59 protein-coding genes and 1 tRNA gene (1 of these 60 running past the window's edge) are annotated in these 53,816 nt (G+C 70.1%); 38 read left to right on the top strand and 22 right to left on the bottom strand.

All coding sequences use genetic code 11. The features are described 5' to 3' along the window. The 5 genes from DEIPH_RS10025 to DEIPH_RS10005 form a co-directional block, all read left to right on the top strand. On the top strand, nt 1-19 hold the 3' portion of the coding sequence (locus DEIPH_RS10025) for an acyl-CoA carboxylase subunit beta (RefSeq protein WP_034357525.1). The gene continues 1,652 nt to the left of window position 1, outside the view; the window shows 19 of its 1,671 coding nt (coding positions 1,653-1,671); the start codon falls outside the window, past its left edge; it ends in the stop codon at nt 17-19. A gap of 78 nt (nt 20-97) precedes the next feature. Continuing rightward, on the top strand, nt 98-1,300 hold the full coding sequence (locus tag DEIPH_RS10020) for an acyl-CoA dehydrogenase family protein (RefSeq protein WP_034357523.1): 1,203 nt from the start codon (nt 98-100) through the stop codon (nt 1,298-1,300). A 494-nt stretch (nt 1,301-1,794) separates the two neighbouring features. After that, on the top strand, nt 1,795-2,361 hold the full coding sequence (hpf, locus tag DEIPH_RS10015; protein ID WP_034357521.1) for a ribosome hibernation-promoting factor, HPF/YfiA family: 567 nt from the start codon (nt 1,795-1,797) through the stop codon (nt 2,359-2,361). A gap of 190 nt (nt 2,362-2,551) precedes the next feature. Next, nucleotides 2,552-3,631 (top strand): butyrate kinase, encoded by a 1,080-nt coding sequence (locus DEIPH_RS10010; RefSeq protein WP_034357611.1) that lies wholly within the window; start codon nt 2,552-2,554, stop codon nt 3,629-3,631. A gap of 1 nt (nt 3,632) precedes the next feature. Further along, nucleotides 3,633-4,007: a hypothetical protein gene (locus DEIPH_RS10005; protein ID WP_034357519.1), complete on the top strand. Its 375-nt coding sequence runs from the start codon at nt 3,633-3,635 to the stop codon at nt 4,005-4,007. Nucleotides 4,008-4,120: 113 nt separating this feature from the next. Here the strand turns inward: DEIPH_RS10005 and DEIPH_RS10000 are convergent. Further along, nucleotides 4,121-4,197: transfer RNA gene (locus DEIPH_RS10000), tRNA-Met, on the bottom strand. A 267-nt stretch (nt 4,198-4,464) separates the two neighbouring features. On the opposite strand from DEIPH_RS10000, the gene fni reads away from it, so the two are divergent. After that, nucleotides 4,465-5,529, top strand: coding sequence for a type 2 isopentenyl-diphosphate Delta-isomerase (gene fni / locus DEIPH_RS09995; protein WP_235183216.1), 1,065 nt, complete (start codon nt 4,465-4,467; stop codon nt 5,527-5,529). Between the two features lie 185 nt (nt 5,530-5,714). Here the strand turns inward: fni and alr are convergent, their stop codons facing one another. Further along, on the bottom strand, nt 5,715-6,773 hold the full coding sequence (gene alr / locus DEIPH_RS09990; RefSeq protein WP_034357517.1) for an alanine racemase: 1,059 nt from the start codon (nt 6,771-6,773) through the stop codon (nt 5,715-5,717). 68 nt (nt 6,774-6,841) lie between these two features. Between alr and DEIPH_RS09985 the strand changes: the two genes are divergently transcribed. Both DEIPH_RS09985 and DEIPH_RS09980 read left to right on the top strand, forming a co-directional pair. Beyond that, nucleotides 6,842-8,806 (top strand): hypothetical protein, encoded by a 1,965-nt coding sequence (locus tag DEIPH_RS09985; protein ID WP_034357607.1) that lies wholly within the window; start codon nt 6,842-6,844, stop codon nt 8,804-8,806. A 76-nt stretch (nt 8,807-8,882) separates the two neighbouring features. Further along, entirely contained in the window at nt 8,883-9,332 is a 450-nt protein-coding gene (locus tag DEIPH_RS09980; RefSeq protein ID WP_034357515.1) for a hypothetical protein, read from the top strand. Nucleotides 9,333-9,349: 17 nt separating this feature from the next. Here the strand turns inward: DEIPH_RS09980 and DEIPH_RS09975 are convergent, their stop codons facing one another. The 4 genes from DEIPH_RS09975 to argJ all read right to left on the bottom strand — a co-directional run bounded on the left by DEIPH_RS09975 (nt 9,350) and on the right by argJ (nt 13,351). Then, nucleotides 9,350-10,039, bottom strand: coding sequence for an ABC transporter ATP-binding protein (locus tag DEIPH_RS09975; RefSeq protein ID WP_034357513.1), 690 nt, complete (start codon nt 10,037-10,039; stop codon nt 9,350-9,352). After that, entirely contained in the window at nt 10,039-11,199 is a 1,161-nt protein-coding gene (locus DEIPH_RS09970) for an ABC transporter permease (RefSeq protein ID WP_034357605.1), read from the bottom strand. The genes DEIPH_RS09975 and DEIPH_RS09970 overlap by 1 nt, the downstream gene beginning before the upstream one ends. A 111-nt stretch (nt 11,200-11,310) precedes the next feature. Continuing rightward, a complete protein-coding gene (locus tag DEIPH_RS09965; protein ID WP_235183215.1) occupies nt 11,311-12,096 on the bottom strand; it encodes a hypothetical protein in 786 nt (261 codons plus the stop codon). Nucleotides 12,097-12,187: 91 nt separating this feature from the next. Beyond that, the gene (gene argJ, locus DEIPH_RS09960) at nt 12,188-13,351 is read right to left on the bottom strand and encodes a bifunctional glutamate N-acetyltransferase/amino-acid acetyltransferase ArgJ (protein WP_034357511.1); all 1,164 of its coding nucleotides are present in this window, start codon (nt 13,349-13,351) and stop codon (nt 12,188-12,190) included. Between the two features lie 167 nt (nt 13,352-13,518). Between argJ and DEIPH_RS09955 the strand changes: the two genes are divergently transcribed. The 3 genes from DEIPH_RS09955 (at nt 13,519) to holA (ending at nt 15,937) form a co-directional block, all read left to right on the top strand. Next, a complete protein-coding gene (locus DEIPH_RS09955) occupies nt 13,519-14,040 on the top strand; it encodes a hypothetical protein (protein ID WP_034357509.1) in 522 nt (173 codons plus the stop codon). Nucleotides 14,041-14,204: 164 nt separating this feature from the next. Continuing rightward, nucleotides 14,205-15,044: a serine/threonine-protein kinase gene (locus DEIPH_RS09950; protein ID WP_407636508.1), complete on the top strand. Its 840-nt coding sequence runs from the start codon at nt 14,205-14,207 to the stop codon at nt 15,042-15,044. Beyond that, complete coding sequence (holA, locus tag DEIPH_RS09945) at nt 15,035-15,937, top strand: DNA polymerase III subunit delta (protein ID WP_034357507.1); 903 nt, start codon at nt 15,035-15,037, stop codon at nt 15,935-15,937. Before DEIPH_RS09950 ends, holA begins: the two co-directional genes overlap by 10 nt. Before the next feature lie 192 nt (nt 15,938-16,129). Here holA and DEIPH_RS09940 read toward each other — a convergent pair whose 3' ends face one another. Beyond that, nucleotides 16,130-16,765 (bottom strand): CBS domain-containing protein, encoded by a 636-nt coding sequence (locus DEIPH_RS09940; protein ID WP_034357506.1) that lies wholly within the window; start codon nt 16,763-16,765, stop codon nt 16,130-16,132. 177 nt (nt 16,766-16,942) lie between these two features. Here DEIPH_RS09940 and DEIPH_RS09935 point away from each other — a divergent pair, with 177 nt between their 5' ends. The 3 genes from DEIPH_RS09935 to DEIPH_RS09925 all read left to right on the top strand — a co-directional run bounded on the left by DEIPH_RS09935 (nt 16,943) and on the right by DEIPH_RS09925 (nt 18,521). Beyond that, nucleotides 16,943-17,434: an OmpH family outer membrane protein gene (locus tag DEIPH_RS09935; protein WP_034357503.1), complete on the top strand. Its 492-nt coding sequence runs from the start codon at nt 16,943-16,945 to the stop codon at nt 17,432-17,434. Between the two features lie 112 nt (nt 17,435-17,546). Then, nucleotides 17,547-18,023: an OmpH family outer membrane protein gene (locus tag DEIPH_RS09930; protein WP_034357501.1), complete on the top strand. Its 477-nt coding sequence runs from the start codon at nt 17,547-17,549 to the stop codon at nt 18,021-18,023. Nucleotides 18,024-18,086: 63 nt separating this feature from the next. After that, nucleotides 18,087-18,521: a carboxymuconolactone decarboxylase family protein gene (locus DEIPH_RS09925; RefSeq protein ID WP_034357500.1), complete on the top strand. Its 435-nt coding sequence runs from the start codon at nt 18,087-18,089 to the stop codon at nt 18,519-18,521. A gap of 19 nt (nt 18,522-18,540) precedes the next feature. Here DEIPH_RS09925 and DEIPH_RS09920 read toward each other — a convergent pair whose 3' ends face one another. Then, a complete protein-coding gene (locus tag DEIPH_RS09920; RefSeq protein ID WP_034357498.1) occupies nt 18,541-19,230 on the bottom strand; it encodes a hypothetical protein in 690 nt (229 codons plus the stop codon). Between the two features lie 232 nt (nt 19,231-19,462). On the opposite strand from DEIPH_RS09920, the gene DEIPH_RS09915 reads away from it, so the two are divergent. Both DEIPH_RS09915 and DEIPH_RS09910 read left to right on the top strand, forming a co-directional pair. Further along, nucleotides 19,463-20,224, top strand: coding sequence for an electron transfer flavoprotein subunit beta/FixA family protein (locus tag DEIPH_RS09915; RefSeq protein ID WP_034357496.1), 762 nt, complete (start codon nt 19,463-19,465; stop codon nt 20,222-20,224). Then, on the top strand, nt 20,221-21,177 hold the full coding sequence (locus DEIPH_RS09910) for an electron transfer flavoprotein subunit alpha/FixB family protein (RefSeq protein WP_034357494.1): 957 nt from the start codon (nt 20,221-20,223) through the stop codon (nt 21,175-21,177). Before DEIPH_RS09915 ends, DEIPH_RS09910 begins: the two co-directional genes overlap by 4 nt. Before the next feature lie 140 nt (nt 21,178-21,317). On the opposite strand, the gene DEIPH_RS20975 is transcribed toward DEIPH_RS09910, so the two are convergent. Beyond that, complete coding sequence (locus DEIPH_RS20975) at nt 21,318-21,677, bottom strand: IS1 family transposase (RefSeq protein WP_034357491.1); 360 nt, start codon at nt 21,675-21,677, stop codon at nt 21,318-21,320. Nucleotides 21,678-21,730: 53 nt separating this feature from the next. Next, on the bottom strand, nt 21,731-22,039 hold the full coding sequence (locus DEIPH_RS19815) for an IS1/IS1595 family N-terminal zinc-binding domain-containing protein (RefSeq protein WP_152544885.1): 309 nt from the start codon (nt 22,037-22,039) through the stop codon (nt 21,731-21,733). A gap of 121 nt (nt 22,040-22,160) precedes the next feature. On the opposite strand from DEIPH_RS19815, the gene DEIPH_RS09900 reads away from it, so the two are divergent. Next, the gene (locus tag DEIPH_RS09900; protein ID WP_034357489.1) at nt 22,161-22,814 is read left to right on the top strand and encodes a phospholipase A2; all 654 of its coding nucleotides are present in this window, start codon (nt 22,161-22,163) and stop codon (nt 22,812-22,814) included. Between the two features lie 193 nt (nt 22,815-23,007). On the opposite strand, the gene DEIPH_RS09895 is transcribed toward DEIPH_RS09900, so the two are convergent. Continuing rightward, complete coding sequence (locus DEIPH_RS09895; RefSeq protein ID WP_051517291.1) at nt 23,008-23,757, bottom strand: YkgJ family cysteine cluster protein; 750 nt, start codon at nt 23,755-23,757, stop codon at nt 23,008-23,010. A 34-nt stretch (nt 23,758-23,791) separates the two neighbouring features. Between DEIPH_RS09895 and DEIPH_RS09890 the strand changes: the two genes are divergently transcribed. Continuing rightward, nucleotides 23,792-24,817 (top strand): HD-GYP domain-containing protein, encoded by a 1,026-nt coding sequence (locus DEIPH_RS09890; RefSeq protein WP_034357485.1) that lies wholly within the window; start codon nt 23,792-23,794, stop codon nt 24,815-24,817. Nucleotides 24,818-24,981: 164 nt separating this feature from the next. Beyond that, nucleotides 24,982-25,734: a phosphotransferase gene (locus DEIPH_RS09885; protein ID WP_152544892.1), complete on the top strand. Its 753-nt coding sequence runs from the start codon at nt 24,982-24,984 to the stop codon at nt 25,732-25,734. 82 nt (nt 25,735-25,816) lie between these two features. Here DEIPH_RS09885 and DEIPH_RS19810 read toward each other — a convergent pair whose 3' ends face one another. Beyond that, nucleotides 25,817-26,386 (bottom strand): hypothetical protein, encoded by a 570-nt coding sequence (locus DEIPH_RS19810; RefSeq protein ID WP_152544884.1) that lies wholly within the window; start codon nt 26,384-26,386, stop codon nt 25,817-25,819. On the opposite strand from DEIPH_RS19810, the gene upp reads away from it, so the two are divergent. From upp to DEIPH_RS09865, 4 genes are all read left to right on the top strand, one after another. Then, entirely contained in the window at nt 26,370-26,993 is a 624-nt protein-coding gene (upp, locus tag DEIPH_RS09880) for a uracil phosphoribosyltransferase (RefSeq protein ID WP_034357482.1), read from the top strand. The two genes, DEIPH_RS19810 and upp, sit on opposite strands and share 17 nt — an antisense overlap. An 86-nt stretch (nt 26,994-27,079) precedes the next feature. Further along, nucleotides 27,080-28,225, top strand: coding sequence for an MraY family glycosyltransferase (locus tag DEIPH_RS09875; RefSeq protein WP_034357480.1), 1,146 nt, complete (start codon nt 27,080-27,082; stop codon nt 28,223-28,225). 105 nt (nt 28,226-28,330) lie between these two features. Continuing rightward, on the top strand, nt 28,331-29,539 hold the full coding sequence (wecB, locus tag DEIPH_RS09870; RefSeq protein WP_051517290.1) for a non-hydrolyzing UDP-N-acetylglucosamine 2-epimerase: 1,209 nt from the start codon (nt 28,331-28,333) through the stop codon (nt 29,537-29,539). Between the two features lie 91 nt (nt 29,540-29,630). After that, nucleotides 29,631-30,512, top strand: a complete 882-nt coding sequence (locus DEIPH_RS09865) for a diacylglycerol/lipid kinase family protein (RefSeq protein WP_051517296.1) — start codon at nt 29,631-29,633, stop codon at nt 30,510-30,512. Between the two features lie 88 nt (nt 30,513-30,600). Here DEIPH_RS09865 and DEIPH_RS09860 read toward each other — a convergent pair whose 3' ends face one another. Further along, nucleotides 30,601-31,311, bottom strand: a complete 711-nt coding sequence (locus DEIPH_RS09860) for a tetratricopeptide repeat protein (protein ID WP_034357478.1) — start codon at nt 31,309-31,311, stop codon at nt 30,601-30,603. Nucleotides 31,312-31,479: 168 nt separating this feature from the next. Here DEIPH_RS09860 and DEIPH_RS09855 point away from each other — a divergent pair, with 168 nt between their 5' ends. The 7 genes from DEIPH_RS09855 (at nt 31,480) to DEIPH_RS09825 (ending at nt 37,653) form a co-directional block, all read left to right on the top strand. Beyond that, nucleotides 31,480-34,353, top strand: a complete 2,874-nt coding sequence (locus tag DEIPH_RS09855; protein ID WP_034357475.1) for a hypothetical protein — start codon at nt 31,480-31,482, stop codon at nt 34,351-34,353. A 124-nt stretch (nt 34,354-34,477) separates the two neighbouring features. Beyond that, nucleotides 34,478-35,449 carry a protein-methionine-sulfoxide reductase catalytic subunit MsrP gene (gene msrP / locus DEIPH_RS09850; RefSeq protein WP_235183219.1) on the top strand — a complete coding sequence of 324 codons (972 nt, stop codon included), beginning with the start codon at nt 34,478-34,480 and terminating at the stop codon, nt 35,447-35,449. 51 nt (nt 35,450-35,500) lie between these two features. Continuing rightward, on the top strand, nt 35,501-36,181 hold the full coding sequence (locus tag DEIPH_RS09845; RefSeq protein ID WP_081790865.1) for a protein-methionine-sulfoxide reductase heme-binding subunit MsrQ: 681 nt from the start codon (nt 35,501-35,503) through the stop codon (nt 36,179-36,181). An 89-nt stretch (nt 36,182-36,270) separates the two neighbouring features. Further along, nucleotides 36,271-36,633: a DUF3208 domain-containing protein gene (locus tag DEIPH_RS09840; RefSeq protein WP_034357472.1), complete on the top strand. Its 363-nt coding sequence runs from the start codon at nt 36,271-36,273 to the stop codon at nt 36,631-36,633. Beyond that, complete coding sequence (locus DEIPH_RS09835) at nt 36,630-36,845, top strand: hypothetical protein (protein WP_034357471.1); 216 nt, start codon at nt 36,630-36,632, stop codon at nt 36,843-36,845. Before DEIPH_RS09840 ends, DEIPH_RS09835 begins: the two co-directional genes overlap by 4 nt. Continuing rightward, nucleotides 36,842-37,414, top strand: a complete 573-nt coding sequence (locus tag DEIPH_RS09830; RefSeq protein WP_034357469.1) for a type 1 glutamine amidotransferase family protein — start codon at nt 36,842-36,844, stop codon at nt 37,412-37,414. Before DEIPH_RS09835 ends, DEIPH_RS09830 begins: the two co-directional genes overlap by 4 nt. A gap of 50 nt (nt 37,415-37,464) precedes the next feature. Then, nucleotides 37,465-37,653, top strand: a complete 189-nt coding sequence (locus DEIPH_RS09825; protein WP_235183213.1) for a hypothetical protein — start codon at nt 37,465-37,467, stop codon at nt 37,651-37,653. A gap of 65 nt (nt 37,654-37,718) precedes the next feature. Here the strand turns inward: DEIPH_RS09825 and DEIPH_RS09820 are convergent, their stop codons facing one another. From DEIPH_RS09820 to gyrA, 4 genes are all read right to left on the bottom strand, one after another. After that, nucleotides 37,719-38,753, bottom strand: a complete 1,035-nt coding sequence (locus DEIPH_RS09820; RefSeq protein ID WP_034357467.1) for an NAD(P)/FAD-dependent oxidoreductase — start codon at nt 38,751-38,753, stop codon at nt 37,719-37,721. 79 nt (nt 38,754-38,832) lie between these two features. Next, on the bottom strand, nt 38,833-40,233 hold the full coding sequence (locus tag DEIPH_RS09815; protein WP_034357465.1) for an FAD-dependent oxidoreductase: 1,401 nt from the start codon (nt 40,231-40,233) through the stop codon (nt 38,833-38,835). Between the two features lie 138 nt (nt 40,234-40,371). After that, nucleotides 40,372-40,992 carry a helix-turn-helix domain-containing protein gene (locus DEIPH_RS09810; RefSeq protein ID WP_034357463.1) on the bottom strand — a complete coding sequence of 207 codons (621 nt, stop codon included), beginning with the start codon at nt 40,990-40,992 and terminating at the stop codon, nt 40,372-40,374. A 335-nt stretch (nt 40,993-41,327) separates the two neighbouring features. Next, the gene (gene gyrA, locus DEIPH_RS09805) at nt 41,328-43,757 is read right to left on the bottom strand and encodes a DNA gyrase subunit A (RefSeq protein WP_034357461.1); all 2,430 of its coding nucleotides are present in this window, start codon (nt 43,755-43,757) and stop codon (nt 41,328-41,330) included. Nucleotides 43,758-43,991: 234 nt separating this feature from the next. Between gyrA and DEIPH_RS09800 the strand changes: the two genes are divergently transcribed. From DEIPH_RS09800 to DEIPH_RS09785, 4 genes are all read left to right on the top strand, one after another. Continuing rightward, complete coding sequence (locus DEIPH_RS09800) at nt 43,992-44,690, top strand: tyrosine-protein phosphatase (RefSeq protein ID WP_034357459.1); 699 nt, start codon at nt 43,992-43,994, stop codon at nt 44,688-44,690. 71 nt (nt 44,691-44,761) lie between these two features. After that, the gene (locus DEIPH_RS09795) at nt 44,762-45,112 is read left to right on the top strand and encodes a roadblock/LC7 domain-containing protein (protein WP_034357455.1); all 351 of its coding nucleotides are present in this window, start codon (nt 44,762-44,764) and stop codon (nt 45,110-45,112) included. Continuing rightward, a complete protein-coding gene (locus DEIPH_RS09790) occupies nt 45,109-45,456 on the top strand; it encodes a roadblock/LC7 domain-containing protein (protein ID WP_034357453.1) in 348 nt (115 codons plus the stop codon). The genes DEIPH_RS09795 and DEIPH_RS09790 overlap by 4 nt, the downstream gene beginning before the upstream one ends. Continuing rightward, on the top strand, nt 45,453-45,752 hold the full coding sequence (locus DEIPH_RS09785) for a roadblock/LC7 domain-containing protein (RefSeq protein WP_034357451.1): 300 nt from the start codon (nt 45,453-45,455) through the stop codon (nt 45,750-45,752). The genes DEIPH_RS09790 and DEIPH_RS09785 overlap by 4 nt, the downstream gene beginning before the upstream one ends. 54 nt (nt 45,753-45,806) lie before the next feature. Here DEIPH_RS09785 and DEIPH_RS09780 read toward each other — a convergent pair whose 3' ends face one another. Together DEIPH_RS09780 and DEIPH_RS09775 are read right to left on the bottom strand one after the other, a co-directional pair. Then, nucleotides 45,807-46,640, bottom strand: a complete 834-nt coding sequence (locus DEIPH_RS09780; protein WP_034357449.1) for a PIG-L deacetylase family protein — start codon at nt 46,638-46,640, stop codon at nt 45,807-45,809. Between the two features lie 255 nt (nt 46,641-46,895). Next, entirely contained in the window at nt 46,896-47,129 is a 234-nt protein-coding gene (locus DEIPH_RS09775; protein WP_034357593.1) for a hypothetical protein, read from the bottom strand. Nucleotides 47,130-47,169: 40 nt separating this feature from the next. On the opposite strand from DEIPH_RS09775, the gene gluQRS reads away from it, so the two are divergent. From gluQRS to trpA, 3 genes are read left to right on the top strand one after another with little or no spacing between them, the layout of a single operon-like run. Continuing rightward, nucleotides 47,170-48,117 (top strand): tRNA glutamyl-Q(34) synthetase GluQRS, encoded by a 948-nt coding sequence (gluQRS, locus tag DEIPH_RS09770; protein ID WP_034357447.1) that lies wholly within the window; start codon nt 47,170-47,172, stop codon nt 48,115-48,117. Nucleotides 48,118-48,174: 57 nt separating this feature from the next. Beyond that, a complete protein-coding gene (gene trpB / locus DEIPH_RS09765) occupies nt 48,175-49,434 on the top strand; it encodes a tryptophan synthase subunit beta (protein ID WP_034357444.1) in 1,260 nt (419 codons plus the stop codon). Further along, the gene (gene trpA, locus DEIPH_RS09760; protein WP_034357442.1) at nt 49,431-50,234 is read left to right on the top strand and encodes a tryptophan synthase subunit alpha; all 804 of its coding nucleotides are present in this window, start codon (nt 49,431-49,433) and stop codon (nt 50,232-50,234) included. The genes trpB and trpA overlap by 4 nt, the downstream gene beginning before the upstream one ends. Before the next feature lie 92 nt (nt 50,235-50,326). Here the strand turns inward: trpA and DEIPH_RS09755 are convergent, their stop codons facing one another. Then, nucleotides 50,327-50,857: a ferritin-like domain-containing protein gene (locus DEIPH_RS09755; protein ID WP_081790864.1), complete on the bottom strand. Its 531-nt coding sequence runs from the start codon at nt 50,855-50,857 to the stop codon at nt 50,327-50,329. A gap of 123 nt (nt 50,858-50,980) precedes the next feature. Beyond that, the gene (locus DEIPH_RS09750) at nt 50,981-52,354 is read right to left on the bottom strand and encodes a sugar efflux transporter (RefSeq protein WP_081790863.1); all 1,374 of its coding nucleotides are present in this window, start codon (nt 52,352-52,354) and stop codon (nt 50,981-50,983) included. A gap of 118 nt (nt 52,355-52,472) precedes the next feature. Here DEIPH_RS09750 and DEIPH_RS09745 point away from each other — a divergent pair, with 118 nt between their 5' ends. Beyond that, the gene (locus DEIPH_RS09745; RefSeq protein WP_034357441.1) at nt 52,473-53,339 is read left to right on the top strand and encodes an MBL fold metallo-hydrolase; all 867 of its coding nucleotides are present in this window, start codon (nt 52,473-52,475) and stop codon (nt 53,337-53,339) included. 63 nt (nt 53,340-53,402) lie between these two features. Here DEIPH_RS09745 and DEIPH_RS20185 read toward each other — a convergent pair. After that, the coding region (locus DEIPH_RS20185) for a hypothetical protein (RefSeq protein ID WP_034357439.1) at nt 53,403-53,816 on the bottom strand (414 nt) is incomplete at its 5' end.

Raw genomic sequence — 53,816 nt, 5'->3', positions numbered from 1 at the left:
GGGTGTGTTTCAGGTGTAGCGGCCAGCTTCCTGCCGCCACGCGCCCGCCGAGTCCCGTTTTTCCCCTCACCCCTGATCCCTTGCCGGAGGTAACACCATGACCAGCACCCTCGACATCCCCGTCAGCCCCAACGTCCAACCCATGAACGACGACCAGCGCACCATCGTCAGCGCCCTGAAGAGCTTCCTGAAAAACCGGGTCGAGCCGGGAGCCGCCGAGCGCGACCAGACGGGCGAGTTCCCCTTCGATATCGTGAAGGAACTGGGCGACATGGGCATCATGGGCGCGCAGACGCCCGAGGAATACGGCGGTGCGGGCCTGGATACCGCGACCTTCGCCATGATCATCGAGGAGATCGCGGCGGTGGACGGCTCGCTGTGTCTGACCGTCGCCAGCCACAACTCGCTGTGCCAGGGCCACATCCTGATCGGCGGGACCGAAGAGCAGAAGCGCAAGTTCCTGCCGGACCTCGCCGCTGCCCGCAAGCTGGGAGCCTGGGGCCTGACCGAACCCGGCAGCGGCAGCGACAGCGGCGGGATGCAGTCGCGCGCCGCCGAGCAGCCCGACGGCAGCTGGCTTCTGAACGGCTCCAAGAACTTCATCACGCAGGGCAGCGTGGGCGGCACGTACGTGGTGCTTGCCCGCACGGACGCAGCCCGCCCCGGCAAGGGCAAGAACGACGGCATCAGCGCCTTTGTCTTCAACCGCGACGAGGTGCAGGGCTTTTCCATCGGGCGCAAGGAGGACAAGCTGGGGTTGCGCAGCAGCGACACCGCGCAGCTGATCTTCGAGGATATTCGCCTGCCCGCAGACGCCCTGCTGGGCGAGCGCGGCAACGCCTTCAAGGACGTGATGAGGGTGCTGGACGGTGGCCGCGTCGGCATCGGCGCGATGGGCCTGGGCCTGGGCCGCGCCGCCTTCGAGTACGCCGCGAAGTACACGCTGGAGCGTCAGCAGTTCGGCAAGCCCATCGCTCTGAATCAGGACATCGCCTTCCGCCTCGCGGACATGGATACCCGGCTGGAAGCCGCCCGCCTCCTGATCCGCAAGGCCGCCGACCTCAAGGACGCCGGGCAGAACTTCACGGTGGCCGTCGCCCGCGCCAAGCTGTTCGCGACCACGGTCGGCGTCGAGGCCTGCGACGAGGCCATTCAGATGCTGGGCGGGTACGGCTACATCAAGGAATACCCGGTCGAACGCTACTGGCGCGACAACCGCCTCACCCGCATCGGTGAGGGCACCGACGAGGTGCAGCGTCTGGTCATCAGCCGCGACGTGCTGAAGCGCTTCGCGGACTGACCGCCGGGCAGGGGAGGGGCCGCCGAGCCGGACATGGTGGCCCCCGCAAGACGGCAGAGACGTTCCGGGAAAGTGCTGGACAGCCCACCTGCCGCCGAGATGAAGCCACCGTAACCTTTGGTGCATCTGCCCCGGTCCCTCCCCGCTACACTGGGGTCATGAAGGGCCTGCGCGAGTTTATTGACTGGCTGCGGGAGGCGCTGAAGGGTGCGCCCGAGCGGCAGCCGGTCCCCATTCCTGTCCGCGTGCGCGACCGGCGCTGATCGGGTCCACCCCTCCGTTTTTTCCGTCCAGCCTGACCGGCTGGGCGTTTTTCCTGTGGGGTCTGGGCTGGCGGCGGGGGGCTGGCACTGGGGGACCGGCCCAACTTCTCCACCATACCCCGCCCCATGAGTGTCTGCTGTGGTGCATTCGCCTGACTTTTACCTGACGGCCACCCTAGATTGGACTCCCGGGGCCATCAACCCCCGGGAGAAACGGAAAGAGGTGAAGCCGTGCATATCTACAAGCTGTCAGGCCGGAACGTGGACGTCACCGATGCGATGCGCGATTACGTGGAGGAAAAGCTCACGCGCCTGGACCGCTTCAGCGACCAGATTACCGATGCGCGCGTGACGCTGACGGTCCGCGACGTGCGGGACTCGGGGCGGCGCAACCGCGTCGAGGTCCAGCTGAATGTGCCCAACGGCATCATCCGCGCCGAGGAACACCACGCCGACATGTACGCCGCGATCGACCGCGCCTCGGACGTGCTGGAGCGCCAGTTGCGGAAGTTCAAGACCCGTTACCTGAAGCACCGCCAGGAGGCCGCGCCGCAACCCGAGCCGGGGCTGGCCGAGGCCGAAGTCAATGCGGGCCTGGACGACGACGTGACCGAGTTCCGCCCCGAGATCGTCCGGACCAAGCGCTTTGACCTGCGCCCCATGAGTGCCGAGGACGCCGTCGCGCAGATGGAGGCGCTGGGGCACGACTTCTACGTGTTCAAGAACATGGACACGGACGGCTGCGGCGTGGTGTACCGCCGCCGCGACGGACATTACGGGCTGATCGAACCGAGCTGAGCCGAACCTGGGGCAGTCGGAGACGAGGGGCGGGCGAAGCGAGGATCAGAAACTACGCGGTTGCCAGGGCCGGGAGCAGGCCGGGCCAGGGGGCGAGGAGCAAAGACACTCGCCCCCTGGCCACGTCTCCCTCACTTTTTTCTCATCGCCGGGACGCTTGCCCCCGCGCATCTGCTACGCTGGGGTGTTCATGATCGCGCATGTGGTCAATCCCGGTTCCAGCAGCGTGAAACTCGCCTGCGCCAGCATCCAGCCCAGCGAGAACGCGGCCTTGCCCGGTCAGTTGCGCGTGACCCTGACGCGGGCCGAGGTGCCGCTGCCCGGTCCGCCGGGCGAGCAGGACCTCGCGGCCCTGACGCGTGCTGTGCTGGACACCACCGCCGACTGGCCCTTTCCCGACGCGCTGGTGGCCCGGGGGGGCTGGCTGGGCCAGGTGGCGGCGGGCACCTACCGGGTCACGCCCGAGCTGGCCCGGTACGCCACGCAGGAGGGCCGTGACGGGCTGGGCGGCGCGCTGGCCCTGAGCGTCGCGGAGGCGCGGGGCGTGCCTGCCTTCGTGGTCGACCCGCAGAGTGTGAATGAACTGCTGCCCGAGGCGCGCGAGACGGGTGTGGGGGGCGTGACGCGCCAGGCCCGCTTTCACGCGCTGAATGCGCGGGTCGTCGCCCGGCGCGCCGCGCACGAGGTGGGCAAGAGATTGCAGGATGCCCGGGTGGTCGTCGCGCATCTGGGGGCGACCACCAGCGTCACGGCCTTTGACGGGGGCCGCGCGGTCGACACCACCGGCACGGCTCCCGACGGCGGCCCGATGGGGGCCTTGCAGAGCGGCCCGCTGCCGGCCACAGCGCTGCTCCACCTGGCCGCCGGGCGGGCCGGTCCCGACGTGCTGCGGCAGCTGGCGAGCGAGAGCGGCTTTCTGGCCCTGACCGGGAGCGCGAACCTGAAGGACCTTGAGGCGCGGGAAGGCACCGACCCCACCGTGCAGGCCGCGATCTCCGCCTTTGTGCATCAGGCGTGCAAGGCCATCGGGGAGCAGTGCGGGGCGCTGCCGGGGCGTCCCGACGCGCTGGCCATCACCGGGGGTACGGCCCGCTGGGACGCCCTGGTCGACCGCATCGAGCGGCGTCTGGGCTGGATCGCCCCGGTCATCATCGTGCCCGGGGAACTGGAACTCGAAGCCCTGGCCGAGGGGGCAGGCCGGGTGCTGCTGGGCCTGGAACAGCCCCGCGACTGGGCCTTGCCCCCCGTGCCCACCGCCGGAACCCCCTGACGTGGCCCGCCGACGCCTGCCCCGCAGCGCCCCCGAACCCATCCGCGCGACCAGCATGTGGCGCGTGGATCAGGTGTTTCTTGCCCGCCGGGGCCAGCGCATCGAGGTCACCTGCTCGCTGGTGAACGACCGGGGTGGGCTGCGGAATCTGGGCATCGTGGCCCCCACCGAGGACCCCCGCGAGGCCCTGCGCCACGCCGCCCGGTATATCGCCGGGAAAGGCAACGTGAGCAGCGCGCGCCAGGCCCGCGTCCGCTGGACCCGCGAGCAGACCACCACCCTGCAAGACGAGCTGATCCGCGCCCATGACCTGGAAGACGACTTTCAGGACGCCTTCGAGGACACCTTGCAGGAAGTCCGCGACCGGATGCGCTGACGGGCCAGGCGCCGGACCGGGGAGGCCGGCCTGGGCAGAGAAGCCGGTGCGGCAGCTGCGCCAAAGAAGCAGACGGGCCAAAGAAAAAGCCCCACCTTACGGTGGGGTTCACTTGGTTGCAGGGACAGGATTTGAACCTGCGACCTCCGGGTTATGAGCCCGACGAGCTACCAGACTGCTCTACCCTGCGTCAACTCTGTGCGCTTCCGAACTCGGTTCTTCCGGCGCTCAGGAATAGTACCGCGGGTTCAAAAATCTGTCAACTCCCGGCAGAGGTGGCGGGGCGTCTGGCGGGCGCTAGAGCATTTGTCCGAATTACACCGTTGGAGGGAAAGCGCCTCCAACGGTTCCATTCTCTGCTTCGCAGCTTTGCAAGTCCCAAACGCTCTCCCTATTGCACTCGCTCCGCTCGGTCAAAAAGAAGGTCTCTTTTTGACAAAGGCTCTAGGCTGTGGGTGTGACCGATTCAGGGCCGTTTCCGGCTGACCTCGCGTTGCCGGGGCTTCAGGCGCGCAAGCTCCGGCATCTTGAGGCGTGCCTGCGCCCGGAGAGCCAGTACGCGGGCGTGACCACCGGGCTGGAGCGGGTGCCCTGGCCTTACCGGGCACTGCCGGACCTCGATCTGGACGCGGTGGACCTCTCAGCCTCGTTCCTGGGGCGGAGGCTGGCGGCCCCCGTGCTGATCGGCGCGATGACCGGCGGGGCCGAGCGTGCAGCCGTCATCAACCGCCACCTTGCTGCCGCCGCGCAGCGCCTGGGCGTAGGGCTGATGCTCGGCTCGCAGCGCGTGATGCTGGAGCGGCCCCAGGCGGCGGCGAGTTTCCAGGTGCGCGACGTGGCCCCGGACGTGCTGCTGATCGGGAACCTCGGCGCGGCGCAGTTTGGGCTGGGGTACGGCGCCGCCGAGGCGCAAAGGGCCGTGCGGGAGGTCGGGGCAGACGCCCTCGCCATTCACGTCAACCCTCTTCAGGAGGCCATGCAGGTGGGGGGGGACACGCGCTGGGCAGGCTTGAGTGCGCGGCTGGCCGAGATCGTGCCCGGCCTGCCGTTCCCGGTCCTGCTCAAGGAGGTGGGGCATGGGCTGGACGCGGTCACCGTCCGGGCGGCCACGGGGGCGGGCTTCGCGGCGCTGGACGTGGCGGGCGCGGGCGGCACCAGCTGGGCGCGGGTGGAGCAGCTCGTGCGCTGCGGCGCGGTCCTGACCCCGGACCTGTGTGAGGTCGGCATCCCGACCGCGCAGGCGCTCACGGAGGCCCGTCGCGCCGCGCCCGGCCTGCCCCTGGTCGCGTCGGGTGGTATTCGCACGGGCCTGGACGCGGCCCGCGCCCTGGCCCTCGGCGCGCAGGTGGTCGCGGTGGCCCGGCCCCTCCTCGAACCCGCGCTGGAGAGTGCGGAGGCGGTGGAGGCGTGGCTGGCCCGCTTCATTCACGAATTGCGGGTGGCGCTGTTCGTCGGCGGCTTTGAAAGTGTGGAGGCCGTGCGGGGCAGGCTGGGGGATGGGTTGGATCAGGCTCCCGCATAAGCAGGGATTAGAGCACTTGTCCGAATTACGGAGTTGGAGGGAAAGCACCTCCAACTCCTCCATTCTCCCAAACGCTCTCTTTATTTCACTCGCTCCGCTTGGTCAAAAGGAGGTCTCTTTTTGACAAATGCTGTAAACCTGTTTCGTCCGGTTGGAGGTGAAGGAACAGCGGAGGCCCCTCCGTTTCAGTGTTCCGCCACCCGCTCCACCCGCGTCCCCAGCCCGGTCAGCACCTCATATTCGACGGTGCCCCCCCACTGCGCCACCTCGGTCACGGTCAGCTCGTCCCGGCCCCAGACCTCGACCCAGTCGCCCACCTGCACGTCCAGGCCCGTCACGTCCACCATGCACTGATCCATGCAGATGCGGCCCAGCACTGGGCGGCGTTCACCCCGCACCAGAACCTGCGCCTGGCCCGTCGCGCCCCTGGGGTAGCCGTCCGCGTAGCCGATGCCGACAGTGGCGACGGTCGTCTCGTGCGCGGCCCGCCACAGCCCGCCGTAACTCACGCTCTCGCCGGGGTGGACGGGATGAACGTGGGTGACGCGGGCGCGCAGGGTCATCACGGGCGTCAGCGGGGCGACCTGCCGCAGGTGCGCGGGCGCGAAGCCGTAGGCGGCCAGACCGGGCCGCGCCAGGGAGAGGCCGGGCAACGGGCCGAAGCTCAGGATGCCGCCGCCGTTCGCCGCGTGCGCGAGGACCGGAGGCAGGGCGGCCAGCACGCCCTGAAAGCGCGCGAACTGCTCGCGGGAAAAGCTCAGGTCCGGTTCGTCGGCGGTGGCAAAGTGCGTGTAGGCCCCTTCCAGCAGCCCCCGTTCGGCCAGGCGCAGGCCCACCTGTACGGCTTCTTCGGGCCGTGCCCCCAGGCGGTTCATGCCGGTGTCCACTTTCAGGTGGGCGCGGGCATAGGCGGGCAGCGCGTCCGCCTCCGCCAGTGAAGCCACGGGCAGCCGCACGCCCAGGTCCGCGAGCGGCCCGACCTCTTCCGGCGTGGGCGGCGTGAGCAGCAGCACCGGTTTCCCGAGCTTCAGCGCGGCGAGGGCCGCCGCCTCACGCGGCACGGCCACCCCGAAGCCCCACACGTCGGGGTGCTGGGCCGCCAGGCGCGCGACAGTCTCCAGATCGTGGCCGTAGGCATTCGCCTTCACGGGAAGCAGCAGCCTGGTCTGTGCCCGCCGGGCCAGGGCCGTGAGGTTGCCTCTCAGGGCGGATTCGGAGATCAGGGCCTGTGCGCGTGCCAGCATCGCCCGCATGGTAGCGGCCCGCGCCCTCCCCCCAGGGTCACTGCCCGCTATGATTCCGGGCAGTGACCATGCGACCTGCCCTGTTCCCGATGCCGCTGCCCCGACTGGCCCTTTCTCTCACCGCGCTGCTGACCCTCGGGGGGGCCTTCGGCGGTGCTGCGTCCGCGCAGACGGGCGGCCTCCTGCCGCTGGTCTCGGTGGGGGAGAAGTGGCCCCAGGCACAGGAAACCTACCTGATTCGCGTGTTGCCGCAGGACGCCGGCAAACCCCTGGGGCTGGAGGTCTACAGCCCCAACTTCAACCTGGCCGACTATGTGGACGGACGCCGGGGGGCCGGGTACTTCGGGGACGAGCTGTACAAGAAAAACGAACCGTTCGAGACCACCTTCAGCCTGAGCGGCCCCGGCGGCACGGTCGTCGAGCGGCGCTTTTCCATGAACCGCGACCACACCTGGGAGAGCCTGTTCGCCGGGGGCCTGCCCGCCGGGACGTACACCCTCAAGGTGACCAGCCGGGGCGACGGCAAGAACGCGTTCGCGTTGCGGACCGCCGCGCCCTTCACGCTGGAAACCAGCGACTTTTCCGTGAACGCTCGCGACACCGAACAGACGCCCCTGCTCGCGGCCCGGCTGGACGTGCCTGCCGGATGGGTGGGCAAGACGGTCGGCCTGCTGAACTATGACGTGGACGGCCCCCAGGAGGCCGAAACCTGGGTGGTGCAGCCCGGCGGGAAGCGGGTGAACCTCACGGTCAGCGGCAACGGCAAGGCGGTGACCGATACCTTCAGGGTCACCCCGGAGCTGGTGGGAGAGTGGCAGGTCTTTATCCGGGTGCTGCCCACCACCCGGCAGTACAGCAACGCCATCCGTTACTCCTTCCGCCTGAACGACCAGCCCGTCACGGCGCGGGTGGGCGGCTTTACCCCGCCCGAGAACCTGAAGATGAGCAACCAGTTGCTGGTGGACGTGGTGGACCCCCAGGGCCGCCCGATTCCCGGCGCGAGCTACACGCTCGTCGGGGACAGCGTGGTGCGGCCCGCCCTGCCCGCCGGCTACGTGCCGGTCAGCAGCACGATCCTCTCGGGCACCGGAAACATCGTCTCGCCCACCGAGATCCGCTACCAGCCCGGCTTCAACAAGCTGCGCTTCGTGGCGCGGCCTCCCGAGGGACAGCTCACGGTGGACGCCGTCGCCCTGTACGGTGAGCAGCGCATCCCCCTGACCGGGATTGCCTTCGAGGTGGCGGGCCGGACCCTCACCACACCCGGCACGCTGCCGCTGGCGCCCGGCGACTATCCGGTCACGCCGAGCGCCATTCCGGGCAGCACCGTCACGCCGCCCCTGCCCGGACGGGTGCCCGACGCCGGGACCGGCAAGGTCACCCTGGAATACCGGGTGCAGACCGAGATCACGCTGGTGACGGCCCCCGACATCCTCAACGCCTGCGACGTGACGCAGCTCACGGCGACCGCCCGCACCGACTTTCCGCACCGGCTGCCGGCGCGGCTGAAGCTGAACCTCCCGGCGGGCTGGACCAGCGACTACCCGCTGGAAGTTCCCGGCGAGTTCAGCGGCGGCGCGCCCCTGCGCCTGAAGGTGCCGGTCCGCGTGTGCCGCAGCGACACCGCCGAGGCGGTCCTCGACCCCCTCGACCTGCGGACCACCGGGCAGGCCCGGGTCCGGAATCCGGGGGGCGCGAACGTGACCCGCACCGTGCAGGGCGGGGCGCGCGCTTCCCTCGGCAAGAGTGTGGAACCCGCCGCGCAGGGGTACACCGTCACCCTGACCTTCACGGTGGACCGCACGCTGGAGCAGGTCCGCCTGTTCGATCCCCTGCCGACCGGCGGCAGCACGTCCGCGGTGCGCGGCCCCCTGAACGTCCAGGGTCCCAGCCTCGCCGGGGTCGATCCCCGCGCCGACGGCGACACCATCGTGCTGGCGCGCGTGATTCCCGGCACGTACACCCTCACCTACACCCTGCTGACCGACCTGCCCGCCGACCGGGTGGTGACGGCCCCTGACCTCGACTGGTGAGCATGGGGCGAGGGGAGCCAACCGCATTGTTAGAAATGCCGCCCGGCAGGGGCCGCCTTTCCGTTATGCTGGTTCCATGAGACGTGTGTGGCTTCTGCCTCTTGCCGCGGCGCTGCTGAGCGCCTGCGGTACCCTGGCCGGGCCGCCCACCCCGACCGCTGGGGACCTGCTGGCCGCGCCCACGGCCCTCCAGGTCGCGGGCCGCAGCCTGCGGGTGGAAGCGACCCCCACCCTGGACGGGGCGACCTTCAACGTTCAGGTGCGGGTGCAGGCCAGCCGCGCGTCCCCGCCGCCGCTCACCGTGACCGGCGTGTATGTCGTGACGGAAGACGGCGTCTGGAGCGCGTCCTCGACCCAGGGCGACCGTCAGCCCTGCGGCGCGGCGGTCTGTCTTCAGGGCAGTGGGCGCGGAACCTCGCGCGGGCTGCGCTCCGGCGAGGGCGTGCAGGTCGTGGTCGGCCTGAAGGACGCCCGGGGGCGGACCCTGTGGCTGCGCGATGCCCAGGCCACCATCGGGCGCGACTGAACACAAACGGGACCTCCTCAGCCGTCCGCCGTCACTTCACCGTCGCGCACCCGCAGCGTGTGGTCGGCCAGCGCCGCCACCTCGGGGTCGTGGGTAATCAGGACCACCGTGCGGCCCCCCCGCGTCAGGCCGGTCAGCAGGGCCAGCACCCGCTCGCCGGTGTGCGAGTCGAGGTTACCGGTCGGTTCGTCGGCCAGCAGCACGCGCGGGTCGTGGGCGAGCGCCCGCGCGATGGCGACCCGCTGCGCCTCCCCGCCCGACAGCTGGGACGGCAGGTGCGCGGCGCGGGCGCTGAGGCCCACCTCGGCCAGCAGCGCCCGTGCCCGCTCGCGCCGCTGCTTGCGGGGCACCCCCGCCAGCGTCAGCGGAAACTCCACGTTCTCCAGCGCCGTCAGGATCGTGACGAGGTTGTGGCTCTGGAACACGAAGCCGTAGTTCGCCAGACGGAAGTCGGCGCGGCCTGCCTCCGACAGCGCGTGCAGGTCGGTGCCGTCCACCAGCACGCGGCCCGTGGTGGGCCGGTCAAAGCCTGCCAGCAGGTTCAGCAAGGTACTTTTGCCGCTTCCCGAAGGGCCGACCACTGCCGTCAGCCCCGCCGGAAAGGTGTGGGTGAAGGGCGCGAGCGCCGTCACGGTGCCCTCGCCGCTGGGATAGATGCGCGAGAGGTTCTCGGCCCGCAGGCCCGCTGCCGCCGCCCCTTCCCGCATCAGACCCGCCCCAGCGCGTCGGTGATCTGGAGGCGGCTGGCGCTGCGGGCCGGCAGCAGCCCCGAGATCAGACCCAGCAGCAGGCTGATCCCCAGCGCCAGCAGCGTCAGCCTGGGCGTCAGGGCCGCCGCGTCGATGCCCGCCAGATTCTGCGTGTAGGCGTTCACCGCCGCGATACCCCCCAGACCCAGCACCAGCCCGCCCACGCCGCCCACCAGCGCCAGCAGCAGCGACTCGGTCAGCACCAGCGTCCGCACGAAGCTGGGCCGCGCCCCGATGGCCCGCAGGGTGGCGAACTCGCGGGTGCGCTCGAACACGCCCATCATCACGGTATTCGCCACGGCCAGCCCGCCCACGATCAGCGCGATCAGGCTGATGCCGAAGCGCACCGCGTCACTGATCCGCAGGGCGCGTTCCACGAACGACAGGAAGTCCGACTGCGTCTGCGCCTCCACGTTCAGCCGTTCGGAGATCGTCCGGGCAACGGTCCTCGCGTTGCGCGGGTCCTCCAGTTTCAGGGCCACCAGCGACACCCGGCCCTCGGCTCCCTCGGCACGCTGCAACGTGCGGATCGGCAGAAAGATGAAGCTGTCCACCAGCCCCGACTCCGGCGCGAGGACCCCCACCACCTGCACGCGGCTGCGGCGGTTGAGGTTCAGCGCCGAGCCGAGGCCCAGGTGCAGGTTCGCGGCGGCCTTGGCCCCGATGACGGCGACGCCCCGGCCCTCGTCCGCCGCCGTGAGCGCCCGGCCCGACGCCACCCGCGCCCGGGGGAAGACCGCGCCCACGCCCTGCGCCGCTGGGAGGCCGTATAGCACCGCGCTCTGCGACACATCCAGGCTGCCGCGCACCGCCATCACCACCGGCGTCACCGCCGTGAGGCCCAGTTCCGGTGCCAGCTTGCGCAGGTCCCCCACCGCCGTTTCGGGCAGGTTCGGTTGCGGGGCAAAGCCCTGCGAAAAGCCGCTCAGGCTGACCTGCACGTCCGGCCCGATGCCGCCCAGCTCGGCCGTGAACACCTTGCGGATGCCCTCGCCCAGCGACAGGAACACGACCATACTCGCCACCGCCACCGTGATGCCCAGGGCGGTCAGCAGCGTCCGCACCGGCCGCCGCGTCAGCCCTCTCCACGCCAGTCCCCACACATCCGAACCATTCACGTTGCCCACGCTACGCCCCTGCGGGCCGCCGGACGGCGCGAAAGGCTGCGGTCAGGCGGGGAGGCGGCGCGGCTCATCCTTGCCGGTCCGTCGCCCGCCGCAGGCCCACCGTCAGCACGGCGGCGGCCAGCGGCGCGAGGGACCGCGTCTGCCGGGCCAGCACCCTGCCCCCAGGGTCCCCAGCGCCAGCAGGCGGGCCAGGCGCACCCGCTCGGCGGACACCCGTGCCGGTGCGCGGTCCAGGCGGCTGTGGACCCCTTCCGGAGCCGCCAGCACCCCGGCCAGACCCAGTCCGGCCAGCGCCAGCAGGTCCGCCGGGACGCTGCGCCCCTCGCCGCGCCGGCTCCCCGGCAGCAGCGCCGCCGCGCCCGCGAGGCCTGCTGCCTGCCAGGACGCCTGCCAGCTGTCGGCCCGCTGAGCCGAGAGGGCCAGCGCCGCCCCCGGCACCAGCGCCGCGACCCGTGCCCCCGCCCACGCCGAGAGGGCCGCCTGCCCGGCCAGCGCTGCCACGTCGAGGGCGCTGGGCGGCTTTCCGACGGTCGCCGCCAGCGTTCGCAACCCGCTCAGCACGCCGAGGCCCGCCGGCAGGTCCGGGCTGCCCCCCAGCAGCGCGGTCAGGGCCGCCAGCGGAAGCGCCGCGTTCGCCGTGTCCGGGTGGTCCGGGTCGAGTTCCCGCGCGGTGGACCAGCCGAGAAAGCCCGCCGCGCCCACACCCAGCGCCGCGCCCCAGGCCCGCCCCGAGAGCCGCGCCGCCAGCACACTGGCCACCGCCCCCACCACCACGAAGCGGTTCGAGGGCACACAGAAGTCCAGCGGGCGGGCCAGCGCCGAGTTTGCCAGGTCCTCCGCCAGCGGCGAGGAGGAAGTCGGCGGGGAGGCAGAGGCGGCAGGCAGCATGTCTGTCACCGTACCCCCGCCTCTCCCTGGCTGCCACCTGGTAGCGGCAGATTCAGGAAACGCTCAAGGCCACCGGGCAGCACCGTCCGGCTCAGGTCGTGTAGTCCGCGTTGATGCTCACGTACTCGGCGCTCAGGTCGCAGCCCCAGGCCTCGCCTTGCGCGTCGCCCACCCCCAGGCCCACCTCGAAGACGACTTCCGGCGCGTTCATGCGGGCACTGACCTGCGCGGCGTCGTAGGGGAGCGGCTTGCCGGCAAAGACGGGCGTGCCCTGCACGCGGACCGTCATCCGCTCGGTGTCGAGCGCCGCGCCGCTGCGTCCGGCGGCCATAATCACGCGGCCCCAGTTGGGGTCGTTGCCATGCACGGCGCTCTTGAGCAGCGGCGAGACGCAGCAGGTGCGGGCGGCGGCCAGTGCCTCGGCCTCGGTGCGGGCACCCGAGACGCGCACGGTCAGCAGCTTGGTCGCGCCCTCGCCGTCAGCGGCGATCTGCCGCGCCAGGTCACGCATCACGCCCTCCAGCGCGGTCAGGAACTCGTCGAGGTCCACCTCGCCCGCCTGCCCGTTCGCCAGGACCAGCGCCATATCGTTGGTGCTGGTGTCGCCGTCCACCGTCACCGCATTGAAGGTGCGGTTCACGATGGCCGGGAAGGCCGCCCGCAGTGCCTGCTGGTCCACCCGCGCGTCGCTGAAGGCAAAGGCGAACATGGTCGCCATGTCGGGGTGGATCATGCCGCTGCCCTTGGCCGTTCCCACGATGCGCGCCCCGCCGCTGAGGGTCGCCTGGGCCGTCTTGGGCCGGGTGTCGGTCGTCATGATGGCCGCCGCGAAGGGGGCCGCTTCCCCGCCCAGCTCGTCCGGCAGGTGTTCCACGCCGCTCAGCACCCGGTCCATCGGCAGCAGGTGCCCGATGATGCCGGTGCTGGCCGTCAGGACCGCTTCTGCCCCCACGTTCAGCACGCTGCCCAGCGCGTCCGCGATGTCGGCGTTGTCGCGCGCCCCCTGCGACCCGGTGGCCGCGTTCGCGTTCCCGGCGTTCACGACCAGCGCCCGCACCGGCCCGCCCTGGCCGTACACCTCGCGGTTGCGGGTCACGCAGGCCGCCGCCGCACTGCTGCGCGTGCCCGCGAAGGCCCACGCGCACTCTGCGTCACTCACCACGCAGCTCAGATCCGTTCTGCCACTCGGCTTGATGCCTGCCGCCAGCGCCGCCGCCCGAAAGCCCAGGGGAAAGGTCAGACCCGTCTCGCTCATGCGGGCATGGTAGCGGGCGCGGGGGCGCGGGGAGCTTCGTCGTCTCGACCTCGCGGCGACCGTGGCCCCCGTTTCCCCCGTCAACCTGATGGACGATTGACGGGAAGCGCACATTCCTCACGTGGACTTCATGGGCGGGACGGGGGTGGGCGGGTAGGGTGAGAGCAATGAAGAATGCGCTGCTCATCCTGACGGCGGCGGCCGTGCTGTCCGGCGCGGCCCTGGCCACGCCCGTCAAGCTTCCGACGATTCCCGTCATTCTCGAACCCAATGCCCGGCTCCTGACCCTGAACGACGCGGGCATCAACAAGGCTTTCCCCTCGGCGGCGGGCCGCCCCGACGCCGTGTTTCTGACCGAGGACCGCAAGGTCAGCGTGGCTTTCGAGTGGCGCGAGAGCAAACTGACGCCCGGCCAGGTGCCGGATCTGGTCACCCAGTTTCCCGCCGTGATCCGTGCTCAGGTGCCCAACGTGAAGACGCTGAAGGCCGGCGTCGTGGAGATCGGTGACACGCCCTGGGCACAGTTCGTGTTCACCACGCCGGGCCAGGGCGACGATCTGCGCCGCGAACTGCTGATGACCAGCGCCCAGGGCCGCATCCTGGTGGTCACCATCGTCGGGAACGTGAAGGACTACAGCCGCAACGAGGCGGTGCTCCGCAACCTCACCAGCAGCGTCCGCGTGAATTGAGCCGTTGCCGCGCCGGGCCGACCCGCCTCTGCCTCTCCACGAGCGGTGGTCTGGAGAGAAGCAGAGCAGTATGCCCGTTGATCTGGCCCGGGACTCATGCCCCGGGGGCCGCAGCGCCCGTGTGCCCGGCCCTGTGACGAGTCTGTGGGGGCCACATGCGTACAATAGACCGCGTGCAAAAACCAGCTGACCCGCATCTGACGGACGCCTGGGGGCTTGAGCGTTCGCGGGTGCTGGCGGTACGGGGCGGCATTCAGAGCGAGGTCGGGGAGTGGGGCGGGGACACCGTGTTCGTCAAGACCCTGCTGACCGACGAGCCGGAAGCGGCCCTGCGTTTTGACCACGAAGGCCAGATCGCGGCCCAGCTGGACCACCCGCTGATCGTGCCGCTGATTGCCTGCGGGCCGAACCGGCTGATTTTTCCGTTTGTGGCCGGCCCCACGCTGCGTGACCGGGTGGAAGGCGGCCCGCTGTCGCCCGCCGAGGCGCTGAGTGTCACCTGGGGCGTCCTGAACGCCTTGGCCCACCTGCATGACCGCGGCATCACCCATCACGACCTGAAGCCGGAAAACGTGCTGCTGGCGGGCGGCCAGGTCTGCGGCGAGCGCGTGCGGCTGATCGACTTCGGCATGAGCCACTCGCGGACTCTGCCCCATGACATTCACAGCGGCACGCGCATGGGCACCCCGCACTTCATGGCCCCCGAGCAGTTCCGGGGGGTGCGGGGCGATCCCCGCAGCGACCTGTACTCGGTCGGCGTGCTGCTGTTCGACTGCCTGGCCGGGCACCCTCCCCACGAGGACGCGCTGGGCTGGCTGGTGGGGCTGTCCCAGGACCGCGCGCCGTTGCCCGGTCCCCCCGAACTGCATCCCCTCCTGCACGCCGCCCTCAGCCGGGACCCGCAGGACCGCCCCCAGACCGCCGTGCAGATGCAGACCCTCCTGCGGGACGCGGCCCACTCGCTCGGCCTGGACCTGCCAGACCTGGGGAATCCGTGCCCCTGATCGCTTTCAGCGGCAACCGCTTTCTGGCCGAGGAGGCGCTGCGGGACACCCTCGCCGCGCGGGGACTGAGCGTGCGCGACCTGCCCCGGCTGGCGGGCGAGGAGGTCACCGCCGGGAACGTGGGGCCGCTGCTGGCCCCCAGCCTGTTCGGGGACGGCGGACTGGTTGTGGACCTCGCGGGTGTGAAGCCCGACAAGGCCCTGCTGGAGCTGCTCGCCTCCGCCCCCGTCACGGTCGCCGTGCTGGACGAGACGGCCCCCGCCACGCGCGTCAAGCTGTACGAGGCGCGGGGCGAGCATCACCCCTCGCCTGCCCCGCAGAAGACGGGCGACGTGGCCGGGTGGGTCGCGCAGCGCGCCAGGAAAACCGGCCTGAAGCTCGACCGCGACGCCGCGCTCTATCTCGCGGAGGTGTTCGGCCCCGACCTGACCGGCATCGCGGGGGAACTGAACAAGCTCGCCCTTCTCGATCCGCCCCTGACTGCCGAGCGGGTGCGGCAGGTGGTGGGCCGCGAGCCGCCCGGCGACTCCTTCGCCATGCTGGGCGCGGCCACCACCGGGCGGCCCGGCGAGGCCGTCACGCAGCTGCGCCGCCTGCTCGCCAGCGGCGAGGACCCCTTCAAGCTGATGGGCGCGGTGGTGTGGCAGTACAGCCTGGTTGCGCGCTGCGTCGCGCTCACGCAGGAAGAAGGCCGCGTGACCGAGCAGGTCGCCGCGCAGCGCCTCGGCGTGAAGCCCTATCCCGCCAAGAAGGCGCTGGAGGTGGCCCGCCGGCTGAACGAGGGCAAGATTCGCGCCCACCTGGCCCGCATCCTCGATGCTGACCTCGCCATGAAACGCGGCCTCGACCCCGCCGTGACCCTGGAACGCCTGATCGTGCAACTCAGTGTCTGAGACGAAATGGCATTGATTCCTGGGAATCACCCGAGGGGAACGAGGGGCAAAACGTACGGGATGACGGCGATGGAAGAACATCTGGTGATGTTCTGGAATCAGAGCCATCCTGTATGACTCGGCAGCTGAACAGCGGCGGCGGAGAGGGGCCTTTCCCCCTCTTCTCCGCCGCTGCCTTTGTCTCTGGCCTGGTCAGTCCAGCACGTCGATGCCCGACGCCTGGGCGCGTGCCCGGGCTTCCCGCGCGCCCTCGCCGGTCACGCGCATCACGAAGCGGCGGCGCGGCTGCCCACCCTGGGCGTTGTGGCCGTAGGTCGCCACGCTGATGATGTTGCTGGGCTGGGCGGCGCTGGCCGCGCGCGACAGGCTGCCGGGCATGTCGGGCATGTCGAGCGTGAGGCGGGTTCCGCCCTCCTTCAGGCCCATGATGTCGATAAAGGCGCGCAGCACGTCCGTGATCGTGATGATACCGGTCATCTGCCCGGCGTCGTTCAGCACCGGCAGGCCGCCCACGCCGTGTTCCTGCATCCGCAGCGCGGCGTCTTCCATGTACTCGCTCTCGTGGGCAGTGATGACGGGCCGGGCCATCATCTCGCTGACGGTCAGCTTGCTCAGCAGGTAGTTCAGCTCCCACACGCTCAGGGTGGTGGCCTTGCTGGGCATGGCGTCCTTGAGGTCCTTGCGGGTGGTGATGCCGATCAACCGGCCCCCCTCCATGACGGGCAGGCGGCGAAACCCACGCTCCTTGAGGATCCTCAGGGCGTCCATGACGGGCGTATCGGGCGTGACGGTGATCGGGTCCTTGGTCATCCAGTCGCTGACGAGCATGGCACCCAGCTTACCCCGTCGCCGGCCCCCGTGCTTCTGTGCCGGATGCGTCCATGCCGGGGTGTCTGCCCGCCTGCGCACCGCCGGCCCACGGCCTGATCAGCGGCTGACGGCGCGTGTGAGCCGACTGTGAAAGGGTTCATTCGGCTCAGAAAAGGCCGTGCTAGCTTGGCCGCCATGAAGATGAACGCCAAGGCGCTCGCTCCCCTCGCCATCGTGGCCGCATTCGGCCTGGGGACCCTGGCACCGCATGCCCAGACCGCTCCCCAGAAGATCGGTTTCGTGGACGTGCAAAAACTCCTGTCTTCGCACCCCAACGACAAGGACATCCAGGCGATTCAGCAGAAGGCGAACACTGAACTCGCGCCCCTCGACAAGCAGATCAAGGACATCGACGCCAAGGGCGCTTCGGCCACCGCCGCCGACAAGCAGAACCGCGACGCGCTGATCAAGACCATCCAGGCCAAGGCCAAGACCTACGACGACCAGATGAAGCCCAAGGTCGCCGCCGTCGAGAAGGCCGTGGACACCGCCGTCAACAGCGTCGCCAAGGCCAACGGCTTCAGCATCGTGATGGACCGCAACGTGGCCGCCAGCAGCGGCCTGGTCATCTACGCCGACCCCAGCACCGAGCTGACCGATTCGGCCCTCAAGGCCCTCAAGCCCTGAACCCGAGTGGCCGAGCCACACGGCCCCCGCTCCGCGCGGGGGTTTTGCATGGACCGGCTGCCCCTGGACCGGCGACCCCGGCTTCCGGGACAGCCGGAAAGAGGAGACCCCGATGAGAAACGCTTTCCTGATTCTGCCGCTCGCGCTGCTGATGACCGTGCCCCACGCCCAGCAAAAGGGGAAACGGGTCGGTTTCGTGGACGTGCAGCAGGCGGTCACGGCCCTGCCCGGCAGCAGCACCTATCTGAACCTGAGCAAGAAGGTGGACGCTGACCTGAAGGCCAAACAGACCAACCTCCAGCAGCTCGCGGCCCGGGCGGCCAGCTCACGCAGCGCCGCTGACCGGCAGGCCCTCCAGAAAGCGCAGCAGAGCTTCGTGAGCGCGCAGCAGGGTTACCAGCAGCGCCTGGCGACCGAGTTCAAGCCCCTGGCCTCCCGGATCAACTCGGCGGTGGCGAGCGTCGCCAAGGCCAACGGCTACTCGGTCGTGATGGACCGCCGCGTGGCCGCGCAGTCCAACCTGGTCGTGTACGCCAACAACCAGTCCACCGATCTGACCGCCGCCGTCGTCAAGGCTCTCAAAAAGTAAGCGCCCGGCTCTCTCGGTCAGGCCCATCCTCTGTGCGGGGGTGGGCCTGCTACGCTGCCCCGCATGACGGACGGCCCCAGAGAGCAGGAAAAGTCAGGACCGCAGGCAGAAGGGCCGTCGGCCCGGCAGCAGATTTTCGGCGCGCAGGAAGAACGCATCCTGGACCGCCTCGCGGCGCTGGACCCGGACCTGATGGCGTACGTGCGGGACTTCGCCTATGACACGGTGTACGAGCGGCCCGGCCTGGACCTCAGGACCAAGGAGCTGATCGCCTCGGCCCTGCTGGTGTCGCTGGGCAGCCCGGCGGAACTCCGCACCCACCTGCGCGGCGCGCTGCGGGCCGGGGCCAGCGAGCAGGAGGTGCGCGAGGCCCTGTTGCTGTGCGTGCCGTATCTGGGGTTTCCGCGTGTGGTGGCCGCCTTCGCGCAGCTTCAGGCATTGCTGGAGGTCCGGCAGCCCCAGGAAAAGCAAGACAAGACCCCCACCCGCGAGGGGTGAGGGCCTCTGGCCTGAGCGTTCAGAAGCTGGTCTTGATGCCGATCCGGGCCTTGAAGACCGTGCCGGGGCGGACGAACTGGTTGCTCACGTCGTTGTAGCCCGCGTCGCTGCGTGTGTAGGTATCGACGTTGCCGTTGCTGCTGGTGACGTTGATCGAGGAGCCGAAGAACTGGTCGATGCCCAGGTCGCCCACCAGGCTGATGTTGCCCGCCAGGGCGTAGCTGACCATCACGCCCGCGCCGATGCCGAAGGCGCTGCTGGAATAGGTCGTACTGCCGCTGTTGCCGTAGTCGGCGGTGCTGCGGAACATGCCGTAGCGCCCGCCCGCGTACAGGGTGGTCCCCACGCCCGGCGTCACTTCGCCCAGGCTGTAGGTGCCGTCGAGGCTGACGACCGTGCGGCTGCCCGACTCGGTCGCCACGCCGTCGGCCTTGGCCTGCCCGAAGGTGTAGGTGGTGGGGAACAGCACGCCCACCGGATCGACGGGGCTGTTGTCGTTGATCGAGTCGCTGGGGCGCGTGAAGCTCACGCCCGCCTTGACACCGATGGGGCCGGCGACGTTGGGCACGTGGACGAACGCCTCACCGCTCAGACCGCCCGCGTAACCGCCGGTCAGACCGAGTTCGACGCCGTTCAGGCCGGTGCTGTAGGTTTGCGCGCCCGCGGTGGCGAGGCCGGCGCTGAGGGTCAGGGCAAGAAGCTTTTTCATATCGATTCGTAGCCTGCCTCACCAAGATGAGCGCCCGACTTCATGAGTTTCACGGGCACTTTATGAACCGGAAAGCGGGGCGTCAGGTCCGACCGCCTGGCCGGGGCCGACGCTGGCGTGAACCTGAAGCGCCTGCTAAACTTGAACCGAGTCTAATTTGTCATGCTGCGTGTTCGGGACTGCGGTATGACTGCTGCTCCGGGTGTATCTCTCACCTATCCTTGGAGGACCCATGAAGATTCTGACCCTAGTCCGTCAAGTTCCCGACGCGGAAGCCCGCGTCAAGATCAATGCCCAGAACGTGGACCTGGAGGGCGCGACCCTCGTGATCGACGGGATGGACGAGTACGGCGTCGAGGAGGCCCTGCGGCTGCGCGAGGGCGGCGCGAACGTCGAGGAGATCGTCGCCCTGGCGGTTGGCCCCAAGCGCGTCGAGGACGCCCTGCGGACCGCCCTGGCGATGGGCGTGGACCGTGCCATTCACGTCGAGACCGATCAGGCGCTCGACCCGGTGGCCCTCAGCCGCGTCGTCGCGCAGGTCGCGCAATCGGAAGGCGCGGGCCTGATTCTGGTCGGCGGGCAGGAGGCCGACTGGGACAGCCAGGCCCTCGGGGCCGCCACCGCCGAGCGCCTGGGCTGGCCGCAGCTCACCTGGACCAACGAGCTGGCGGTCGAGGGCGACACCCTGACGGGCCGTCACGACGTGGACGATGGCAACGAGAGCTTCCGTGCGCCTCTGCCCGCCGTGGTCACCACCCAGCAAGGCCTCAACGAGCCGCGTTACCCGACGCTGCCCAACATCATGAAGGCGAAGAAAAAGGAACTCCGCAAGGAAGACCTGGGCCAGTACGGCGCGCAGCCCCTCGTCCGGGTCGTGAACAGCGAGATCCAGACCCGCGCCCGCCTGAACCGGATGATCGACGGCAAGGACCCGCAGGCCGCCGCCGAACAGCTGCTCGACCTCCTGCGCAACGAAGCGAAGGTGCTCGCATGATCCTGATCGTCGCCGAACACGCGGGCGGCAAGCTCGCCAAGTCCACCCTGGAAATGGTCAGCGCCGCCAGAGAGTCTGGGCGCGAAGGCCCCGTCACGGTCCTCGTGCTGGGCCAGGGCACCGCAGACGTGGCGAACGACGCCGCGAAGTATGCCGATCAGGTGCTGGTCGCGGACCTGCCGCAGCTCGCCACCTACAACGCCGAGGTGTGGGCCGCCGCGACCGCCCAGATCGCGCAGGAAGGCGAGGCCAGCACCGTCGTCATCGGCGGGAGCCGTTCGGGCCGCGAGTACGCCCCCCGCGTGGCCGTGAAGCTGGACGCGCCCTACCTCGAAGACGTGATCCGGCTGTCTGCTAACGGAAACGCCCTTCAGGCGCAGCGTTACACCTACCTCGCCCGCGTGACCGAGACGGTGGAGGCCGAGGCCCCCGTGATCGTGGTGACGGTGAAGCCCGGCTCCTTCGCGCCCGCCGCCCCCGCTGCCGCCGCCGGCGAGCAGTACGACGTGGAACTCGACCTGCCCGCCCCCCGCGTGGAGGTGACGGGCAAGAGCGTCGAGAAGAGCAGCCGCGTGGCCCTGACCGAGGCGGACGTGATCGTGACGGGCGGGCGCGGCGTGGGCAGCCCCGAGAACTTCGCCACCTACGTCGAGGGTCTGGCCGACCGGATTGGGGCGGGCGTCGGCGCGACCCGCGCAGTCGTGGACGCGGGCTGGCGGCCCTATGCCGAGCAGGTGGGCCAGACCGGCAAGACCGTGCAGCCCAAGGCGTATGTGGCGCTGGGCGTCAGCGGGGCGGTGCAGCACCTCAGCGGCATGGGTAAGAGCAAGTACATCATCGCCATCAACAAGGACGCCGAGGCCCCGATCTTCAAGGTCGCGGACTACGGCATCGTCGGCGACGTGAACCAGATCGTGCCCGCGCTGATCGAGGCCGCCGGAAAGTCCCAGTAGCAAGGCCCCAGGCGAAAGGCCCCGGAGCAAGGTACAGCCAGCACAGTCACCGCACGCCCTTCAGGCCGCTTCCTTCCAACCGGGGGGAGCGGCTTTCCTGTTGCCCCCAGCCGGGCGATAACCCGGGCGGGTCGTGGCTTTTAGGGTAATGACAGGTTGTAGCGGTGGAGGAAGAGCCAGACGAGGGTTTCGAAGTTGACCCGACTGCGGGCGAACGACAGACTTTTGCGCACCAGATGGGCCAATCTCAGGCGGAGGGTGGCGTTGAAGCGTTCGATGTGCTGGGTTCCCCCGAGGCGGTGCAAAGCCCCGAAGACTACACTCCGGTATTCCCGCAAGCCATCGGTGTGACAGACAGCGTCAAGGTAGGGCGTGGGGAGGCTTTGCCAGAGTCCAAAGGCGCCTGGTGCGTCTCGCTGCCCGATGAAGCGCCCGACGATTCGTCGGGTGGTCCGGTCCATCGCCAACCAAATCCACAGCCGCCGGTCCTGACGACCCACGAACGTGCATCACTCATCGCACGCCAGCACCAGCGCCGCTGGTGCTGGCGTGCTCAGGCTTTTTTTGCTGGTTCGTCAGCTTGTTGGAAGCTGTGCTGGACGCTCTTCCCCAGCTTCATCAGGTGCAGCCGGAACCAGGAGCGACTCACCCCCGTGACCCGACAAATGCCTCGGTGGGAGATGCGTTCAGTCAGCAAACGGTCCACCAACGCCTCGGTTTCCGCTGAAATCCGGTGTTGTGGAGGATGGAGGGTGAACTGATGGCCGCAGACCCGGCACAGGTAACGCTGCCTCCCGGTATGGGCATGGCCATTTTTGACGGTGGAGACGCCACCGCACGCTGGGCAATCAGGACCGTTCATGCTTCATTGAACGCCCCTCATGCCTCGAAATCCACCACCACCCGGGCGATAACACTTCCCTTACACCTGCGCGGCTACACTGGGAAAACAGCCCCCATCCCTTTTTCCCTCAGGAGCGTGCATGAAAAACCTCGCTGCCCTCGCCGTCACCCTGGTCACCGCCCTCGCCGCGTGTGGAACGTCGCCCACCGCCTCTGCCCCCGGCACCCCAGGCCCCGGCAGCCTGACCGCCGACTACGTGGCCCGCCCCGAGCTTCAGGACGCGGGCAGTCAGGCGATCCTGGCGCGGTACGGCAACGACCCCGGCCTGCTCGCCGCGCTTCAGGAGGCGTATGGGGAGCGGCCCGCCGACCTGACGCGGCCCGCTGCGCCCACCATGACCGGTCTGGACCTCGCCAGCGACCGCCTCGCGTACATCAAGCGGGTGGCGTGGGGGACGGTGGAGGCTTACAACGGCGAGTACGCGAACCGGAGCGCGGTGAACGCCCGCTATCCCGGCCTGGACTGGTCCCGCGACGGTTGCAGCGCCCCCGACGGCGTGGGCCTGGGCTACCGCGAGGATTTCCGGCCCGCCTGCAACGTGCATGACTTCGGCTACCGTAACCTCAAGGTGTACCAGCGCACCGACGCGAACCGTCTGGCCACCGACGACGCCTTTTACGTGAACATGAAGGGCATCTGCGCCGCAAAAAGCTGGTACAAGGAACCGCCCTGTTACGCCGCCGCCTACGCCTATTACCAGGGCGTCCGGGTGGGCGGGAGCAGCAGCTTCTAGAGCATTTGTCAAAAAGAGACCTACTTTTTGACCGAGCGGAGCGAGTGAAAGAGGGAGAGCGTTTGGGAGAATGGAACCGTTGGAGGCGCTTTCCCTCCAACGGTGTAATTCGGACAAATGCTCTAGCCCGGTTCACCGAACGGGGCCGCTCCTTTTCCGCAGGAGCGGCCCTTGCCTGTCTCCGGGGTTCGGCTCAGCCGATTTCCAGCACCGCCGCGTGTGCCAGCCCCGCCGCCTTCGCCGCCCGCCACGCCCCCCGCGCGTCCCCACGGGCGACCTGCTCCATAAAGGCCGCGCGCCGCGCCAGCGTGGTCATCACCCAGAAGTCGCCCCAGGCTTCCAGGCCCCACTCGGCGCGCATGGCCTTGGCCGCCGCCGCCCAGACGGGTTCGGAGAGGTGTTCCAGCGGCGCGATGAAATGCAGTTCGCCGTCGGTGCCGGGGGTGCGGGCCACCTCGCGGTGGTACCCCTCGCGCTCGCGGCGGGTCATGGCTTCCCAGGCTCCGGCCTCGCAGTAGCGGGCGGGCAGGGCGCTGAAGGTGTCGCGGCAACGGGTCGGGCGCACGTCGTAGCGGGTGCAGCCGCCGCTCTCCCGGTCCAGCAGCGGGCAGAAGCCGACCTCGGTGCGGTGGCGCTCCACATACACGTTCTCGTCGGGGGCCGTGCGGGCGTTGTGCAGCACCTTGCGGGCGTGGGCCTCGACCCGCGCGGCCTCCTCGTCCGTGAGGGCCTGGGCGGTGACCAGCGCCTCGGCCAGACTCACGCGGATCGGCATGTTGCAGCAGGCGAAGCAACCCGCCCCGCAGAACACGCGCCCGCCGCGCTCCTGATACCGCGCCGTCCACGCCTGCGCCCGCCGCGTGTAGGCCGCGTACCCGCGCTGGACGGGGTCCGTCACGCGCGAGAAAGGAGAGGAGGAGGTGGGGGAGAGAAGACGCGTCACCCGTGCAGGGTAGCGCGGGTATACTGAGCGGAACGTGTTCCGACGCTCCCGTCCGCAGCCCGCGCCAGCGCCCGGGCCAGACCCCCACAAGTCCGGTGCCCTGCCGCCGGCCGAGGCTCCCGACGCGACCCGCGTCCTGGCCGATCTGCTGGCGCGTCCCAGCATGGAAGGCATGTTGGAGGGTGCCCTGGCGCACGCCGTCACGCTGCTGGGTGGGCAGGCGCAGGGGTACGCCGTGCTGCGCCGGGGCCAGGACCGGGTGGCGGCGGTCTTCGGCTATCCCAAGTCGCTGATCGGGACGGTTCTCAGTGGCCCCTGGGCCAGCATGCGCCCCCGCCTCCTGCCCGGCGGGAGCCGCGAACTGTATGAGCTGAACCCGCCGGAGGTGGGGGCGCTGCTCGATCAGGCCGGGATGCGCGACGTGCCGCTGACGCTGGTGGTGCCGCTCAGCGACCGGGGCCGCAACCTGGGGGCGCTGGTGCTGGACCGCACCTCGCCGGAGGGGGTCACGCCCACGCAGCAGGAGGCCGTCACCCGCTGGGGCACGGCCGCCGCGCCGCTGCTGGGCCTGCTCGACTCGCGCGACGACTGGCGGCAGACCGCCCGGCAGATCACCTCGGCCCTGGTCGAGGCGGTCGAGAGCCGCGAGTTCGACGCGCTGGGGCACGGGCAGGCCGTCGCGGACACGGCCATGCGGCTGGGCCGCGCGGTGGGGCTGGTCGAGCGTGAACTCGAAGAATTGTGGTACGCCGCGATGCTGCACGACATCGGCAAGCTCCACGACGAGGCCGGGCATGCCCAGGTGGGCGCGAACTTCCTGCACGGCGTGCCGCACCTCGCCCAGGCGCAAAAAGCCATCCGCCACCACCACGAGCGCTGGGACGGCCAGGGCGACCCCGACCGGCTGGTCGGTGAGGATATCCCGCTGTATGCCCGCATTCTGGCCGTCGCCAACGCCTCCGTGCGCCTGGGGGACCCGCAACGCCTGAAGGCGCAGGCGGGCCAGAGCCTCGATCCCCGGCTGGTGGGCCTGCTGGAAAAGCTCTCCCAGAGCGGCTAGGGGAGAGGCGGTGCGGGGGGCGCGGGCGGCGGGACCCTTTTTGCCCGCGTCCCGCGCCCGTCTTCCCCTGCCCTTCTCCCCGCTATGATGCGCAGGTGATTCCGGGCGGCCCGCCATCCCACCGTTTTCCCGTGCTGGAAGCCCGCTTCGGTGCCCTGACGCCGATGGATACGGGCATGCAGAGCCGGGTCTACGCCGCGCCCGGCGGCGACGTGGTCGTGAAGGTGTACCGCAACCAGCAGGGCGAACACCGCCTGGAGGCGCAGAACATGCGCCGCGCCGATCTGGGCGGCTGGGTGGTCGATACCGTCGAGGCCGACGGCGTCGAGGCGCTGGTCCTGCGCCGCTTTCCGGGGCGGCCCCTGCACGCCGCCGACATTCCCGCCGCCCTGCCCCGCCTGCGCGGGATTCTGGGGGCGCTGCACCGCGAGCGGGAAGGCTGCGTGGACCTGAAGCGGGTGCGTGAGCGCCTGAAACGCTTCCGCAGTGCGCTGGCCGCCTATCCCCTCGAAGACCTGTTTGACGCGGTGGAGGTGCCGCTGGAACGGGGCCTGCTCGACCAGCCCGCCGCGTTCTGTCACCTCGACCTGTGGCACGACAACATCCTGATCGAACCCGGCGGCGAGGTGCTGGTGATCGACTGGACCAAGGCGGGCTGGGACGACCCCCTGCGTGACATCGCCCTGCTGAAGACCGGCACGCTCGACCTGCTGGGCCTGGACGCCAGCCTGGACGCGGCCCTGACCTTCCTGCCCGACCACGCGCCCACGACCCTCACGCGGCTGCGGGCCTACCTGGCCCACACCTACCTGCACGACCTGTACTGGTTCCTGATGAACGAACCCTACGAGTTCGACCGGCAAAGGCGCCTGAAGTTGCCGCGTGCCCGGCATGTGCTGGCGCGGCTGCCGGGGTAGTGCCCTCCGTTGCAGGTATGGGCCGTAACTCAAGAAGCTGCACAGCCTCTTATTCGGTGACACCTCTCCTGAGAAGGTGGCCCTACAGTTCGGACAAATCGATACGTGACGAGCGTGACAGCTTGACCCCCGTGTGTCTCATCGCTTTCAACAAGGGCGCTATGCGTGCGTCTACATCGCCAAGTTTGAGAGGCTCGCATGGGTAGGCGACAAGTGCATACTGTTTTGGATTGTATGTTAGATGCGTCATAGCATCAAAGACATACAGCCCTTTTTCTGCCAGGATGAGGTCTTCTTCATGAGCTGTGTAACGGTGGTTTGCAAGAAGTATCTCCACATCAATACCGGAGGCGGCCCCGGTCATTATCGGAAGATCGTCCACATAAGTGTAGAGTATATCGAACTCCTCTTTGTCCACGAAAGATGTCCTGGGAATATATCCTGTGCCTCCGGTGGTGAGGATGGCAATTTCGTCATTGACATCGACCAGTAACCAGGAGATATCCAAGTACGTCAACTCTTCGTCAGTAAATCTGGACATCAGCTTCTCTCGTGTCTTCTGAGTGGCAAGAGATGGCTTGTGGGAGCAACAGCGTACCACCATCAGGACATACAGCCCGCAGTATGGTGGGGCCATGATCACCATCGTCACCCACCCCCTCGTGCAACACAAGCTCTCCCTGATGCGCGACGTCACCACGGGCGTCAAGGAGTTCCGCGAACTCGCCGCCGAGGTCTCCATGCTGCTCGCCTACGAGGCGATGCGCGACCTGGAACTCGAACCCACCCGCCTGCAAACGCCCATCCAGGAGGGCGACTTTCCGATGCTGAGCGGCAAGAAGCTGGCGCTGGTCGCCATTCTGCGCGCGGGGCTGATCATGACGGACGCCATCGTGAATCTGGTGCCCGCCGCCAAGGTGGGGCATATCGGCCTGTACCGCGACCCCGGCACGCTCCAGCCGGTCGCCTACTACAACAAGCTCCCCGCCGACATCGCCGAGCGCCGCGTGTTCCTCACCGACCCGATGCTCGCCACCGGCGGGAGCGCCAGCGCCGCCATCGCCTCCCTGAAGGCGGCGGGCGCACAGAGCATCAAGCTGATGTCCATCCTCGCCGCCCCGGAAGGTGTCGCCGTCATCGAGCGCGACCACCCCGACGTGGACATCGTGGTCGCCGCCGTCGACGAGCGCCTGAACGACCACGGCTACATCGTGCCGGGCCTGGGGGACGCGGGCGACCGCATCTACGGGACCAAGTAGCGGCGCGGGAACGGGGAGGCACCGGGGCGTCCACCTTTCGCCGGACGCCCGTTCCCCGCCTTCAGCCTTTAGACTCCGGTCAGCTTATGGAGTCCCTCAAGGCGCTGGCGGCGCAATTCGGTATCGCGGACCTGTTCGGGCGCGGTTTTCTCAGCGTGCTGCTCACGTTCCTGACGGCGTGGGTGTTTACCTGGCGGTTCATTCCACGGGTGCGGGCGTTCGCCATCAAGGTCGGGTGGGCGGACATGCCCAATGCCCGGCGGCTCAACAAGGAACCCATCGCCAACGCGGGCGGCCTGGCGATCTTCGCGGGCTTCCTGGTGAGTGTGGTGGCCGCCTGGGCGCTGCGGCCCATCGTGATCGAGCAGGTGAACATTCAAGTGCTGGCGATCTTGCTGGGCGCGTCGGTGCTGGTGCTGGTGGGGTTCATCGACGACCAGTACGAGCTGTCCCCGGCCTTCCGGCTGCTGGTGCAGGTACTCGCGGCCGTACTGCTGATCGTGAACGGGCTGAAGATCGACTTCAACGCCGTTCCCTTTCTGCCGGTGCTGCCCGCGGCTGTGAACGGTCCCCTCAGCGTCCTGCTGACGGTCGTGTGGGTGGTGGGCCTCACCAACGCCGTGAACCTGATGGACGGCGTGGACGGCGTGGTGGGTGGCGTGGGCTTCGTGGCGAGCATGGTGCTGCTGGTCACCGCTGCCCAGTTCCCCGACCGGGCGGCGGTGGTGGTGCTGCTGGCAGGACTGGCGGGGGCCGCGCTGGGCTACCTGAGGCATAACTTCAATCCCAGCCGCATCTTCATGGGGGACGCGGGGGCTTACCTGTTTGGCTACACCCTGGCCGCCGTGAGCCTGCTGGGGACCCTCAAGGTCAGTGCCGGGGCCAGCCTGCTGGTGCCCCTGCTGGTGATGGCGCTGCCCATTCTCGACACCACCCAGGTCGTGATCGGGCGGCTGGCGCGCGGCATCCGCAATCCCCTCGGGCACCCCGACAAGACCCACATCCACCACCGGGTGCTGGCCCGCACCGCCTCCGCCCGGCGCACCGCCGTGATCCTGTGGGGCGTGGCGCTGGTCTGCGGCGTGGTGGGGATGCTGGCGCAGGGCGTGCCGCTGCCCGCGATCGGGGCGACGGTGGTGGCCGTGCTGCTGTGCCTGTGGTTCGTGGCCTACCGCCGGGTGCGGGCGCTGGACCGGGAAACCCTGGCCGCCACGCCGGAACAGGGCCGCTGAACAGGGCCGCTGAGAAGGCGTGCCCTGCGCCGTGGGGAGGTGGGGCCAGGCAGGTCCGGGCCTCCCCGCTCTTCCGGGCATGGGCACTTTGATAGCGTGACCGCGATGAGCGACCCCGCCCGCCCTTCCCACCCCAAACGCATTGTTCTCGCCTTCGGCACGCGGCCCGAGGCGACCAAGATGGCCCCTGTCTACGCGGCGCTTCAGGCACAACCGGGGCTGACGCCGCTGATTCTCTCGACCGGGCAGCAGCGCCAGATGCTCGACGAGGCGCTGGCCGTCTTCGGCCTGACCCCCGACGAGGACCTGAACGTGATGACCAACCGGCAAACCCTCGCGGAGCTGACCGGGCGCATCGTGCCGCAGGCGGGCCGCAAGCTGCGCGAGATGGGGGCCGACATGGTGCTGGTCCACGGCGACACCACCACCTCGTTCTGCGTGGCCCTGAGCGCCTTTTACGAGGGCATCCCGGTGGGGCACGTCGAGGCGGGGCTGCGCAGCGGGAATATGCGGGAACCCTTCCCCGAGGAGGCCAACCGCCGCCTGACGGGCGTGCTGAGCGACCTCGACTTCGCGCCGACCCCCGGCAGCCGCGCGAACCTGCGGCGCGAGGGCAAACCCGAAGAGGGCCTCTTCGTGACCGGACAGACCGCCGTGGACGCGGTGCGCGAGGTGGCTGGACGGGTGCCGCTGCGGCCCGAGTGGCAGGCGCGGCTGGACGCCGGGCAACGCCTGGTGACGGTCACCATGCACCGCCGCGAGAACCTGCCAGGGATGGCCGAGATGGCCGAAGCCCTGGCGGACGTGGCCCGCGCCCACCCCGGTACACATTTCGTCTATCCCGTTCACCTGAACCCCGCCGTGCAGGAGGCGGTGCGCCCGGCCCTGGGGCAGCTTCCCAACTTCGAGCTGACCGAGCCGCTCGACTACGCGCAGATGGCTCCCCTGATGGCCGCCTCGGCCCTGCTCGCCACCGACTCCGGCGGCTTGCAGGAGGAAGGCGCAGCGCTGGGCGTGCCGGTGGCGGTGCTGCGCAACGTGACCGAGCGGCCCGAGGGCGTGGAGGCGGGCGTGCTGACCCTCGCCGGAAACGACCCGGCCCAGCTGCGCGCCGTCCTGGGCGGTCTGCTGAGCGACGCAGAGCCGCTCGCCCGGATGCGCGCCGCCCGCAACCCCTACGGCGACGGGCAGGCGTCCGGGCGCATCGCCCAGGCCATCGCCTGGTTCTTCGGCCTGGCGGAGAAGCCGGCGGACTGGTCCCCGGCGGACGGCGGCGCGGAGAGGGCCACGGCCCCGGCCGACACCGTATCCTGAACCCCACGTGACCGCTGCACCTTCCGCCTCGACTTCAGCCGCCCCGTCCCTTTCCGGGCCGCCCCCTTCCCCGCGACCTTACGCCGTCGTCCTGAACCCGGCGGCCGGGCGCGGGCTGGCCCGGCGCGAGTGGCCCCGGCTGGAAGCGGAACTGCGTGCCCGCCGCCTCCCCTTCGAGCTGATCAGTGAACCCGGCGGGGAGGCGGCCCTGGCCCGCGTGCAGGCGCTTCCGGCGGAGGTGGCGGTGCTGGCGGTCGGGGGAGACGGCACGGTGGGGGCGCTCCTGCCTGCCCTCGTGGGCACGGGAAGGCCGCTGGGCATCGTGCCGCTGGGAAGCGGGAACGATTTCGCGGGCATGCTGGGGCTGAAGGCCGGGGATTTTGCCTCGGCTCTGGGCCGCCTCGCCTTTGCCCCCCGGCGGGTGGACGCCCTGCGGGCCACGGTTCTGGGAGGAGACGGGGCCGGGACCTCGCACCTGCTGCTCAACGGCCTGGGCCTGGGTTTCGATGCCCAGGTGACGGCCCTGACCCTGCGTGCCCCGGCCCGGCTGTCGGGCTTCGGGCGCTACGCCTGGGCGGCCCTCGCGGCGCTGCGCGGGCTGACCCTCACGCCCGTCATGGTGGAGGTGGACGGGCAGGTCCTGTATGCCGGGCCGAGTTGCCTGACCGCCGTGATGAACGGCACACGCTACGGCGGCGGCTTTCACATCAGCCCCGCGTCCGACGTGCGCGACGGGCAGCTCAATGCCCTGGCGAGCGGCCCCGTCACCCGCGCGCAACTCCTGGCCCTGATGGGCCGCGTCCTGCCGGGCCGCCACCTCGGGCAGCCGCGCGTCTTCCACGTCGCAGGCCGGACGGCGACCGTGACCTGGGCACGCCCCACATACCTGCACCTCGACGGCGACCTCGCCGGACAGGTGACCGGGGTCCGGGTGGAGGTGCTGCCGGGGGCGGTGACGCTGCTGAACGGGTAGCGGTCGGCTTCCAGCACATCCAGCAAAAGAAGATGCCCCGGCAAAGGCTGGGGCATGTCGTTGTGCGGGGGACGGGAAGCCGGCCGCTTTACTGCAACTTGGCCAGTTGCGCCTTCGCTGCCTCCAGGTCGCGCTTTTCCCAGAAGGTGTCGGCGGGCAGGCTGACCGCCTTCTGAAGCTGGGCGGCGGCCCCGGCCTTGTTGCCCTGGAGGAGCAGGGCGTTGGCGTACTCGATGCGGTGGACGGCCACGTTCGGTTCCAGGGCGATGGCCTTCTCGAAGTTGGGGACGATCTGGGCCTTCTTCGCGCCCGTCAGGAAGGTGGCGGCCCCGCCCTTGCTCACCAGGTTGGCGTGCCACAGGCCCAGGGCGACGTAGGCCCCGGCCATGTTGGGCCGCAGACGGATGGCCTGGTCGAGATTCTTCTTCATGTCCCCGGCGAGGTTCAGGCTGTTCAGAATCCCGCTGTACTGCGCCAGGCGGCCCTGCGCGCGCGCCAGCTCGAAGTAGGCGTCGGCGTTGTTCTTGTCGAGCGCGATGGCCTGCCGGGCGTAGCCCTGCGCCTTCTCGAACAGGGGCTTTTTCTGCGCGTCGGCGCTGAGGCCCGCGCCGGCGGTGGTGGCCTCGGCGGCCAGGGCGAAGCCCGCGCTGGTGTTCAGGGCGGCGGCGGCGGTGGCGGCTTCCTGCCATTTGCCCTGGTCATACAGGGACTGGGCCGCCTGCTGGCTCTGGGCAACGGCGGTCACGGCAACGGCGAGGGCCAGGGTCACGAGAGTCGAACGAAGAGGGGCTGGGCGCATGGGTTCCTCCTGGGAAGGGCGTGGGTATGCCTGGGAATTGTCGAAAACTGGACCGAGTATACACAGGCCGGGCTGGAAAGTCTGACGGGGTCGTCAGACACGTGCTGGACCTTCCCTTGTTGCACCGGGTTCAATCTCGGGGACCGGGAGTGGTAGCCTCGGCTCACCTTGGACTGGAAAGGCATCCTGGCCGATCTGCGCGCGCACCTGCCCCCCACGCCGGAGGGCGGACGCGGCGTGCGCGGCAGCCTGCGCTGGCTGGAGGCCGAGATGCGCGCCCGGCACGCCAACCCCGCCTCGGTCCGCAACATCGTGTACCGGGACGTGGGGAGGCCCGCCGATAAGGCGGTCTTGCGCGCCATCCTCGCGGACCTCGCGCGGGAGGCGGGCCGACCTCTGGTCGCCGCCGTCACGCCGCCCCCGGCCCCCCTTCCCGACGAGCTGGAACTGCTGGGCCGCAGCAAGAAACGCGCGTACAAGCAGTTCCTGGCGGGCCTCCGGGCGGGCCGGGCGCCCCGGCTGATCGTGACGGGCCGCGCCGGAGCGGGCAAGACCGTCCTGATCGACCATCTGGAACGCGCCCTGCCGGGCCTGGGCGTGCCGGACGTCCGGCGGCTGAACCTGAGCGGTGACGCGGGCGCGGCGCTGGCGCTGGCCCCGGCGGGCCGCTCCTTCGCGGAGGGGGCGCAGGCGCAGGCGGACGCGGCCAGGCGTGCCTTTCCCGCGCCGCCCGGCGTGCTGCTCGCGCGCGTGACGGCGGACCTGAACTTCGGTGGGGAGCCGCCCCGCTGGCCGGACGGTGCGCCCGCGCCCGCCGCTGCCTGGGCCGCCGAGGCCCTGCTGCGCCGCGCCCCGCCCGGTGTGGCCGTGCTGCTGGCCCTGGAGGACACGGCGGAGGTGCCGGACGGGCTGGCTGAGGTCATCGAACTGCGGCCCCCCACCCCCGCCGAGGCCCGCGCCTACCTGATGGCCCGCCTGGGCGTGACCCGCGACCGGGCCGACGCGCTGGTGCGCGAGACGGGCCGCCACCTCGACCGCCTGACGCTGCTGGCTGGGAGCGGGCCGGACGGCGCGGCCCCGGAGCGGTTGCTGGCCGACCTGGACGTGCGGCGGCTGGCGGCAGCCCTCGCGGCCCTGCCCGCCGGGGAGGCTGGGAACGTCCCGGACGCGGCGCTGGCGGCCGCGCTCGGCACCTCTGCCCGGGCGTTGCCCCCCCATGCGCGCGCGCTGCTGCGGGAAAACGGCTCTGCCTGGACCCCTGTCCCGGCCCTGCGGGCGGCGCTGCCCCAGGTTCCGGCCCGGGAACGGGAAGCCGCGCTGCGCCGCCTGCTCTCCGCGCCGTTCGTGCCCGACCTCGCCCCGGCCCGGCTGGCGGCCCTGGCGGCCCTGCGCGAGTGGAGCGCCCTGGCCGCGCACGTCGCCGCCCAGCCCGACGACGCCCAGTTCCTTCCGCCGCTGTGGCCCCAGGTCCGGGCGGGCGCGCGGGGAGAGGTCCGCGAGGCGCTGGCCCGCGCCGTCGCCGCCCACCACGCCGGACGCGGCGAGTACGACGAACCGCGTGCCCGCGACGCCCTGTTCACGCTGCTGGAATCCCCGAATCCGGCGGCGCGGGGCTGGGCGCGGGTTAAACTCGCGGAGAGCAGCGTGGACGCCGGGAACTTCGGGGCCGCTGCCGCGCAGCTCGCCCACCCCGAACTCGCCGCCGTGCTGGCGGGTGCGCCGGACGCCTGGACGGTGGCGGCGCAGGCCGACGCGCTGCTGGTGCAGGCGGCGCTGGCCCGCTGGCGCGGCGACCTGGACGCGGCCACCCGCGCGGCCACCGACCCGCGCACGGCCCACGGCGGCCCGCGCGCGCACCTGTGGCGCGGCCTGATCGCCAAGGACGCGGGCGGCTGGCCCGAGGCGCTGCGGCACCTGCATCTGGTCCCCGCGACCAGCCCACTGCTCTCCGCCCGCGCGCTGTATCAGGAAGGAGACCTGCGCCTGCGCCTGGGGCAGCCGCAGGCCGCGCTGACGGCCCTCACGGGGGCCGCCGAACGCCTGGAAGCGGCCGGGGGCAGCGCCGAGGAACGCGCCCGCGCGCTGGCCCGCGCCGCGACCGCCCTGCGCCGCCTGGGCCGTCCGGCCGAGGGCCGCGCGTTCCTGCACCGCTCGCTCGCCCTGCTGCCGGAAGGGGAGGGAAGGGGCGGCCGCGACGACGCGGTGCTGCGTGCCCGCCTGCTCAGCGAGGGGGTGCCGATTCTGCTGGCCCTGGGGCGGCCCGACGCGGCGCTCGCGGACGCGGCCTGCGCCCTGCACCTGCTCGCCCGGCCCGGCCCCCGCCGCGCGGAGGCGGAATACCGCACGCGCCGCACACACTACCGGGTGGCGCTGGCGTACCTGACGCGCGGCCTGGGCCTGCCGTACCTCCAGCCCTTCGCGGGCGCCCGCCGCGACCACCCCGACCTCGTCCATGCGCGGGCGCTGCTGGACGCGCACCTGGCCCACCCGCCCGCCCCCAGCGACCGCGAGGAGGTCCTGGCCTTCGATCTACAGCTCAGCCGGGCGCTGGCCGACCCCGATCCGCAGGCAGCGCTGGACTACACGGCCCGCGCCCTCGCCATGACCGATCACCCCTATGCCGAGGCGCAGGCCCGCGCCCTGTCCGCCGAGGCGCGGCTGCGGGCTGGTCAGGACGGCGCGGCCCTGGCCGAGATCAACCGCGCGCACGCCCTGATCCGCCGGGTACAGGCGGGTCTGCCCGGCACTTCCGGCGCGGACCCCGGCCTGGGCGCGCAACTGCTGGCGCTGGAGGCGCGCGCCACCATCCTCGACGGCGCACACACCCTGCGTTGGCTGCGCGACGCCCTGGCCGACCCGGCCCTCGCCCCCTTCCGGTCCGGCGTCTGGCGCGAGGCGGGCCGTGCCCTGGAACAGCGGCATCCCCAGCCGGGAGCCGTCCTGCGGGCGCTGCATCCCGGCTGGGAGGCGGGAACGTTCCGGGTCCGCGACGCCCTGGGCCTGCTGGAGACGGCCGTGGAACCAGGGACCAGGCAACCGTGACCGGGCCATGAACCAAAACCCTCCGGGTGGCATATATCCAGGTGGGGAGACGAGGACCAGCGGTGCCACCCATGGCGCGCCCACCCTGTCCCCCGCTCCCCCCAAGGAGAACCCCATGACTGGAATGCCCCCCGACCTTCCCGAGAAGGCCGAAACTGACCCCCAAGCGCCGGTGCGCCCCCGCCGGGAGTTCATCAGGAATGCGGCCCTCTTTACCGGTACGGTCGCCCTGCTGGGCGGCGGCCTGGAAGCGCTGACCCGCCGCCCCGGTGCCGCTGCCGAGGCCGCGCCTGGTGAGCCGCTGGCCCAGGCCCGCCGGCCCCTCGGCCCCTACGACACCTCGGAAGCGGTGACGCCCTACGCGCAGGCCACCACCTACAATAACTTCTACGAGTTCGGCACCGGCAAGGATGATCCCGCCCGCCTCGCCGGGAGCCTCAAGCCCCGCCCCTGGACGGTCCTGATCGACGGCGAGGTGAAAAAACCCGTGCGGGTGGATATCGACACCCTCCAGTCGTGGTTCCCGCTCGAAGACCGCATCTACCGGATGCGCTGCGTGGAGGGCTGGTCGATGGTGATGCCCTGGCTGGGCTTTCCGCTGGCCGCGCTGCTGCGGCGCATCGAACCGAACAGCAAGGCGAAGTATGTGCAGTTCACCGCGCTGCACGACCCCAAGCAGTTTCCCGGCCAGCGCGGCAATGTCCTCGACTGGCCCTATGTGGAAGGGCTGCGGCTGGACGAGGCCCTGCACCCCCTCACCTTCATGGCGGTCGGCCTCCAGGGGCGCGTCCTGCCCGGCCAGAACGGCGCGCCGCTGCGGCTGGTCGTGCCCTGGAAGTACGGCTTCAAGAGCATCAAATCGGTCGTTCGCATCACGCTGACGCAGAAGCAGCCCCGGACCACCTGGGCGCTGGCGGCGCCGGACGAGTACGGCTTTTACGCCAACGTGAACCCGGCGGTGCCGCACCCCCGCTGGAGCCAGGCCACCGAGCGCCGCATCGGGGAGCTGCGCCGCCGGCCCACCCTGCCCTTCAACGGGTACGCCGAGCAGGTGGCGCACCTTTACAAGGGGATGGACCTGCGCCGCTTCTTTTGAAGGGGACGCGCCGGGCCGGAGGAGGCCGGGAAAGATGAGGGGTGGGGCAGGATGAAGGATGTTCGGAGGCTGTCCGCGCAGGGCCGGAATGGAGGGGAACTGGCCGCCCCCGCCCTTCCGCGCCGTGTGCCCCGCCGCGCCGCCCCCCCGCTGCCGTGGCTGGCCCCCGGCGTCGTGGTGGGCGGCCTGCTGCCGGCGGGCGTGCTGCTGCTCGATGCCCTGACCGGCGCGCTGGGTGCCAACCCCGTGCAGCGGGCCACGCTGCAAACCGGGCTGCTGGCGCTGACGCTGCTGATCCTCTCGCTGGCCTGCACGCCGCTGCGCCGACTGACCGGCTGGACCTGGCCCGCCCGCATCCGCAAGGCGCTGGGCCTGCTGGCCTTCGGTTACGCGGCGCTGCACTTTCTGATCTACCTGTTCGACCACGCCTTTACGCCCGGCGTGGTGCTGGAGGACGTGGTGAAGCGGCCCTTCGTGACCGTGGGCTTCGCGGCGCTGCTGCTGCTGCTGCCGCTGGCCCTGACGAGCACGCGGGACGCGGTGCGCCGCCTGGGCTTCCCGAAGTGGCAGCGCCTGCACCAGCTCGTGTATGTGGCCGCCTCTCTGGGCGTGCTGCATTACTGGTGGGGTGTGAAAAAGGACCATACGCCCCCGCTGGTGGCGGTCCTGGTCGTAGCATTCCTGTTCGCCCTGCGTCTGATCCGCAGGCGGAGGCCACGCCCCCGGCCCTGAGCTTACCCCCAGCCCGGGCCTTGAACGGTCCCTCATGCGCCTGTCCCACCTGCTGCCCCACCTGCCCGGAGCAGGTATGCTGCGGAACGATGAGTACCACTGACGACCACGGTGACGCGGGAGGCCGCGCCGCCGTGCGCCTGCTCCAGGGCTACCTGTGGCACCCCAGGGATGCCGACGTGGACCTGGAAAACTATCTGCCCCACGAACTCGACGAGGCCCACGTGCTGTGGGACGGGGTCAATCCACCCTTCGCGTTTTTCGAGAACGGCGAGCCGACCGCCGGGCAGACCTTTTACCAGTTCACGGTCCTGCGCGTGTACGACGACAAACCCGGGGGCGACGCCCTGCACGCCGATGCCGATGCCGCCAGCCAGGCCCTCAACCCCCTGCTGGACGCCACACCCCCCGGGGTCGGCTGGCAGCTCTGGGAGGACCTGCGCGAACTATGAGCGGCGCGGCGGCCACCGGGATTGCGTGGCTGGACCTGCGGGTGGCGGACGATCCCCATCCCCGCCGCTTCGACAGTGCCGGCACCCTGCGCGCCTACCTGATACGGATCGAGCGCCTGCCGGACGACGTGATCACCCGGCTGCTCGAACGCGGCGAGGTCGGCCCGCCGGACACACGCCGCGTGTACCGCGTTCAACCTCTCCGGCCATGACCGCCTCGCCCGACGTTCAGGAAGGTCCCGTCGTCGCTCTTCCCGTCTATGCGGGCGTCAGCGAACTGGAACTGGGCATTATGGTCGCCGTGTGCCGCCTGTGCGGGGGCGAGGGCGCGACCCGCACGGTAAACCGCTCGCGGGCCAGCATCGTGACCGCCGGAGGGCTGGTGAGTACCCCGCACGTGCTGTACGCGGCGCTCCCCGAACCCGCCGCGCTGCTCCTGCCGGGCGGCCCCGGTGCCCAGAAGGCTGCGCGTGATCCCCTCCTGCGGGCCTTCCTGACCCGCCACGCGGCCCTCCCCACCGGCGCGAGCGGCAGCGGCCTGCTGCTGCTGGGCGACGCGGGCACCCTCAGGGGCCGGGTGGTCGGTGGCCCCGCCGACCTCACCGACACGCTCTGGGGGTACGCCCCGGACGAGGTGCGCCCCGGCGAGGTCGCCACCGACGGTTCCCTGACCACCACGCCCGGTGGCCTGCCGGCCCTGCACGCGGCCCTGGCCGTTGCCGCGCAGGTCTGGGGGGAGGACGCGGCCCGCGAAGCCGCTCGCCGCCTGGGCCACGCCTGATGGGGGAGGAGGTCCGGGAGTACCTGACACTGGTGGGAACCCCGGACGGGGTGACCCTCGCCGCCCTGCTCGCCACGCCCGGCGGGGCGGCCCTGAGTGCCCGGAGCGGCACGGACGCGGCAGGCCACGCCCGGACCGTCCTGACGCTGGCCCACCCGGACCCGGAGGTGGTCGCCGCCACCCGCCAGCATCTCCTGCGGGCCTGCCAGGAGCGCGGCGTGCGGGCCTTCGTGGTCTGATGTGGGGCAGCTTTCGCCGTCTGGAATGAAGCGGGGCCGTCTGGGCTACAGACAGCGCATCGGTCCTACCCTTGCCCTTGCGCGTTCACCCCTGCCGCCGGATACCCGCCCCGCTCGCTGCTGTGACCGGGGCGCACCTTCAGCTCAGGGCGCACGTGGTGGGCGGCATGGTTGGCCGCCAGCGCCGCCTGTGCAAAGGCCAGCGAGAGCAGCTTGAAGTCCCCGCCCGACTGCGCGAGGTCGCCGACCACGTACACGCCGGGCAGGGGGGTTTGCCCACCGGGACCGTCCGGAACATATTCACCGTCCCAGGTCAGCGGCCAGCCCAGCAGGGGGGAGAGGTCGGGCAGGTAGCCATTCAGGACCAGCACGGTTTCGGCGGGGACGCGAACCGTCTCGCCGCCCACGGACAGTTCCGCGGCTTCCGGCGTGAGGTGCGTCAGGACAGCAGGCGCCAGCACCCGCACGCGGCCTTCCGACCGGGCCGCCTCCAGCCGGGCGAGGGTTTGCGGGTCGCCCCGGAACCCGGCCCGGCGGTGCGTGAGGGTCACGGCGGCCCCCGCGTCCGCGAGTTCCAGGGCGGCCCGCGTCGCCTGCGGCACGCTCCCCACGACCAGCACCTGTTTCCCGGCAAGCCCGGCAGGGTCGGGCAGGTCCGTTCGCACGTCGGGGTGCGTCTCTGCACCGGACACCCGCACTTCACGCGGCAGCAGCGCGCCCATCCCCGCCGCCAGGATCACCGCCCCCGCCGCGTGCCGGTGTCCCCCGGTGCCGATCACCCAGCCGCCTGCGCCGTCCGGCTCCAGCGTGCGCGCCACCTCGCCGGTCCGCACGTCCACGTCCAGCGGTTCAAGCTGGGCCGACAGGGCCTCCACCAGCTTCCCCGCCCGGACCTGCGGCACGCCCGGCGCGTCGTAGATCACCTTGTCGGGGTATAGCGCCATCAACTGCCCGCCCACCTCGCCGCGCGCCTCCAGCACCCGCACCTTCAGACCCCGCCACGCGGCGTAAAAGGCCGCGTGCAGCCCCGCCGGCCCGCCACCGATCACCAGAATGTCGGTGCGGGGGAGGGCGGGGCGTGGGGGTTGCTCGGTCGGCATGGCAGGGAGTATGCCAGAAGGCAAAGGGCAAAAAGACCGGGAAGCCCCGGCCTTTGCTTGCGGTTCCGGCCTCCGGGCTTCAGCGTTCTGCCTTCTGGCTCTCCTTGCGGTGCGTCAGCATCTCGTGCTTGTGCACGACCTTGGCGCGCGGACGGCCCTGCGTTTCGCCCTGCGCGAGTTCGTGCGCGTCGAGGCTCTGCCAGTCGGGGAAGGTGTACACGTCCACGCCCTTGCTGCTCAGGAGGGCGTCCACCGCCGCGCGGGTGGGCTGGGGTGCCGCCGGCAGTGCTCCGGCCTGGGCATCGGTCAGCAGGTGCGCCACGGTGTCCACCGCGTCCTTGCGGTTGGTGCCGATCACGCCGCTGGGGCCGCGTTTGATCCAGCCCGCCGTGTACTCGCCCGCCCGGCCCTCCACCCGGCCTTCCAGGTTGGGAATCACGCCGCGCTTCTCGTCGAACGGCACATCCGGCAGCGCCACGCCCCTGTAGCCGACCGACCGCAGCACCATCTGGACCGGTAGCGTCTCGTACTCGCCGGCCCCGACCGCGTTGCCCTGGTCGTCCAGGCGGTTGCGCTCGACCTTCAGGCCCGCCACGTTGCCCTGCCCATCGTCCAGAATCTCGACGGGGGACACCAGGAACCGCAGGTGGATGCGGCGGTCCTTGCCCTCCGGCGTGCGGCCCGCGAAGTCCCGCAGCACTTCCAGATTCTTCTTCACCACGTTGTCGGTGATCAGGGCCTCGGCGGCCTCGTCGGGCTGGACTTCCTCCGGCTTCACGACCGGATCGGCCCCGCTCAGTTCCCCGAACTCGCGCAGCTCCTTGGTCGTGAACTTGGCCTGTGCCGCGCCCCGGCGGCCCAGCACCCAAACGTCCTTCACGGGGCTGTGTTCCAGCGCGCCCAGGGCGTGCGCGGCGATGTCGCTTTCACGCAGTTCGGCTGGCGTCTTGACCAGAATGCGGCTCACGTCCAGCGCCACATTGCCCACACCGACCACCGCCACGCCGGTCGCGTTCAGCACCATCTCGCGCGCGGCGGCGTCGGGGTGGCCGTTGTACCAGGCGACGAACTCGGTGGCGCTCATGCTGCCCCGCAGGTCCTCGCCGGGGATGCCCAGGCGGCGGTCCGAGGACGCGCCCACGGTGTAGATGATGGCGTCGTAGTGGGCGCGGGCTTCCGCGTGCGTCAGGTCGGTGCCGAATTCCACGTTGCCCAGGAACCGCACGCGCGGGTCGGAGAGGGTCTTCTCGAAGCCCTTCGTGACACTCTTGATGGTGAGGTGGTCGGGGGCCACGCCGTAGCGCACCAGGCCGTAGGGGGTGGGGAGGCGGTCGAACACGTCCACCTCGGCGGGCACGGCGGTCTGTTTGAGCAGGGCCTCCGCCGCATAGACGCCGCTGGGGCCGCTGCCGATCACCGCGACCCGCAGGGGCCGCTCGGGGGAAAAGTGCTGCTGGGCCAGTGAGGAAGAGGTCGTCATCAGGGTGAGTGTAGCGGGCGGGCCTGGCCCCACTGTCCCCGGAATCTGGACGGGTCCGGCCGGGTTTCGCGGCATGGCCTCGGCCCAACGAAAAACCGCCCGGCGTGGACCGGGCAGTCTGGAACGCGGGGCGGAAGATCAGGCGGCGGCGATGTGCGCCAGGGCCTTCTCGTCCTTGAGGGTGATCTTGCCGTAGCCGGCGCTGATCACGCCCTCGCGGCTGAGTTCGCCGACCACCTTGGTGACGGTCTCGCGCACGCTGCCGACGGCGGCGGCCAGTTCGTCATGGGTGGCGTAGATCATCGTCTCGCCGCTGTCGAGCTGGGTGGCCAGGGCCGTGTCCTTCAACTCCAGCAGCTCGCCGGCGATGCGGGCGCGCAGCCGCTTGCCGACCAGGCGGTAGATGCTCTCGTAGGCGCGTTCCAGCGTCTTGACGAGGTGCGTGGTCACCACCAGGTTGTCCTCGGCGGTCATCAGGGCGGGGTTGATCACGTCCACGGTGCTGTCAGTGACGGCTTCCGCGAAGTAGGCGCGGTTCACGCCCGCCAGGGCTTCCTCGCCGAAGTACTCACCGGGCTTCACATACCGGAGGGTCAGGCCGTTGCCATCGTCGTCCATGGTGTGCACGCGCACCAGGCCGGAGGCGACGCGGTAGAGCATATCGCTCTTGCCGGGGTACAGGATCACCGCGCCGGGGCGGTAGGTGACGGTATCGACGAAGGTTCGGGTCAGGGAGGGGCTGGTATTGGTCTGCGTCATTGTGGCTCGCCTCCTGGGCGTTGGGTTCTCGGGGGCCGGGGACATCCCGGTACAGGTCACAGTGTAACCGAAGATCACTATTTTGTAAACAGTTTTGTTTCTTTAATCATCGTTTAGCTTACGAAGCTCGACAGTCCGGGGCGGGTTGAAAAGTCGCTCCATGTCAACCAAAAAGACCCGGCTCAGGCGGCCCCCTCGCTCACCTGCGGCTCATCGGGCCTGGCTTCCAGAAAGCGGGGAAGAAGTGGGGTAAAGGCCATGCGGATATGGGGCGACCCGGCCAAAAAGAAGCGCCCGACCACCTGGGCCGGGCATTCCTGAGGCCTCGGGTGGGCTTACAGCTCGTCCTCCCGCCGGATCGGGAAGGCGCTGATCACGCGGTCCTTGTCGCTGATGTTGATGACCTTCACGCCCTGCGCGTTGCGGCCCGTCACGCGGACCTCCTCGACGCGGGTGCGGATCACGGTGCCCTTCTCGGTCAGCACCATCAGTTCCTCGTCCCCGGCCACGTGGGTCAGGGTGACCAGCTTGCCGGTCTTGTCGGTCACATCCAGGGTAATCACGCCCAGGCCGCCGCGCCCCTTGCTGGGGTAGTCGCCCACCGGCGTGCGCTTGCCCAGACCACACTCGCTGACGGCCAGCAGTTCGCTGCCCTCGTCGTCGCCGGGCACCAGCGCCATGCTGACGACCTCGTCGTCCCCGCGCAGGCGGATGCCGATCACGCCCTGGGTGGCGCGGCCCGTGTCGCGCACCTCGGTGGCGGCAAAGCGCATCGCCTGGCCCTCACGGGTCGCCAACACCACGTGGTCGCCGTCGCGCTGGATGCCCACGCCGATCAGCTCGTCGCCGGGCTGGAGGTTGATCGCGATCAGCCCCGCCGAGGTGATGTTGCCGTAGTCGGTGATCAGCGTCTTTTTCACCACGCCCTTGCGGGTGGCAAACACGAAGCTCCCCGGCTCGTCGAAGCCCTTCACGCTCAGCACGCTGGCGATGTTCTCGTCCTCGCGCAGGCTGGGCAGCAGGTTGCGGATGTGCGTGCCCTTGGCGTCGCGGCCCGCTTCCGGCAGGTCGTAGATCTTCTCGTGGAAGACGCGGCCCGCGTCGGTGAAGAACAGCAGGTAGTCGTGGGTGGATCCGACGAACACGCGGGTGTTGATGTCCTCGTCGCGCAGCTTGCCGCCCGACGCCCCGCGTCCGCCCCGGCCCTGGGCGCGGTAGGCGTCCAGCTTGGTGCGCTTGAGGTATCCGGCCTTGGTCATGGTGATGACCATGTCCTCGACGGCGATCAGGTCTTCCTTGGAGATGTCGTCTTCCAGGTCGGTGATGGTGCTGCGCCGCTCGTCGCCGTAGCGGTCGCGGATGTCGCGGATTTCTTTTTTGATCTCGCGCCACAGCAGCTTCTCGTCACCCAGGATCGATCTCAGACGGGTGATGGTCTTTTGCAGCTCGTCGTACTCGCCCATCAGCTTCTCGCGCTCCAGGCCGACCAGGCGTTGCAGGCGCATGTCCAGAATCGCCTGTGCCTGAATCTCGCTGAGGCCGAAGCGGGCCATCAGCACGTCCCTGGCCTCGGCGCCCGTGTTGCTGCCGCGAATCAGCGAGATGACCTCGTCGATGTGGTCCAGCGCCTTGAGAAGCCCTTCCAGGATGTGGGCGCGTTCCTCGGCCTTGCGCAGGTCGTAGGCGGTGCGCCGGGTCACCACGTCGCGGCGGTGATCCAGGAAGGCGCGCATGGTGTCGATCAGCGGCAGCACGCGCGGCTCGCCGTTCACGATGCTGAGGTTGATCACCGTGAAGGTGCTCTGGAGCTGCGTGTACTTGTAAAGCTGGTTGAGCACCAGCGTGGGAATCGCGCCGCGCTTGAGTTCCACCACGATCCGCACGGGGTCCTTGCGGTCGGACTCGTCGCGCAGGGCGGAGATGTCGGGAATCTTCCCGGCCTTGTACATCGCGCTGATGGTCTGGATCAGGTTGGTCTTGTTCACCTGATACGGGATCTCGGAAATGATGATCTGCGTGCGCCCGTTCTTCTCGTCGATGCGGGCCTTGCCGCGCACCTTCAGGCCCGAATGCCCGGTCGCGTAGGCCTCGCGGATGCCCTGGCGGCTGATGCGCCCGCCGGTGGGAAAATCCGGCCCCAGCACATGCGTCATCATCTCGTCGAGCTGGATGTCGGGCTTGTCGATTAAAGCCAGCAGGCCGTTGCTGATTTCCGTCAGGTTGTGCGGCGGGATGTTGGTTGCCATGCCCACCGCGATGCCGGTCGCGCCGTTGATCAGCAGGTTCGGGACCGCCGACGGCAGCACGCTGGGTTCTTCGGTCGTCTCGTCGTAGTTGGGCTTGAGGTCCACCGTCTCTTTTTCGAGGTCGGCCAGCACCTCCTCGGCCACTTTGGTCATGCGGGCCTCGGTGTAGCGCATCGCGGCGGGCGGGTCGCCGTCGATGGAGCCGAAGTTGCCCTGCGGGTCGACCAGCGTGTAGCGCATGTTCCACCACTGGCCGAGGCGCACCATCGCGTCGTAGATCGACGAGTCGCCGTGCGGGTGGTACTTCTTCATCACCTCGCCGACCACCGAGGCACTCTTGGCGTGCTTGTGGTTGGCCGCGAGGCCTTCGAGCAGCATCGCGTACATGATGCGGCGCTGCACGGGTTTCATGCCGTCGCGCACGTCCGGCAGCGCGCGGTCCACGATCACGTTCATCGCGTAGTTGATGAAGTTGGTCTTGACTTCCGCAGTGATGTCAACGGGATGGATTCCAGTCATGAGGCTCCAGTCAATCCGCGTCAGACGGAGGAAAACCCGCTGACGACAAGGGGGAAAGAGGCCCGCCAGCGCCAACCGCTAGGGCGTGCCGGGGATGGAATGAGTATACCACATTATGCTAATGACGTAACGGCTCCCACTCCCTCTACTGCTGACATTCTACCGCACCGGGACGCCAAAAACAGGAAGCGGAGGGGGTGTTTCCTCCGGCCGTTCAGCGCCCAAGATGCGCGGATGCCTGATGTGCCTGACGGTGCCCTGAACGTTCGCCGCCCACTGCCCGGCCTGTGGCGCAGCGGCAACCTCAGCCGCCTGAGCGAGCGGGGGAGAGGGGAAGTCCTCGCCAGTGGAATGGCGCGCATCCTAGACCTGCGGAATCGCGCCGAACGCGCCCTGGAGCCGCCACCTTTCCTGGGGCGGGCCGAATACCTGAATCTGCCGCTGCTGCCGTACCGGAACCGCGAACTGAATACCGCCAGTGCGGGGGCGCGGAGCAACGCCGACCACTACCGCGCCCATCTTGACCACGCCGCGAACCAGATCGTCACCATCCTGGGGGCGATTCTGGACGCGCCGCCCGGCCCGGTGCTGCTGCACTGTCACGCGGGGAAGGACCGTACTGGGCTGATCGTGGCCCTGTGTCTGGAGCTGGCGGGCGTGCCACGTGAGGAGATCGCCGCTGATTACGCGGCGAGTGGGCCGGAGCTGCTGGCCTTCTACGCCGCCGCCAGAGCCAGGAAAACGCCGGAAGCCTGGGCGAAGGCCGAACCCTTCGTCGCCTCCCGCCCCGCCGACATCCTGGCGGCCCTGGCCTATCTGGACGCGGGCTGGGGCGGCGTGGGGCCGTACCTCTGCGCGTATGGCTTCAGCGGGGCGGAACAGGAGCGGCTGCGCGAGCGGCTGAAGTCTGGACCGGGAGCCGGGACAGCCTGAAGCGGCCGCCCCCGGTTCCGTCACCCCACTTGTGAGAGTTTTGCTTTATCCCGCGTCCTATCATCGCCGTGATGCTGCCTCATCTCACACAACTGGTGGCGGACGTGGACGGCGCGTGGGCCGCCGCGATCGGCGGGCTGGACGGCCTGCTGGTCGAGGGCCACACCGCCGCCGCCACGGACCTGAACCTTCTCGTCGCCGAACACGCGGGGCTGCTGCGGGCCACGAACGCCGCCTACGGCGACACGCTGGGGGGCGGCGCGGCGCGCGAACTGTACCTGCGTGGCGAGCGCCTCAGCGTGTACCTGCACCCCATCACGCCCGAATTCTTTCTGTTGCTGGCCCTGGACGCCCGCAGCAACCTGGGTCAGGCCCGGCTGTATGGCCGCGACGCCGCCCGCAAACTGGAGAGCTTCCTGTGAGAGGCAGACTTGATCCCCTGCGCGCCGTCCCGGGCGTGATCGCCAGCACCCTGGTCGGCCCGGACGGGCTGCCGGTCGAACTGATCGGTGAGGGCGGCGACGCCCTGGCCGCCGAACTCGCCTCCCTGCGCGTGGGCCTGGACCGGACGGGCCGCCGCCTGGGAGCCGGGAACGTCACCCGCATCGCCTTTACCAGCGAGCGGGTTGAGGTGGTGGCCGTGACCAGCGGGGACTTCATCCTCGGCGTGGCCCTCACGCGCGGGCACGACACGCGCGCCGCGCAGCAGCACCTGGCCCGCCTCGCGCTGGAACTCACCGACCTGCCCCGCGCGGAGCAGGCATGATACAGCAGCTTCTGGAAGTGCGCGGCGTCCGGCACGTCGCGCTGCTCGACCCGGCGGGCAGCATCGTGACCAGTGCGGGCAGCGGGGCCGACATCAGTGTGGTCCAGATCGGGCGCGCCGTGATCGGCAGTCTCCAGGCGGCGCTGGGCCAGAGCGAGTGGCAAGACCTGCTGCTGGACATGGAGGGCGGCCCGATTCTGCTCACGCCGCACGGCAATCAGGTGTTACTGACCGCCTTCGACCAGGTGGACAGCCTGGGCCGGGTGCGCTTCGCCGTGCGGCGGCTGCTGGGGTAGAGGCGCGGGTGGCGCGGCGACCGGCCTGAAGGACCGCCTCCGCGCCACCTGCCCTCAGGCGTCCAGCTCCCCGTACCCCGGCAGGCCGCCGAACAGACCACGCAATGGATACTGCTCTATGGCTGTGCGCGTGCCGCCGATGCTGAAGCTCTCGGTGCCCAGCAGCCGCGTTTCCAGCGCCGCGCGTTCCTGGGGCGTCATGCGGCCCAACAGGCTGGTTTGGCCGGTCTGGGTGCCGTGGGCGGCCAGCGCCGCCTTCTTGTTCTCCGCGTAGGCGGCGACGTTCATGCGGACGGCCACGGTGCCCTCGCTGACCCCGTACACCAGGGGGTCGAGGTCCTGGCCCATCCGCGCCAGGCCTTCTGCCGCCGCGTGCGTCAGCGCCGTGTAGTACAGCCGCTGCGGTCCGCCGCCCGGCAGGTGCCCGCTGCTGAAAAAAGCGGCGGTCGCGGCCCGGTGAATCTGGAGGTGGTCCACGTGGCCATACGCGCCGTGCGGGTCGAAGGTCACCATCACCTGCGGCTGCACGTCCGCGATCAGCGCGCGCAGCCTGACCTCCACGTCCAGCGGGTTCACGTTCATCAGTGCCAGGGGATCATCGTACCGGGTGCGCTCGTAGCGGCCCGAGTCGTGGTAGTCCAGAAAGACGGGTTCGGGAATCTCCAGGGCGCGGCAGGCGGCCCGCAATTCCTGTTCGCGCTGCTGGCCCAGGTCGTCCACGGTCATCCCCGGCACGGTGATCTTGCCCGCCTCGCCGCGCGTGGCGCACGCCAGCACCACCCGCACGCCCCGCCGGGCATAGTGGGTGAGGGTGCCGCCGACGCTGAAGGCCTCGTCGTCGGGGTGCGCGAACACGGCCAGAAGGGTCGCCTGTGGCTCTGGGGTCATGCGCGGCAGTGTACGCCGGGAACGTCCGGGAGCAGGCCGCCGTAACGGGACCATGAACGCCATGTTCCGTGCCCTCCGGACCCTGCTCACGCAACTGTTCCTCGCGCTGATCGGCCAGCCGGTGCCGGGGCAGAGCCGGGCGGAACGGAAACGAAATCTGCGGCAGACGGGGCAGGCGCAAACCGGGACGGAATCGGTGGGCGCCTTCGCCAGCCTGCGGGTGGTAGCGCGCGAGGCCCTCTACGCTCTGATTGGTCAGCCCTCGCCGGCGGCCCCTTCCCGCTCTGCGGCCTCCAGACGCAAGCCCCGCTCGTAGAACTCCCAGAGTTCGTCGGTCCAGGCGGCGTAGATGCGGCGGCGGTTGCCCAGGTCGGCGGCCTCCAGCGCCTCGCCCAGCGCCCGGTAAAAGCGGCTGCCCTGCTCCCGCAGCGCCCGCGCGGTCCAGTACGTCTCGGCATGGAGGAGGGTTTGCAGGCGGTCTGCGGTCATGGGCATATGATGCCGCGCTGGCCTGAGCTAGCCTGATTTCATGACTGCCCCTTCTGTCCCGGTGGTGGGCCGGTTCGCGCCGAGTCCGACCGGGGCGATGCATCTGGGCAATGCCCGCACGGCGCTGCTCGCCTGGCTGCACGCGCGCGCACTGGGCGGCCGGCAGCTGCTGCGTTTCGAGGACCTGGACACCGGGCGGGTCCGCCCCTGGGCCTACGACACCACCCGCCGTGACCTGGAATGGCTCGGCCTGGACTGGGATGCTGAATATCTGCAGTCGGAGCGGCTGGACGTGTATGCGGACGCGCTGGCCCGGCTGCGGGTGGCGGGCGAGACGTACCCCTGCACCTGCACCCGCCGGGAGATTCAGGCCGCGATTCAGGAAAGCGCGGGGGCACCGCACGGCCACGAACCCGTCTACCCCGGCACCTGCCGCGTTCATCCGGCAGACCTGGACCGCTCCGCCGCCCTGCGCTGGCGCGTGCCCGACGAGACGGTGTGCGTGCGGGACGTGCTGACGGGGAAGACGCTCTGCCAGAACCTCCCCGCCGAGGTGGGCGACTTCGTGTTGCGGCGAAACGATGGGGTGTACGCCTACCACCTCGCGGTGGTGGTGGACGACGCGCGGATGGGCGTGACAGACGTGGTACGCGGCGCGGACCTGTGGCCCGCCACGCCCCGGCAGGTGGCCCTGGGGCGGGCGCTGGGCTACGCGGAGCCGCGCTACCTGCATGTGCCCCTGATGACCGATTTTCGCGGCGAACGCCTCGCCAAGCGGGGAGGCGCACCCTCCGTGCAGGCCCTGCGCGAAGGAGGGGAGGACGCGGGGCGGGTGCTGTCGGCCCTGGCCCGGTCGCTGGACTGGGGTCCACTGGGCTGGGGATCACCGGGCTGGGCCTTGCCGGACGAGGTGCGGGCGGCCGACCTGCTGCCGCTGTGGCGGGCGCGGCTGACGGAAGCCGGATTCTTCACGGGGTCACAAACTTAGACCGCCTGTCTAAGTTTCCCTAACAACTGTTAGGGCGAACGTTCTACTCTGAAAAATATGGCTCTGACTCTCCCCACCTACCCGCAGCCGGACGGGCGCGGGCGGTACGGGCGCTTCGGCGGGCGCTACGTTCCCGAGACGCTCATTCCGGCGCTGGATGAACTGGAGCGGGCTTACCTGGCCGCCAAGGCTGACCCCGCCTACCTGAACGAGCTGGACCGCCTGCTGCGCGACTTCGTGGGCCGCCCCAGTGCGCTGTACCTCGCGCAGCGCCTCACCGATTATGCGGGCGGCGCGAAGATCTACCTGAAGCGCGAGGACCAGAACTACACCGGGGCGCACAAGATCAACAACTGTCTGGCCCAGGCCCTGCTCGCCAAGCGCATGGGCAAACGCCGCGTGATTGCCGAGACGGGCGCCGGGCAACACGGGGTCGCCTCGGCCACCGCCGCCGCGCTGCTGGGCCTGGACTGCATCGTCTACATGGGCGCCGAGGACATCCGCCGCCAGGCCATGAACGTCTTCCGCATGAAGCTCCTGGGCGCGGAGGTGCGCGAGGTCACGTCGGGCACCAGCACCCTCAAGGACGCCACCAACGAGGCCATCCGCGACTGGGTGACCAACGTGCGCGACACCTTCTATATCCTGGGCAGCGTGGTGGGACCGCACCCCTACCCCGCGATGGTCCGCGACTTCCAGAGCGTGATCGGTGAGGAGGTCAAGGTGCAGCTTCAGGCCCTCGAAGGCTGCGCCGCGCCCGACGCCATCGTCGCCTGCGTGGGCGGCGGCAGCAACGCCATCGGCATCTTCGCGCCCTATGCCTACCTGCCGCCCGATCAGCGGCCCCGCATGATCGGCACCGAGGCCGCCGGGGAGGGCGTGGACAGCGGCAAGCACGCGGCCAGCGTGGCGGGCGGACGGATCGGCGTGCTGCACGGCTCGCTGATGTACCTGCTGAACGACCCCGAAGGCCAGATCGTCCCCCCGCACTCCATCAGCGCGGGCCTGGATTACCCCGGCATCGGCCCCGAACACTGCCACTACGCCGAGACGGGCGTGGCCGAGTACGTGCCCGTCACCGACGCGCAGGCGCTGGAGGGGCTGCAACTCCTCACCCGTCTGGAGGGCATCATTCCCGCGCTGGAAAGCGCCCACGCCATCTATTACGCCGTGGGGCTGGCGCGCGAACTGGGGCCGGACAGGGTGATCGTGGTGAACCTGTCGGGGCGCGGCGACAAGGACGTGGCCGAGGTGATGCGGCTGCTCGAACTGGAAAGGCAGCCTGCCGCCATGACGCGCGAGGAGGTGTCCGCATGACCGCCACCACCACACGGGGCGCCGCCCGCATTCACGCGGCCTTTGCCCGCGCGCAGACAGAAGGCCGCGCCGCCTTCATGCCCTTTCTCACCGCCGGGTATCCGAGTGCCGCCGAATTTCCGGCGGTAGCCGACACGCTGCTGGCCCAGGCCGATCTGCTGGAGGTCGGCATTCCGTACTCCGACCCGCTGGGCGACGGCCCCACCATCCAGCGGGCCAGCGAACAGGCGCTGGCGGGGGGCACGAGTACGCGGCGTACCCTGCAACTGGTGGGGGACCTGCGTCAGCGCCACGACACCCCCATCGTGGTGATGACCTACGTGAACCCCATCTACGCCGTCGGGCCGCGCGAGTTCATGCGTCTGGCCCAGGCGGCGGGGGTGGACGGCCTGATTCTCCCCGACCTGCCGCCCGACCAGGACATCGAGATCGCCGATCTGGCCGCCGAACACGGTCTGGCCGTCATCTTCCTGATCGCGCCCACCAGCACGCCCGAGCGGGTGAAGCTGGTGGCCGAGGCCTGCACGGGATTTCTCTATGCCGTCAGCGTGACGGGCGTGACGGGCGCGCGCGAGGGTTCGGCGCTGGGCGAGGTTCCCGCCATGCTGGCCCTGGCGCGGCTGTACGCCCGGGTCCCCATTGCCGTCGGCTTCGGCGTGAAGGACCGGCAGACCGCCCATCAGGTCGCGCAGGTGGCCGACGGCGTGGTGGTGGGCAGCGCCTTTATCAATGCCGTGCGTGATGGCGAGGACGTGGCCGCGCTCGCCGCCGACATCAGGCAGGGGTGCTCCCGCGACTGATCGGAGGCCATCCCTGCACCGGGGCCAGCTGAAGCCCAACTGAAGAAAGTGCCCGCAGCGATGAACCTGCGGGCACCTTCTGGCGGTCAGGCTTACTGGTTCATGGCCTCCATGTTGATGCCGCGGGCCAGGCCGGTCAGTTTCTGGTCGGTGGCCTTTTCCTCGTCCTCGGTGGTGCGCAGCAGGTCCACGTCCTGCTGGCGGCCCAGGAGTTCGGCGTAGGTGCGCAGCGTGCCGTAGGCCGCGATCTCGTAGTGCTCGGCGCGCTGGGCGGCGGCGATCAGGGCGGCGTCACGCACGGCGGACGTGGCCTTTTCCTTGATGGTCTCCTGGCCCTCGGCCACGATGCCCTGCATGGCCTTGCAGGTCTTGCCGCCGGGCTGCTGCCCCAGGTCCTGAAAAATCTGCTCCAGGCGTTGCAGGTGCTGCTGACTCTGCTGCTGGTGCATCTCGAAGCCCTGCTTGAGCTGGGCGTCGCTGGCGGCCTGCGCCATCTGCCCGAGGGCCTGAATGAGCTGCTGCTCCGCCGAGTGCACGTCCTGGAGCTGCTCCACGTAGAGGTCTTGCAGGTCGGTCATCTTCATACTCATCCCGCCGCTGCTCTGTCCACCGCTTTGCGTCATGCTCAGCCTCCCTGGTTGCGACCCGCCCTGTCTGACCGGGTTGTGCTGCCAGTCTTCCTGCCGGAAGGGTTAGCGGGATGGGCAGGCTGTGAACTGGGCTTCATCGCCTGCTCGGGCCTTCCTTCACTTAGAGCATTTGTCAAAAAGAGACCTTCTTTTTGACCGAGCGGAGCGAGTGAAAGAGGGAGAGCGTTTGGGAGAATGGAACCGTTGGAGGCGCTTTCCCCAGGGCGGTGTAATTCGGACAAATGCTCTAGGGTCGGCCCCACCTTCCGCTCCGGCGGCCAGCGCCAGCGGTGTGGGCCGGGCACGCGTCACGGCCTGCATCACCAGCCACCCGGCCAGCGTCAGCAGCGCGCACAGCAGGAACACCGCCCGGTAGCCGAACAGTTGCGCGCACACGCCCGAGACGATCCCGGCGAGCATCGCGCCGATGTTGGTGGTGTTGGCAAAGAGGGTGGTCGCGGCGGCCAGGCGGCCCGGCATCAGCTCCTGAAAGTACGCCATGCCCAGCCCCGCCATCACGGCGATCACCACGGCGCGCACCCCCTGCGTCACGACCAGCAGCGGCAGTCCCTGTGCGAAGTACACCAGGGCGAAGTGCAGCACGAACAGGGCCAGCGCGTACTTTACCAGCCGCTCGGTGGCCGGGAGGCGGCGCGCGACCACGAAGGCCAGCATCACCGGAATCTCCAGCAGGGCGCACAGACCCACCAGAAAGCCCACCTGACCGTCCGTGCCGTGCAGCACCTGGGTGATCAGCAGCGGAAACATGGTCATGCCCATACTCATGCTCATGCCGTACAGGACAAAGGCCAGCGCGACCCACACCAGGGGCCGCCGGGGACCGCCGCTTCCCGCCTGGGTGCGGGGCGGCGTGGGACCGGGTTGGGTCGCTGCGGGCGGCACCCGCCACGCCAGCAGCCCGGCCAGCGCGAAACACGCCCCCGCCAGCAGAAAGAGGCCCCGGAAGTCCAGCCCCGCCAGCGCCCACGCCCCCACCCCCGGCCCGACCACCCAGGCGAGCGAGAACACCGAGCGCAGCAACGTGACCGCCCGGTCGGGAAGGGTACCCCCGGCCCCGGCGAACTGCGCCCGCGCGAACGAGAACAGTTGCGGAAAGGCCGCCGCCCCGGTGCCCAGCAGCACCGCCCCGATCACCAGCAGGGCCGGATACGCCCGCGTCACGCTCAGGAGGCTGTAGCCCAGCGCCGCCGCCCCCAGCGTGAACAGCACCAGCGGCTTGCGGTCGGTGAGATGGTCCGACCAGCGGGCCAGCCGGGTGCTGATCAGCACGCTGCTCACGGCGTTGACCGTCAGGAAGATGCCCAGTTGCAGCGGCGTCATGTGGACCCGGTTCACGCCGAACAACGCCATGAAGGGGCTGGCCAGCGAGAGGGCGAACCCCAGCAGCAGCACCGCCAGCGCCAGCCGGACCGCGTGCGGCAGCCGCCAGACCGCCGCGAGGCCGCTGGAGGAGAGGGGGGAGGCGGTCATGGGCGTTACCCTAGAGCATGCATGGCGGGTCAAGGCGGGTCAAACTGTCTGATTGTCTGACCGTCTGACGGCCCCGGCAGTTCGACCGTTCGGCCCTGAGACCATTATCCTGCCGGACATGTCCTGGACCCAGCACCTCCGCATCGGTGAAGCCGACGTGTTTTCCCTCACCGATGGGCAGTTCCGCCTCGACGGCGGCGCGATGTACGGCAGCGTTCCCAGAGTCCTGTGGGAGCGGGGCGCGCCCGCCGACGACCTCAACCGCATCCGATTGCGCATCAATCCCCTGCTGATTCGCCTGGGCGGCAAGAACGTCCTGGTCGAAACCGGCTTCTGGGATCAGGGCGGCGAGAAGTTCGAGGGGATGTACGCCCTCGACCGCGACGAGACCGTGTTCCGGGGTTTATCGGCCCTGGGCCTCGCGCCCGACGACATCGACCTCGTGGTGAATACGCACCTGCACTTCGACCACGCCGGGCGCAATGTGACGCTGACCGGCGACCCCACCTTTCCGAACGCCCGCTACGTGGTGCAAAAGCAGGAACTTCACGACGCCCAGCACACCCACGAACGCAGCCGTGCCAGCTACATTCCCGGCTACATCGACCCGATTCTGGAGGCGGGCCTCTTTGACGTGGTGGACGGCGAACACGAGTTGCTGCCCGGCCTGGGCGTGCTGCCGCTGCCCGGGCACAACCTCGGCCAGCAGGGGGTGGTGCTGCGCTCGGGCGGTCAGACGCTGGTGTACGCCGCCGACCTGCTCCCCACCCTGGCCCACGCGCCGTACCCCTACATCATGGGCTACGACCTCTACCCCGTGACCACGCTGGACATCCGCAAGACGTACTTTCCGCAGTGGTTCGAGGAGGGGGCCATCATCGCCACGCCGCACGACCCGGATACGGCCTTCGCGCGGCTGGAGGCGGGGAAGAAGGGGGGGTTCGTGCTGCGGCCCCTCGGGCAGGTGGAGCAGGCCGCCGGGTAGGACCGACCGGACAGAGCGCCCCGACGCCTCAAGGGGACCAGGGCGCTGCCTGTCGGCGGGGCTTCAGCGCAGGGTGCTGAGGTAGGACCGCGCCTCGGCGCCTGCCGTCTCCCGGGTCAGGAAGGTGAGGCCGCCCTCCGCGTTCAGGGCGCTGGCCGGTACCCAGTCGGTCAGAATCACCTGGCTGCTGGCGTCCGCCGTGTCGAAGCGGAGGATGCCCCCGCTGCCCTGCAACCACAGGAGGCCCGGTTGCTGCCGGTCCAGCCCGAGGATGCTGGAAGTGTTGCCGTTGACCGGCGCGAAGGTGGTCGAACTGCCGTCCGCGTTGACCCGCGTGATCCGCCCGTAGGTCTCGTACCACACCTGCCCGCCGTCACTGACCGCCGCGCTGTTGATGAGGCCGCCCCCGGTGACGGTTAGGGCGGGGCGCAGAAAGGTTGCCGGAGGCGTAAGGTGGGGTATGAGGCCGTACTCCCA

It is taken from the genome of Deinococcus phoenicis (assembly GCF_000599865.1).
Lineage (GTDB): Bacteria > Deinococcota > Deinococci > Deinococcales > Deinococcaceae > Deinococcus > Deinococcus phoenicis.
This window is presented reverse-complemented; position numbering and strand designations above follow the sequence as displayed.

Excerpts from the sequence above, each read along its gene's own strand:
- DEIPH_RS10020 (WP_034357523.1), top strand. The coding sequence starts at position 98 with ATGACCAGCACCCTCGACATCCCCGTCAGCCCCAACGTCCAACCCATG.
- DEIPH_RS10010 (WP_034357611.1), top strand. The coding sequence starts at position 2,552 with ATGATCGCGCATGTGGTCAATCCCGGTTCCAGCAGCGTGAAACTCGCC.
- alr (WP_034357517.1), bottom strand. The coding sequence starts at position 6,773 with ATGCTGGCACGCGCACAGGCCCTGATCTCCGAATCCGCCCTGAGAGGC.
- DEIPH_RS09985 (WP_034357607.1), top strand. The coding sequence starts at position 6,842 with ATGCGACCTGCCCTGTTCCCGATGCCGCTGCCCCGACTGGCCCTTTCT.
- DEIPH_RS09980 (WP_034357515.1), top strand. The coding sequence starts at position 8,883 with ATGAGACGTGTGTGGCTTCTGCCTCTTGCCGCGGCGCTGCTGAGCGCC.
- DEIPH_RS09975 (WP_034357513.1), bottom strand. The coding sequence starts at position 10,039 with ATGCGGGAAGGGGCGGCGGCAGCGGGCCTGCGGGCCGAGAACCTCTCG.
- DEIPH_RS09965 (WP_235183215.1), bottom strand. The coding sequence starts at position 12,096 with ATGCTGCCTGCCGCCTCTGCCTCCCCGCCGACTTCCTCCTCGCCGCTG.
- argJ (WP_034357511.1), bottom strand. The coding sequence starts at position 13,351 with ATGAGCGAGACGGGTCTGACCTTTCCCCTGGGCTTTCGGGCGGCGGCG.
- DEIPH_RS09955 (WP_034357509.1), top strand. The coding sequence starts at position 13,519 with ATGAAGAATGCGCTGCTCATCCTGACGGCGGCGGCCGTGCTGTCCGGC.
- DEIPH_RS09940 (WP_034357506.1), bottom strand. The coding sequence starts at position 16,765 with ATGCTCGTCAGCGACTGGATGACCAAGGACCCGATCACCGTCACGCCC.
- DEIPH_RS09935 (WP_034357503.1), top strand. The coding sequence starts at position 16,943 with ATGAAGATGAACGCCAAGGCGCTCGCTCCCCTCGCCATCGTGGCCGCA.
- DEIPH_RS09930 (WP_034357501.1), top strand. The coding sequence starts at position 17,547 with ATGAGAAACGCTTTCCTGATTCTGCCGCTCGCGCTGCTGATGACCGTG.
- DEIPH_RS09925 (WP_034357500.1), top strand. The coding sequence starts at position 18,087 with ATGACGGACGGCCCCAGAGAGCAGGAAAAGTCAGGACCGCAGGCAGAA.
- DEIPH_RS09920 (WP_034357498.1), bottom strand. The coding sequence starts at position 19,230 with ATGAAAAAGCTTCTTGCCCTGACCCTCAGCGCCGGCCTCGCCACCGCG.
- DEIPH_RS09915 (WP_034357496.1), top strand. The coding sequence starts at position 19,463 with ATGAAGATTCTGACCCTAGTCCGTCAAGTTCCCGACGCGGAAGCCCGC.
- DEIPH_RS09910 (WP_034357494.1), top strand. The coding sequence starts at position 20,221 with ATGATCCTGATCGTCGCCGAACACGCGGGCGGCAAGCTCGCCAAGTCC.
- DEIPH_RS19815 (WP_152544885.1), bottom strand. The coding sequence starts at position 22,039 with ATGAACGGTCCTGATTGCCCAGCGTGCGGTGGCGTCTCCACCGTCAAA.
- DEIPH_RS09900 (WP_034357489.1), top strand. The coding sequence starts at position 22,161 with ATGAAAAACCTCGCTGCCCTCGCCGTCACCCTGGTCACCGCCCTCGCC.
- DEIPH_RS09885 (WP_152544892.1), top strand. The coding sequence starts at position 24,982 with ATGGATACGGGCATGCAGAGCCGGGTCTACGCCGCGCCCGGCGGCGAC.
- upp (WP_034357482.1), top strand. The coding sequence starts at position 26,370 with ATGATCACCATCGTCACCCACCCCCTCGTGCAACACAAGCTCTCCCTG.
- DEIPH_RS09875 (WP_034357480.1), top strand. The coding sequence starts at position 27,080 with ATGGAGTCCCTCAAGGCGCTGGCGGCGCAATTCGGTATCGCGGACCTG.
- wecB (WP_051517290.1), top strand. The coding sequence starts at position 28,331 with ATGAGCGACCCCGCCCGCCCTTCCCACCCCAAACGCATTGTTCTCGCC.
- DEIPH_RS09860 (WP_034357478.1), bottom strand. The coding sequence starts at position 31,311 with ATGCGCCCAGCCCCTCTTCGTTCGACTCTCGTGACCCTGGCCCTCGCC.
- msrP (WP_235183219.1), top strand. The coding sequence starts at position 34,478 with ATGCCCCCCGACCTTCCCGAGAAGGCCGAAACTGACCCCCAAGCGCCG.
- DEIPH_RS09845 (WP_081790865.1), top strand. The coding sequence starts at position 35,501 with ATGAAGGATGTTCGGAGGCTGTCCGCGCAGGGCCGGAATGGAGGGGAA.
- DEIPH_RS09840 (WP_034357472.1), top strand. The coding sequence starts at position 36,271 with ATGAGTACCACTGACGACCACGGTGACGCGGGAGGCCGCGCCGCCGTG.
- DEIPH_RS09835 (WP_034357471.1), top strand. The coding sequence starts at position 36,630 with ATGAGCGGCGCGGCGGCCACCGGGATTGCGTGGCTGGACCTGCGGGTG.
- DEIPH_RS09830 (WP_034357469.1), top strand. The coding sequence starts at position 36,842 with ATGACCGCCTCGCCCGACGTTCAGGAAGGTCCCGTCGTCGCTCTTCCC.
- DEIPH_RS09820 (WP_034357467.1), bottom strand. The coding sequence starts at position 38,753 with ATGCCGACCGAGCAACCCCCACGCCCCGCCCTCCCCCGCACCGACATT.
- DEIPH_RS09815 (WP_034357465.1), bottom strand. The coding sequence starts at position 40,233 with ATGACGACCTCTTCCTCACTGGCCCAGCAGCACTTTTCCCCCGAGCGG.
- DEIPH_RS09810 (WP_034357463.1), bottom strand. The coding sequence starts at position 40,992 with ATGACGCAGACCAATACCAGCCCCTCCCTGACCCGAACCTTCGTCGAT.
- gyrA (WP_034357461.1), bottom strand. The coding sequence starts at position 43,757 with ATGACTGGAATCCATCCCGTTGACATCACTGCGGAAGTCAAGACCAAC.
- DEIPH_RS09800 (WP_034357459.1), top strand. The coding sequence starts at position 43,992 with ATGCCTGATGTGCCTGACGGTGCCCTGAACGTTCGCCGCCCACTGCCC.
- DEIPH_RS09795 (WP_034357455.1), top strand. The coding sequence starts at position 44,762 with ATGCTGCCTCATCTCACACAACTGGTGGCGGACGTGGACGGCGCGTGG.
- DEIPH_RS09785 (WP_034357451.1), top strand. The coding sequence starts at position 45,453 with ATGATACAGCAGCTTCTGGAAGTGCGCGGCGTCCGGCACGTCGCGCTG.
- DEIPH_RS09780 (WP_034357449.1), bottom strand. The coding sequence starts at position 46,640 with ATGACCCCAGAGCCACAGGCGACCCTTCTGGCCGTGTTCGCGCACCCC.
- DEIPH_RS09775 (WP_034357593.1), bottom strand. The coding sequence starts at position 47,129 with ATGACCGCAGACCGCCTGCAAACCCTCCTCCATGCCGAGACGTACTGG.
- gluQRS (WP_034357447.1), top strand. The coding sequence starts at position 47,170 with ATGACTGCCCCTTCTGTCCCGGTGGTGGGCCGGTTCGCGCCGAGTCCG.
- trpB (WP_034357444.1), top strand. The coding sequence starts at position 48,175 with ATGGCTCTGACTCTCCCCACCTACCCGCAGCCGGACGGGCGCGGGCGG.
- trpA (WP_034357442.1), top strand. The coding sequence starts at position 49,431 with ATGACCGCCACCACCACACGGGGCGCCGCCCGCATTCACGCGGCCTTT.
- DEIPH_RS09755 (WP_081790864.1), bottom strand. The coding sequence starts at position 50,857 with ATGACGCAAAGCGGTGGACAGAGCAGCGGCGGGATGAGTATGAAGATG.
- DEIPH_RS09750 (WP_081790863.1), bottom strand. The coding sequence starts at position 52,354 with ATGACCGCCTCCCCCCTCTCCTCCAGCGGCCTCGCGGCGGTCTGGCGG.
- DEIPH_RS09745 (WP_034357441.1), top strand. The coding sequence starts at position 52,473 with ATGTCCTGGACCCAGCACCTCCGCATCGGTGAAGCCGACGTGTTTTCC.